This is a genomic window from Bacteroidota bacterium, assembly GCA_018266835.1.
Taxonomy (GTDB): Bacteria; Bacteroidota; Ignavibacteria; order Tepidaquicellales; family Tepidaquicellaceae; genus JAFDZO01.
This window is the reverse complement of sequence record JAFDZP010000005.1, coordinates 461372-519042: the sequence shown is the minus strand read 5'-3', so window position 1 is coordinate 519042 and position 57671 is coordinate 461372. Positions and strand designations below refer to the sequence as shown.

Genomic DNA, 57671 nt, shown 5'->3' with positions numbered 1-57671 from the left:
GAAAATAAATGACAGGGCTAAAATAGAAGGAACATAGTTTTTTGTTTCGCCGGGCAGATAACCTCTCACTGACCAGTAATCTTTTGAGCCCGAGCGTTTTATTGCTCCGCTTATTCTTCCGGGACCCGCATTGTAAGCTGCAAATGCCAGATACCAGTCATCAAAAGTTCTGTTTAAGCTCTTTAAATATTTTGCGGCGGATTCCGTTGCCTTTTCAAAATCTCTTCTGTCGTCTCTGAACTGATCCTGATACAATCCAAACTCATATCCCGTTGCAGGCATAAACTGCCACAAGCCGACTGCTCCCGCACGTGAAACAATTTTCGGGTCAAGCCCGGATTCCTGAACTGATAAATAAATCAGCTCTTCGGGAGCGTTGTTGTTGCGCAAAATTTTTCTCATAATAGGGAAGTATTTTCCCGAGCGGTATAGAGTTTTATCCATAAATGCTCTGCCGCGGTCAGTCTTTGAAAAGAAATCAATATACTCCTGCACGGCGTCGTTCTTTATTAAAGGAACGTCCTTTCCGTCAGGAAGAGGATCTGATTCGTTCTCGCTGTACTGGCTAATCTTTTCGTATTTTACTCCGACTCTATCGGCAAGTTTAAAAACAGCATTGCCTTCTTTAAGTCCGGATTGTGTAACGATATAGTCTCTTGCAACTGCCTGAGCAAGTTCTTCATAGTCTGATTTCCAGCTGAAGTTTACCGGCTCGTTTAATACAGATGCATCAACTTTATTGAGAATTTTTACGGCGTTATCGAAGGCGTTTTTTGCGTCTAAGTCTTCGAATGCCTGATTGTGCGCAAGGGCAGATTTGTAACTTTTAAAAGCTTCTTCTAATTTTGTATAAACATCAATTGAATCTTTAGCTCTTTCCTTACCTGTTACTTCAGGAACTTCGGAGCTTCCGCAGCCTGATAGAAATTGAGAAAAGGAAAAAGCTAAAATGCATACAAAAATGAAGTAAACACAAGGGAAGAGGTTCTTGCTTTTATTCATTTAGTCGGTTTTATTTTAATTAGTATAAAAATATATTAGTTAATACGCTTAAAATCAAGCTATTTCTTAAGTTATTTGTGATGACTTGGGACTGTGTTTGTTAACCTGAAAAATCTTTATATTGTTTCAAATTTTTTTCTGCGGAATTACATTTATTCAATTATTTTACGAATCACAATATTAAAAATCTGTATTGACCGCTTTAAATAACTGATTTAATATACAGCGGAATTTACGCCCCCTCGTAAGTTTTCATCTAAAGTGTAGTTTTTTCAATAAAAGCATTTTTTGTTTTTTAATGTTTATTTCCGGATTATTAAGTAATAGACACTTCTTATCCAAACCTAATTTAAAATAAAAGAGCAATTCTAAATTTAGCTATGCAGGTAAAAATTTAAAATGCAGTTTTTAGTTTTTTCCTATTAGCAGGGAAATTATTTTTTTTTATATTGACTGAATGAGTGAAATGTAAGATTGGAGAAGTAATCGGAATTATCAATGAAAATAAATTGAAATGTTGTGTATCGAAATGAATGGTTAAATTCCTCTCCTTACCAAGTAGCGGTTAGTTCACAAAGTCCGCAAGGCTATTGTACACAGAAAAACTTCCGCCTTTATTGTTTATCCGGCTTTGGCGGAGACAAAACAAATAGATTAATCCTTAATCTAATTTATAGTTGTTTTCAAATTCTTCACCTGCTTCAAGTCTTTAAACCTGCGGCAGATGATTGATTCTCCGTCCCAAACCCCTGTTTGGGACGGAAAGAGTGAGTGAAATTCAATTTCAATTTGAGTTTTTGTTTTCATAGTTTTGCATCGAGTGCATTCCCAAACAGGGGTTTGGGAATGAGATTAAAATAAATTGAAATGTTGTGAATCGAAATGAATGGTTAAATTCCTCTCCTTACCAAGTAGCGGTTAGTTCACAAAGTCCGCAAGGCGGAATGGTTTAACGAGCGTATAAAAATCTCAAGCTTACAATAAATCCCCTAAAACTCCCTCCCGCAACAAGTGCAGGACAAGCTCTTATTAATGGTGAGGACAATCCTTCTCGCTTCTCCGGCGGAATTTATCCCGCCATTCGCGGCAGAGTAGAGTCTGCTGACAAATAGATAACTATAATAATATCCCCCTCCTTTTCAAGGAGGGGGCAGGGGGTGGTTACTAAAAAAACTAATCTTACATTAACCCCTTTTACTTCCTCACGCATCAAGTGCAGGTAATGGTAAGGACAATTCTTCTCTTGCCTCTGTTACTTCTCCGGCGGAATTTATCCCGCCATTCGCGGCAGAGTGGAGTCTGCTGACAAATAGATAACTATAATAATATCCCCCTCCTTTTCAAGGAGAGCCTGTCCCGCAGTTTTCTTGCGGGAGGGAAGGGGGTGGTTACTTAAAAAACTAATCTTACATTAGCCCCTATAACTTCAAATTCTTTATCCTTACATTTAAAAAACTTAATTATAAAAATTATGGCTGAGAACTTAACAAAGCAGCAGCAGGAAATGGTCGAGCTGTTTCAAAAACATGTCGGAGCTGAAATGAACGGCGACCTTGAAACAACCATGGCAACAATGAACGATAATCCTCATTTAAATCATGTCCCTGTTATGGCCGGAGGTGTGGGAAGAGAAGGGGTTAGGCATTTTTATGAGAATCACCTTGTCGGAAAATTTTTTCCGCCCGATGTTGAAATGAAAACCGTATCCAGCACTGTTGGTTATACTCAGATTGTGGAGGAGATTTATATAAGCTTTACTCATACAGTCCCCATTGACTGGCTGCTTCCGGGCGTAGCTCCAACAGGAAAGCATGTTGAAATGGTCGTAGCAGTAATAGTAGGATTTAAAGACGGGAAAATTTCTCACGAGCACATTTACTGGGATCAGGCGGGAGTATTAGTTCAGGTCGGCTTGCTTGATCCCAAAGGTCTTCCCGTCTGCGGAGCGGAGAGCGCCAGGAAAGTCCTTGACCCGAGCCTGCCGGCAAGAGTAATGTAGTTTTTTCTTTAATATAAATTTGAAGTGAATGTGAAATTGATTAAACCCTTTCACAGCTTCACTGTCCCATTTTTAAATAACCCTAAAAGCATGAAGCATTGCATTTACGTTCTTCTACTTTTTATTTTCCCGGTTACTTCTTTTTCACAAGTCCCGATTTACTTTCACGTAAACTCCCACAACGAAGAAGGCGGGAATGACCCGAACTACAGCGACTCCACAATTTACACATCTTATCGCGAGCTATGCCGTAAAATGGCAGATACAATTGCTGCGCACTCAGGCAAATGGAATTTCCAGACCGACTGGAAATTTGTTATAGGAGCGCTGAAGTATGACCATGGAACTCCATCAACCAACTCAAAAAATCTTTTAAAGTGGCTTTATGAAGATAAAGGATTTGAAGTTGATGCCCATCATCATACCGGAAGCACAATATCCAATTACAATTATGCAGATGTTGCGCATCTGATAGACTCGCTCGGTTTTCCATGTTCCAAAAACGTCGGCGGGTTTGAGTGGCTGGATACAACGTGGCAGGTTTATGAAAGGGGATTACGCGGAACGACTTTTTTATCGCAGGTCTGGTATCCGAATGTTATCTGGGGCGGCGGAACGCCTTCACATACTAATGACTTAAACACATACGGCGCATGGAAGCCGAAGAACAGCACGAGCATTACGAATTTTTATATCAATGATACAACAAAGCGCGTTACACTAATCGGTAACGGCTGCTCAACGGTAATTGCAGATACATCTAATCTGACTCCTGTTTATAACACTATTGTGTACGCTATAAATTATGCTCAGGCACATCCGGGAAAATTTTACTCGGCGAATATTATGTTTAATATCAGAAATCTGAATACAACGGTCATTACAAAGATTGGCCAGATACTTACAATGCTTCAGCCGTATTTTGCATCAGGAAAATTAGTCTGGAAAACATTAACTGAAAAATATAATACTTATAATACGCTATATCATAATTCTCAGAATACGGTTTTATGCGATGAAATTCCTGTGACAGAAATAATCGGTAACGTAACGATTATCCCCAATGAAATAAAGCTGTATCAGAATTATCCTAATCCGTTTAATCCTGTTACTAAAATAAATTACGATATTAAAAATCCGGGAAATGTTTCTTTAAAAATATTTGATGTGATGGGAAGGGAAGTTGTAAGCTTAGTAAATGAATATCAAACTACAGGGAGTTACTCAGCGGAGTTTAATTCAGGTGAATTAAATCTTTCCAGCGGAACATATTATTATGCGTTAGAGACAGGAGATTTTAAAGAAGTGAAGAAGATGGTGCTTGTTAAGTAAGTATTGAGTAGTGAGAAAAGTGTTAGACCTGACAGGTTTTCAATCCTGTCAGGTCGGAAAAAATTATTTATGAGATGCCGCTGTTGCTCTCCGTCCCAAACAATTCGCCAAGGCGAACTGTTTGGGACGGAGAGAAAAATTTATTTCCCCCCTCCTTTTCAAGGAGAGCCTGTCCCGCAGTTTTCTTGCGGGAGGGTAGGGGGTGGTTATCTGTAAAAAACTGGACCAACAGCAATTTACTATGAAAATACATTCCCAACGAGGACGTTGGGAATGAGTTGAGTTTGTATTGTTAGTCTTTTATATACCATTAATCATTGCAATCATATCTATCATAAAAATCAGTGATTCAATTTTGTACAAAAAAAAACGCCGGACTCTCTCATATCCGGCGCGTTTCATTTTAGTAACGGAGATTACTAAATGAGGGTTTTATATATTAAGGGAAATCTTATTTATTGTTGATGATATATCTGAATGTCTTTCCTGCGTATTCTGTATTTACCCATGCGTTTATTTCACCTATCTTGCTTGCAACGAATGCATTCAATGCTTTGTTTTCACCTTCAACGTTTGTAAGTACAATTTTACCGTTATCTTTTACTGTTATGTAAGCTATTGCTGTTCCGTGTAAATTCTTTTCTTCAAATTTTATATAGACCGGAAGGTCCATCATTTGTTTTATTTCTTGTTTGAATTGATATGCTAAATCGTTTTTATTTGATCCGTTATATAATCCGTCTGCTTTTGAAATATTGAGTGATAATGTTAATAATACTGCGACAGTCAATAAGTATTTTACGAGTTTCATTTTGTATCTCCTTAGTTGTTTGTGAATTGTTAATCTACTTGTATAGACGGAATCTGTAAAAAAAGGTTGCAATAAATTTAAAAAAAAGTTATACTTTACAGTTACTTTACATGGGTAAATTGTAAAAAATGACTGTCATAATATGACTGACATCGAATAATTAATTAGTTAGCTTCATATTTTCAGAAATATTTTTTTGAATGATTTTTTATTTTAATGGAAAAATTTTATAACTTCGTAGTTCCGAATGTAACAACTAAGCAGAGAATTGATAAATACATTGCGGGATTTGTAGAAAACGCCTCGCGCACAAAAGTTCAGAAAGCAATTAACTTAGGGCAGGTCACCGTAAACGGCGAGCTGGTGAAATCCAACTATATAGTAAAGCCCGAAGATGAAATTGATATCGAGCTGCAGGTTGATGAGCACGGTGATATCCTCCCCGAAAACATTCCTCTCAACATCGCATACGAAGATGAATATTTACTTGTGATAAATAAGCCGGCGGGAATGGTAACTCACCCCGCTTACAAAAACTGGAACGGCACTCTTGTAAATGCAGTGATGTATTACGCTCAGCAGAAAAACGATAAGCTTTCAAGCCTTAACGGATTCGAGCGGGCAGGAATTGTTCATAGATTAGATAAAGATACATCGGGACTGCTTGTCGTAGCAAAAGATGAAGTAACTCACAGAAAGCTCGGAGAGCAGTTTTTCCATCATACTATAGAGCGCGAGTATAATGCAATCGTCTGGGGAAAGTTCAAAGAGCCAAAAGGCACAATAGATGAACGCATCGGCCACGACAGGCGCGACAGAAAAAAATACATGGTAGTAAAAGATGAAACGCTTGGCAAGCATGCAATTACAAATTATGAAGTATTAGAAGAATATGATTTTCTTTCTTTAATAAAATTGAATTTGAAAACGGGACGCACGCATCAGATAAGAGTGCATATGTCATATATGAAACATCCCGTATTCGGAGATGAATTGTACGGCGGTAGGGAAGCTGTGGGTATTCAGTCAACATCGAATTTAAAATCACGCATAAAAAATTTACTGGACATCATGCCCCGACAGGCATTACATGCAAGAGTCCTCGGATTTTTTCATCCTATAAAAAAAGAACAAATGCGCTTTGAAGCAGAGTTGCCGGAGGATATGAAAAGTGTTCTTGAACGGGTTAAAAGTTCATAAGGTTTGTAAAGTTTATAAGGTCTAAGTATCGAATGTTCCCCTCCTTACCAAGGAGGGGGTAGGGGTGGTTTAACGAGTAACTGGATTTACTAGCATACGTGACCCCCCTTGTTAAGGGGGAGGACATTCACATAGATTCACATGCTCTTCCCCCTCCTTTATAAGGGTAATTATATACTTGGTGACACTACAATTCTCCCCTCAAGGGGAGTCCGACCGAAGGTCGGGAGGGGTGTTTGAACGAACACCCACCGTCTCGCTTCGCGAGCCACCTCCCTCAAGGGAGGAATTTAGGTTTGGTATCCTCAAGTATATAATCGCCTTTATAAGTAGGGGGGCAGGGGAGGTAAAAGAAATATAAAAAGGACCTGACAGGATTAAAAACCTGTCAGGTCTATGACTAGAAAACTTTCATGCAAAACAAACTCACAGGCAAGCTTATAAGCAACAGAATATTCTTAGCAATAAACATTATTGCTTTGCTGTTTAATATTAATCTGCAGTACGGATTTATACCTGAACTGAACAAATCGCAATGGGTGCTTGTGTTCTTTCCTATCAGCGCATTTGCTCCGCTGATACTGATAATGTATTTTTTTATGTTCAAAAAATTAACAGACGTTCCAAATCCTGATAAAAGCTTTATCATTCTTAATCAGGTCATCCTTCTATACCTCTCTGCTGTGCAGTATATGTACTTATTGAACAGGTAAAAAATCTTTTGTCATTTTCACTAATCTCATTTTTCCCTTGAAACAAAAAAATATTTTAGTGAAAATGTATTTTTAATAAAGCGGGCATAAACTAAATTTTCAAAAGAAATTTAATTTTTCTGCTTTATGAAAAAATTTTTCCTCCTAACCGCACTTCCTTTAATAATTTTATTCTCAAACACAGTTTTATACTCTCAATGGATTCAGACTAACGGTCCTGAAGGCGGTTTTATAAACGCGCTCCTTATAAAGGACTCCAAAGTTTTTGCGGGCTCATGGGGCGGAGGTATCAATGTCTCCACAAATAACGGCGCAAGCTGGTCTGCCGTAAATACGGGACTTACAGATTTATACATCTGGTCGCTTGCATCAAACGGCACAAGCATCTTTGCAGGGACTTACTTAAGCGGAATTTTTCAATCTACCAATGACGGAGCATCTTGGAGCCAGGTCATCACCGGGTTCACTCAGCCAAGTGTTCTTACATTATTTTTTAAAGGAACAGATTTTTATGCAGGTACAAATGGCGGACTTTTTAAATCTACTAATAACGGATTTACATGGAGTCCTTTACCATTAATAAATAAAATTTGGGATATAAAATCCGACGGCGCTAATCTTTACGCTGCAAGCGGAGATTCAGGAATTTACCGCTCAACTAATGACGGCTTAAGCTGGCAGATGATAAACTCCGGACTTGCTGGCATCGATATCAGGGCAATAACAATAAACGGCGCAAATATTTTTGTAACATCATACGGCGAGGGTATTTTCCGTTCTACTAATTCAGGCAATAGCTGGAGCTCAGTAAACAACGGACTTACTTACCCATATTCATTGACAGTTACATCAACTGCAGGAATTGTCTTCGCGGGTTTTCAGGGAATAGGAATTTTTTATTCATCGAACAACGGCGCAAGCTGGGTGCAGTCACAAATCAATAATCAGGATATCCGTTCCTTTGCGGTAAAAAATAATCAGATATTCTGCGGAACTCATGCGGGCGGAATTTTTTATTCAGCATCTGCCGGCGCAAGCTGGGCTCCAGTCAATACAGGTTTAAGAGTAACCGATGTCCGCGATATTATTTCTTACTCAGGAAATATTTACACTGCTACATTTGGCGCAGGCGTTTATATGAGCAGTGATAACGGCTCTACATGGAATACAAAAAATAACGGGCTTAATTATCTTTATACATCTGCTCTTGGCGCAGATGATAGATTTCTATATCTGGCAGGGTTCAATACAGGAATTTTTTATTCTTCCAATGCAGGAGAAAACTGGCTGCCGGCATCTGCGGGACTTACGAATCTTGATATCCGCGTAATTCATACAATGAGTGACAGACTTGCAGCGGGAAGCTACGGCGGTTCTGTTTTTTTCTCATCTAATAATGGCGCAAGCTGGACTGCACCGCCTAATACAGGATTGTTTAATCCTTACATCAATACTCTTACATCCAAGAACGGAACTCTCTTTGCAGGCACTCAGGGCGGAGGAATTTTCAGATCAACAAATTACGGGCAGAACTGGGTTGATATTAATTCGGGACTTACAAATTATTATATCTACTCTTTAAAGTATGTTGCAAGTAAAATTTTCGCTGCAAGTTTTGACGGAATTTTTATGACAACAAACAACGGTGATTCATGGGCTGATGTAAGCGGAAGTATTTCTAACAGAGATATAAGAACAATTGCAGTCCGCGGCGATAGTCTTTTTATTGCGGCAAACGGAGGAGGGGTTTTTTATTCTTCTAACAGCGGAGCTAACTGGATTCAGTACGACCAGGGATTAACTGCTCCCTACGTTTCAGTTCTTTGCGCTACCAATACAAATTTATTTGCGGCAACTTATGCAAGCAGTGTATGGAGAAGACCGCTTTCAACAATTGTATCTGCGGGAGAAAATTCTGAAGCGATGCCAACTTCTTATACGCTTAAGCAGAATTATCCTAATCCCTTTAATCCTGTTACCACAATTGAGTTTTCAGTTCCACAGAGCGGAAATGTAAGTATAAAAGTTTTTGATTTAACAGGAAAGCTGTCTGCTGTTTTAATAAATGAGTATAAGCAAAAAGGAAGCTATAAAATACAATTCAATGCATCTGAACTGACTAGCGGAGTTTATTATTACACAATACACTCGCAGGAATTTATTGATACAAAAAAAATGGTTTTAGTGAAGTAAAGTCTTAGATTAAATCCCGTATCTCTTATTAAGGCAGGTGTAATATCGCCTGCCATCACTCCCATAAATATCACGGCTTTGACATCCGTGTCAAAATCAGAAATCCATAAATAAGCTAACTATCATATTTTTATAAGGTTTATAAAACGCATCCCGGCATATTAATTGAAAACTATATAGTTGTGCAGGTAAAAATGCCTCGCTTTAATTTATAGAATTAATTCCGAATGATGATAGAAACACAAGAAATTCCAACTTTAACAGAACCAACAAACAAGTTTTACATCAATGAGTTCAAATCTTTTTTAGAAACTAAAGAATTCCCCTGCGTAGCTGCGCGGGCTGCTCTTAATAAAGAGCAGATAAAATTTCACGTCTCGGGACACATGGCATGCCCGCAGGATAATCACAACATTTTAAAATTCTTATACGACTTTATTGATGAATACCGCGCCGCTGAAACACAGTTTCACAGCGCAGTTGTTATTTTTAAAAAACCTGAAGATATTACTGAAGAGATGTTCGATAAAATGCTGTGGATGAAACTGCAGATGCTTTCAAATATGGATTCAAAAATTTTCAATTATGATAAACGAGTTAGCGCAGACCCGTCTTCGCCTGAGTTCAGTTACAGCATTAAAGAAGAAGCGTTTTTTGTGATTGGCTTAAATCCCGCCAGCAGCAGATTGGCGCGCAGATTCAAATATCCTGCACTGGTGTTCAATCCTCATTCACAGTTTGAAAAAATGCGCGCAGATAAGCGTTATGCTAAAATGAAAAACATTGTAAGAAAGCGCGATGTGGAATTTTCCGGCTCGATAAATCCTATGCTTGAAGATTTCGGCGAGCAGTCTGAAGTTTATCAGTACAGCGGCAAGCAATATAATTCTGACTGGAAATGTCCGTTTAATATAAATAAAGTACCTTCAAAAAATTAATGAATACAATTCCACCGAGAAGCGGAACGGCGTTCACTCTGAAAAAAGGTCAGCGGCTGAAAATTACTGATATAAAAGGCGAGCAGGTTTCGGACTTCATCTGTTTTAATCTCCATGATAAAAAAGAATATCTTTCCTCAGGGAGAACAATCGATTACGCAGAGAAAATATTTTTAACTGCTGGAGATGTTTTTTATTCCAACAGAAGCAATATTATGTTTGAGATTATTGAGGATAAAGTCGGGCGTCATGATTTTTTATTGACTCCGTGCAGCGCAGATACATTCAGAATTATTTACGGAGATAAAAATCCGCACCGCGGCTGCTTCGGGAATTTATCAGAGTCGCTGAAGGAGTACGGCATCGAGCCGGATGATATTCCGGTTTGCTTTAATGTTTTTATGAATGTAAGCATTGACGGCGAGTCAGGTAAAATTGCTGTGCTTCCGCCAAAAAGTAAGGCAGGGGATTATATTATTATTGAAGCAAAGATGGATCTGATAGTCGGCATGACTGCCTGCTCGGCAGAGATGTCAAATAATTATTCCTTTAAGCCGATAGGGTATGAGGTTTTGTAAATTATGAGTTATGAATTATAAAATGGTTAGAGAATGTTCTCCCCCCTAGTAAGGATGGGAACAATAGTACTAATTTCATCGGTCGCAAACTTCTGATTTGAACTTTGTCATAAATAAAATTTAACCACCCCCTAACCCCCTCCTTGAAAAGGAGGGGGAACAATATATCCAGTATTCGCTTATAATACAAATTCTACATTCCGCCGCTGTTGGTCGTGAGACTGCGTCAACTATAAATTCTGTATAAACTGAAGTCCCCCTCCTTACTAAGGAGAGCCTGTCCCGCCAAAGGCGGGAGGGATTTAGGGGGCGGTAAATGGGAAGAAAAAATAATTCAGGTAATAATTCCTAAAGCATTTCCCTGTTACACATTAAACCCCCTCTAACTCCCTCCCACATCAAGTGCGGGACAAGCTCTTGTTAAGGGGGAGAACATTCTCTATTTCTGCCGCTGTTGGTCTCCTGACCACAGCCACATGTTTCTTTTACCTCCCCCTGCACCTCCTACAAAAGAACTGCGGGACAAGCCTCCTTGAAAAGGAGGGGGAAGAACTATAGCACTTATTATACTGTCTGCAGAATTCACAACTCATAATTCATAATTCATAATTCATAATTCATAATTCTACATTCTACATTCTACATTCTACATTCTCCTCTCCCTATTAATAAAGTTTTAAAAAAGTTATTTTGTTGCAGACTAAACCCTCATTTTTAATGAAGAGAATAATATTATTTTTCCTGCTCCTTGCGCCGTGTATTTCTTTCGGGCAATTGTATCAGGGACCTGCATCAGGTTCTGTTGCAACCGGAGTTACCATAAACACCAACAACTTTCTTATGAACAGAGGCGGAGATGAACTCTCACCCTTCGTTAAAAGAAATCCAAGAAATAAAATAAAATTTCAACCATTACCATCGGCTTACAACACAACTGCGCCGCTCGCTCCCGAAGGAGCAAATTTATTTGCCGATAAAAATGTATCGGGCGATAGAGTGGGACAAACAGATGAGCCCGTATTATTAAAAAAGTTTCAGGCGTTTTTGGATCCAGGCGGATACATTCCACCTGACCCTTATGCTGCTGCGGGACCTATGCACTTAGTCGGCTGCGATAACGGCAGAATAAGAATCTGGGATAAGAACGGCACGGTATTAACTACCATCAACGCAAGTATATGGTGCAATGCTGCATTGCCGGGAGCAAGCGCTTTTGACCCGAAAATTTCATACGATCACTTTGCAAAACGCTGGATAATGGTATGGCTGCATCAGCAGGACTCACCTACACGCTCTTACTACATCGTCTCTGTATCAAAAGATTCTTCTGCAATAGGCGAGTGGAACGAGTGGGCATTCCCATCTAACACAACGGGCTCTACCACAGTAAATAACTGGGGTGATTATCAGGGAGTGGGATTCGATGACCAGGCAGTTTATCTCACTTCAAATCAATTTCAGTTTGGCGGAGGTTTTCAGGGTTCGAAGATTCGCATATTAAAAAAATCACAGCTGTACACAGCAACTCCGGGACAAGTAACATGGACGGACTTCTGGGATATCCGCGAACCGAACAATTTAAACTCACGCACATTCGGGGTAAGACCGACTGTAATGTACAGCACTTCATCGGAATATTATTTAACAGCTGCATCACCTTACAGTCCGGGAACATTTTTTGTTTTATATAAGATTGCAAACGCAACTACAAATCCAACGATGACCGCAGTCAATGTGCCTGTTACTTCGTATCAGTCACCTGCGGGAGCAAATCAGCTTGGCGGCGGAGACCCATTACTTGAAACAGGAGGAACGAATTTATCCAATGAACCGAAATACAGGAACGGATTTTTATGGCTGACTCACGCTGTTAAAAGCGGAACAGGCGGCGCATACTCTGCAGTCAATTACACAAAAATAAATACAACAACTAATACAGCCGTTGAAGACGGCGCTATGGGAGTTGACGGCTACTGGTATTTTTATCCTGCAATCACAGTTGATAAAGATATGAACGTCGGTATAACATACTCGCGCTCAAGCGTTAATGAATACGTCGGCGCATTTTATACATCACGATTGAACACAGACCCGATTAACACTCTTATAGGAAGCAGAACATTGCAGGAAGGGAAGGCAAACTATGTGAAGACATTCGGCTCAGGAAGAAATAGATGGGGCGATTATATGGGTATGTGGCTTGACCCTGTTGACCAGAACAGCGTATGGATGATGACTGAGTACACTGAGTTCCCTGCGCATACGTGGGCAGTAATGATGGGGCAGGTGAGACTTCTTCCGTATCAGACACCAAGCATTTTTACCTATGTAGATTCGCTTAACTTTGGAACAAGGGAAGTGCAGACTGTAAGCGATACTATGAAATTTAATATTTATAATTTCGGAAGCGATACGCTTCGCATTACAAATCTTGTAAACAACAGCGCGCAGTTTCAGCTTGCATCAAATTTTACTTATCCTGTTAAGATTAAATTCAATGATTCTCTTGTTGTAAAGTATATTTACAAGCCGACATCAACGGGTTCAATAATTGATACATTAAAAATTTCATCTAACGACCCCAATAATCCTTCAAGAAAATTTTATCTGAAGGGAAAAGCTTATGTTATAAATCCTGCAGTGGCGGGAGTGATATACGGAGTTACGGGTACGCAGTCAGCAGGGCAATTGCTGAATATAAACAGAAACACCGGCGGAGCGTTTGTAATCGGCGCAACGTCGTTCGGAAGTCTTGACGGAGTTTCAATAAGACCTTCCAATAAACAATTGTATGCAGTTTATCAGAATACTTCACTGGTAAGACTCAACTCCACTGCAGGGGACGGATACATAAGGACAGGAATGAAACTGCAAAATGTAAGAGGTATTTCGTTTGATAGTAACGATGACTTATATGCAGCTGAAGTTGACGGAAAAATTTATAAAGTAAATACAGCAACAGGTGATACAATCCCTGTAGGAAATACAGGCATTACAAATTTATATTCTATTGCTTTCAATCCGCTTACGGGACAGCTATGGGGAATAAATCTTTCTTCGCAGCTTTACAGAATAAACAAAACAAACGGCGCAGCAACTTTGGTGGCGACTGTCAATCAGCCGTTCACTGCCTCGATAGCATTTAATCATCTGGGAAGGTTAATGGGAATATCGGGAGTTGCGAACCAGACCGGCAAGCTTGTTTCTATTGATACAACAACCGGTGCAGGAACTGTTATCGGCACGACGAATTTTTCCGGTATAAACGGAATTGCGATTTCATCGGAGACAGTCGGTATTACCGAGCTGCCGGGAGCACAGATACCGGATAAGTTTGCGCTGATGCAGAATTATCCAAATCCGTTTAATCCTGTTACGAAGATAAGATTCAATGTTCCTGCTTCGCTGAGCAATCAGGCAGTGAACGTTTCAGTTTATGATTTGACAGGTAAGCTTGTATCACAGATTGTAAACCAAAATCTTAATGCAGGATATTATGAAGTTGAGTGGAATGCATCGGCTTACTCATCGGGAGTTTATTATTATAAACTTTCGGGACAGAATTTTTCGGAGGTGAAGAGTATGGTGCTGATTAAGTAGAAGGTAGCAAGTATAAAGTATAAAGTATAAAGTATAAAGTAAGCTCATCGGACCTGACAGGTTTTCAATCCTGTCAGGTCTTTTTTTATTGATAACCACCCCCTTCCCCCTCCTTGAGAAGGAGGGGGTTATGCTGTCTGATTTTGCGAAAGTGGAATCAGGTTTTTTTGTGCTTAAGTTCCCCTCCTTACTAAGGAGGGGTTAGGGGTGGTTTAACGAGTAACTTGATTTACTAGAAACATTAAACCCCCTCTACCTCTCTCCCGCATCAAGTGCGGGACAAGCTCTTGTTAAGGGGGAGGACAAGGTCAGACATTCCTCACGCCGCTGTTGGTCTCCCGACCAACAGTCACACGGTTTAGTTGTTGGTCGCTAGATCAACAACGGCAAATAAAATAGTTAAACAGCAAAAAAAAGACCTGTCAGGATTAAAAACCTGACAGGTCTAAGTGGTGGGCGAATAACGGGGCTCGAACCCGTGACATTCAGAGCCACAATCTGACGCTCTACCTACTGAGCTATATCCGCCATGTTATACAATTTACCTTTTTTAAGCGTCTAATTCAATTCAGTTTTTTGCCTAAAACTATTTTATGTAGTATTTTTTAAGAAATTTTCTGAGGATTGCAAGGTCGTCATCATCCATCTTGCCGCTGCTTGTGTTTTTACTGCCTTTAATTTTCATTTCAAAAGATTTGCAAGTGCTTACTGCCTGTGCCAGTTCTTTAGGAAAAGTATAAGTTATATTTTCCAGCACAATATCTCCTGATGCTGTATCGGATGCAGTAAGAGCAACGACTTCAAAAGGCTTATTATCAATTAAAAGCTTAGCTTTATCATATTGTTTTACCATTAAGAACTGCTTCAGCTTAGTGCTGGCATATCTCATATTCATAGTAAGAGTTGTATCAGTTTCTCCTATAATCAAATATGGGTTAAGGAAAAGATTATTTGCCTCCATAAATCCTGCTGACTCATTTTCATCAAAGCTCAGCATTGTTTTTAAAGTGATTTTATTTGCTTTATCAAATTTATCATATTCCTGTGTGACTTTTAAATCCTGAGAATAAAGTGATACAGAACAAAAAATTATAATACTGCTTAACAAAAAAGTAATTCTTTTCATATGGTTAATAAATTAAGGGAAATTTATACAATGCACATAAACTAAAATATAAATTAATTTTTTACAATTCATTTTTAAAATTCCCTATAAATACTAATAGGGAAGAGTTCATTTTATTGTATTTCCGAAAATTGTAAATTGCGGAGGTTTTAGTTATGAGTTATGAGATATGAGTTATGAGATATGAGTTACATGATTTTATTTTGCAGAAAAACCCGACTAAAACCCGACTTTTTTAATTTCAATTTTAAATCTTAAAAATATATGAAACAACTCTCTCTCATTGGACTTTTAATCGTATTTTTTACAGCTCAAGCTTATTCGCAGTCAAGGTATGACCTTGAAAAGCAATATGCTGTTTACAAAAAGAACAAAGTTAAGACTGAAACAATTATCTACAGCGACGGCAGCAAGACTATATCCAAGTACGATAAGAAGGGAAGACCGACTGAGATTATAAACTATGATAACGGTAAAGAATCTTACAGCACGACTTTCAAATATAATTCAAAGGGATTGCTTGAAAGCGAATCATACTTCGGCTATGAAACAGGTGACGGAGTTACCAATGAATTTACCTATGACGATAACGGTTTTATGATAAAATCCGTTGCATCGGGAAGCCAGGAAGATATTACTTACTATGAAAACGATTCGCAGGGTAATGCAGTAAAGATTACTTATTATAATAAGGGCAGTAACAACCCCGCAGGGGAACTGAATTACAAAATGACTTACAGCGGCGACCTGCTGATCTCTATAGAAACTCGATGCAAACCCGGCGATGAAAGTGCTCTTGGAACACGATATACTTACGACGGAGCTAACTTAATTATCAACGAAGATTATGATAAGGACTGCAAGACGGGCAAAGAAACTTTTTCCTCGAAGAAAACTTTTGAGTACTTCGATAACGGCTTGATAAAGGAAACAGGTTACCAAAGCACTTACTCTGAGGGAGTGAGGAAAGGAAGTTATAGCTACGAGACATATTAAAAAAATGCTCTCCCTTTTTAAGCAGTATATGGAAATAAGGGAGAGCGGGGGCCTCCGTATTATGTAAAGCAGGTATACGGAGTTTCTGACCTCGTTAAATTATGTTTTTTATTCGATTTCTCCCACAGTGAGAGGATGCATTTAACCATTAGGGGTGGTTTAATTTAAAAAAAAATTAAAATATATTTATACTAATTTTAGCTTAAAATCGCAAAAGTTACCATTCTTATAATTAATAATTAATAATTAATAATGAATAATTTTTTCCCTCCAAATTTTCTATCACCTTCTTATAGTTAATAATTAGTAATTAATAATGAATAATTTTTATTCTTTCAAATTTTTCTATCACAGATTTAAAATTATTCATTACACATTATTAATTATTCATTAGATAAATGCTCCGGCAGCGGATTTTTCCCCTGGCAAACCACTGCCGATTACGAGCAAGTTCTTATAATTAATAATTAGTAATTAATAATGAATAATTTTTTTCGTTTCAAAATCTTCTAACTCCAATTTATGATTATGGTTAATGAATAATATTTCCCTTCTCAATTTTTCTACTACCGTTTTACAATTATGAATAACAAATAATAATTTCCTTTTCAAATTTTCTACTACCGATTTAGAATTATTAATTAGATAAAAGCTCCGGCAGCGGATTTTTCCCCTGGCAAACCACTGCCGATTACGAGCAAGTTCTTATAATTAATAATTAATAATGAATAATTTTTTTCCTTTCAAAATTTTCTAACTCCGATTTACAATTATGGATAAAGAATAATATTTTCCTTCTCAATTTTTCTACTGCCGTTTTACAATTCTGGATAATTAATATTTTTCCCTTTTTAAATTTTCTATTACAAATTTAGAATTATTAATTACTCATTATTAATTATTAATTAGATTACGCCAGCTTTCTTACCTCCGGCTCGATGTTGCGTTCAATGTTGCAAATCTGAGGCGGAAGATTTATTCTAAAAAGAAAAGCAGTTTCCATGCCGCGATCCCATGCACTTTCCTGTCTTCCCCAGTAAAATAAATATTCAGTGTAATCTAAGGCGTTATCATATGACTTACGGTTCTCTCCCATGCCTGAGTAGAGATAGACGTAGTCTCCCTCCCTTACCTCGCAGTAGGGGAACCAGTAAGTGTGCTTAAATTCATTCGATGCAGAGTGAAATTCTGTATAAGAGGAATCGAACAGGATGTAGTTATGCAAATTGGTATCACGAAGGACTTCAATAAGAATATATTCGGAGTTTAATTTCCCTCTTTGATATGCTGAAATGATTTTCAGTTCATACATAATGATAAGCAGATAGTTAATGAAAATTTTTAGGCAAAGTAATGCCTTCTCATTTCCGACTGTGCCTATCGAAAGATGAACAAATAATTTATTTTATATTTTAGGATTTACTCCCCCTAAATCCTTTTTATGAAAGTACTATCGCGGTAAGCAACAGCTAGCTTGAAATTGATGTCTCCGGTAAAAAAGCCCGCGGAGAGCATTTAAAAATATCCGCTAACTTATTTATATGATTCAGGTTGTACTTGCTCGTATAGTTAGAGCTTTCGACCTTTCCGATAAAACCCGGTGATACATTCAGCAGATGGGCTAATTCACTTTGTGAAATGCTTTTCTGCATTCTTTTCTCTCTTGCTGTATTGATAACGAACTGCTCTATATCTGTCGTTTTGTTTGACTTCATGAGTATTCAAAAAAAACCAATTTTAGATTAACATACACTTGCCTATAGAGAAGTTTTAATTATCGAATTTTCAGAACCTCGAAATTAAACTCAATTTGAACAACGCAAGTTCTTACCTAACTTGGTTACAACCACTCACTATAAATCAATTTAAAACTTAAAAACGATAAATTCAAAACAATTAGTTGGGTAAATACCTGAAAGCTTTTTCCGTATTAATACTGAAAATTTTCTTTAAATTTTATTGTAACATTTTCTTAAAATAAATAACATGTTTGCAAATTTAAAAAACTACTTTAACTTATTTTACTTACCAAAAGGATAATAAAATACTTTCTTTTTATTTTTTTAAATCTTAATTTTATCATATTAAACATTCCTCAAAAGAGAAATTAAAAGATAATATTGTAACTCTTTGCTTTCCCTGTAAAGAAATATATTTTAGTTTTTATAAAACCTATTCCCATTTTTTAATCTGAATTTTTTTTACCAATTTTTTTTCAGTCACTCTTTCAGTAAATTAATTCACAGCTATGAAAACAAAATTTTTCTCACTTATTTTAATTCAGGTGTTATTTCTGTTTGTAAACTCCCTTTACTCACAGCCGGGTTGGAATAGAATTTCTCAGAATGTAACTGCGCAGGATTTAAATGAAGTCAAGTTCCTTAACTCACAGACAGGGTGGGCTTGCGGAGGTACAGGTGCAGTAATAAGAACCGTTAACGGAGGCGCTACGTGGTCTGTTGTTCCTACAGGTTCATCCGCATATTTTAATGCCGTTCAGTTTGTGAATGCGCTGACAGGATGGATTGCTGCCGATGTAAATAATTTTAAGAAGACTACCGACGGAGGCGATACCTGGGTAAATCAGGTTGTATCCGGTACAGGAATTCTAAACAGATGTTATGCGCTTACTGACCAAATCTGTTTTGCTGCAGGAGCACAGGGAAAGCTTTACCGCACGATTGACGGCGGAACAACATGGACAGTGATTCATTCTGCAAATTCAGATTACAACAGATTCAGCTTCATAAATAATCAGACCGGATGGATATCAGGAACTAACTACGTAATGAAAACTACAAACTGCGGAGATACATGGACTCAGTTTTCTTTAACAGGTCCAAACAGAGATTTAAGTTTCATCACTGCTAATACTGGCTGGGTTGTAAGTTATCCTAATGTAAGAAGAACAACTGACGGAGGAGATACATGGCAGACATTTGCAGTTGCCGATTCCGGAAATGTTTTTGACGGAGTAAGATTTTTAAATTCTCAGACAGGTTATATAATAGGCTCTTCAAATTATTACTACAAAGGAAGAATTTATAAGACAGTTAACGGCGGCGCAACATGGACTAAACAAAAAGCTTACCCTTCATTCGGATTCTACGGTTTGGAGTTTACTAATACGCTGACAGGCTATGCAGTCGGCAACGGCGGTATGGTTTATAAAACCACAACAGGCGGTGAGCTTTATGCATCAAACTGGATTTATGCCAGAACTGCTTCTACCATGCAGGATTTGAATGAAGTTAGATTTTTAAATCCGTTAACAGGATGGGCTTGCGGCGGTAATGGAGCATTGATAAAATCAATTGACGGAGGCGCAAACTGGACGGCAGTTCCAACAGGTTCAACTGCTTACTTCAATGCAGTTCATTTTGTAAATGCAAATACAGGCTGGATAGCTGCCGATGTAAACAACTTTAAAAAGACAACTGACGGCGGCGCTACATGGATAAACCAGTCAGTTGACGGAACCGGAATAATAAACAGATGCTATGCTCTCAGTGCTCAGATTTGTTTTGCAGCAGGAATTGACGGCAAGCTTCACAGAACAGGCGACGGCGGAAATACATGGCAGGTAGTAAAAACTGCAAGCTCGGATTTTAACCGCTTCTGTTTCATAAACAGTCAGACAGGATGGGTAACAGGACAGGATAATTTATACAAAACAACCGATGCAGGATTAACATGGGTACAGTCATCTGTACCTGGAAGCAACAGGGACATTTCATTTATCAATGAAAACACAGGATGGATTCCTAACTTCCCTGATGTAATAAAAACAACAGACGGCGGAGCAACGTGGAACAGCTACTATGTAACTGCGCAGCCCGGTTCTGTATTTTTTGGAATCAGATTTGTGAGCGAGCAGGTTGGATATTGCATCGGAGTAGATTACAACAACGGAAAAATTTTCAGAACTCTTGACGGCGGCGCAACATGGGCAGAGCAGGTTATTCCTTCTGTTAACGGAATATACGGCTTACATTTTTACGATGAGATGACAGGATGGGCAGTCGGCTCACGCGGAAATACTTTCAGAACAATTGACGGCGGGTTTACTTTTGTCGGTCAGACTTCCGCACAGGTTCCAGAAAGATTTGCACTGAAGCAGAACTATCCTAATCCGTTCAATCCATCTACAAAGATAAATTTTGATATAAAAAATTCTTCGTTCGCATCTTTAAAAATTTATGATATAAGAGGAAGAGAAGTAAGAACTTTGATTAACGAAAATCTTTCTGCAGGAACTTATGAAGTTAATTTTAATGCAACCGAGCTTAACAGTGGAGTATATTTTTATACACTGAAAACAAATGATTTCAGTGAGACAAGAAAAATGATATTAGTAAAATAGAATATTAGTATTTATTCGTATAAAAAAAAATCGCAGGGCAGCAATTGCTTTGCGATTTTTTTTTGCTTTTAAGTGTAAATCTGAAAATTTTATTTCAGATAATATTTAAAGACAAGTTTATGAAAAAAATATCAGGGTGAAAAAAAGTTGATAAAATAGTCACTGTTGTTATGTACTAAAAACATGAAAGCTGGTAACTTTACAATTTTTAGTTATTAATTTAAGATTTAAAAGCAAAATCGCCCTTGATTTTTGTTATATTTAGTATTAAGTTTTATTAGAAATACACTTCTAAACTTCAAACCGGAGGTAAGCTATGAGAAGCTTAGTACTTCCTTTAAAAGCAGTTTTAGTAATTTCCATTCTATTTTTATTTTCAATTTCATCTCAAAATATATTTGCTCAGTTAGCAAATTTCGATACCGTAAGAACACTGATCTCTTCAGCGGATTATGATTATAAAAATCCTGTTTTTGAAAGTAAGAGAAATACGGGTCCCTCATCAACATCTTCATGGCTTGTTTATGAAAGATATAAATCAAACGGAGCAAGCGATATAATTGTAAGAAAGGCTTCGTTTACAGGATACGCAGAAGAAGTTGTAATTACAAATTCAACAACTGAACAAAATATAAATCCTGCAATATATAATGATTTTCTTATCTGGCAAACAAATAAAAATGGGAACTGGGATTTAAATTATTCTATCTACAACGGAACAAGCTGGTTGTCTCCTCAAATTTACACTCCCAATACTGTCAGTAACGAAGAACAGCCCGCAGTCTTAAATTTATCTGATTTTGTTCTGGTAGCGTTCAACAGAAACTCCGATATATTTTTAAACAAGTATATAAAAGCAACTCAGCAATGGGATTCTGAGATAAATGTTACGGATACAATTTCAGAATCATGTTACTATCCTGTTCTGGAATCAGGCGGAAGTCCTTTCTCTGTAGTATTTCATAAAATGATTAATGCCGTTAACTCTAAGGTACGAATCCGAAATTTTAATACTACAGCAGCAACAGGTTATACATGGCAGTCAGGGTATGAGATTAATTTGTTAACAAGACCTCATAAAATCAGGACATCATTCAGTGTCGATTCATATCCATATTATCTTATAAATTACAATAATTCTATTGTACCGGTTATGTCCGGCGGAACAGTTGGTTCAAATATTACTACTTATATTCAGGGTTTTAACAGCTTTGGTAAAGGTGTTTTTATGCCGTTTATAACTGATGCTTTAACGCTCACATACTTCAGCGCTTTTGGATGCATTACAAAAAGAAATGACTCTACATTCATAAGTCTTTGCAGGAGATATGCCGTTACGCAAAATAATCAGGTAAGGCAAATATATATTTCAGATACTACCGGAGTTCAGAAATTTGATATCAGCACTCCGCTGTTTACCGGTCCTACTTATAAAATGCGTGCATTGTGGGAACAGAAGATAAACGGTAAAACGGCATTGGTGGAATCATGGGCAGTTGATGTGATAAATGATATTTCATCGGCGCAGGAAAATATAAATTATGTACTTGAGCAGAATTATCCCAATCCGTTCAACCCGACTACAAAAATAAATTACGAGATAAAATCATCCGGATTTATAAGCTTGAAAGTTTTTGATTTACTTGGGAAGGAAGTTGCAGCTCTTGTAAACGAAAAGCAAAACGCAGGAAGCTATGTAGTGAATTTTAATTCATCGGAGTTTAATCTTCCCAGCGGAATATATTTTTATACTCTGAATGCAGGGGAATTTAAAGAGACAAAGAAAATGGTAATGGTAAAATAAATCAAAGATTATGAAAAAATTGATTATTGTTCTGATGGTTTTGTTTGCAGCGCAAAATATTTTTGCGCAGAGCGGATGGTTCGTTCAGTATCGTAATGATAGCTTGAGCGAATTTACAAAAATTGTATTCCCAGATTCTGTTAACGGGTATGCATTTCGCCCGGGGGGATTATTCAAAACAACTAATTCTGGTATAAACTGGGTAAGACACGACTTCATAAACAACAATTTTTCAACAGCAGAATTCTTAAATAAATATAAGGGACTTTCTGTAGGTAGTAATATAGCTTCATTAATCAGAACATCGGATGGAGGTTTATCCTGGGACTCAATTTACACTTTTCCAAACACAATTAGATTTATTAAATTTAAAGATTCTAACACAGTTTTTGTTTGCTGCAATGAAAGTATTTATAAATCATCTAATGGAGGAAATAGTTGGAATTTAGTTTTAAACGCTTTTTATGTTGGCTCTAAAAATCATTCAATAATATTTACTGATTCGTTAGTTGGATATATGGCCTCACCGAGTGAGATATTCATTCCGTTTTCAACATATCAAACAATTGTTTATAAAACTATAGACGGCGGTAATTCATGGAGTAATATATCCTATCTTAGTAATATTTATTTTAGTCAAATGAAATTCATCAATGAGAATACTGGGTTTGCCTCTACTTTATACAGTGGCATTTTAAAAACCACAAACTCAGGTGTAAATTGGTTTCCTATTTATTATAATTCACAGCAGTTTAATTTTATTGAGATAGTTCAATATAATAAAATTTATATTCCCGGTTTTGCTTCACCAGATGGCGGAATAAATTGGTATGCACAGAATTTAAATACAATTAATCCAATTTACTTTAAATCTGCACAATTTATTAATAACAATACGGGATTTATAGTTGGGGGAGGACCTAATATGTCTAATCATTTTGCTTTCATATTCAAAACTACAGATGGAGGAGGAATTACAGGTATTACTTACATTAACTCTAATGTATCGGATCATTTTTCTCTTTCCCAAAACTATCCCAACCCTTTCAACCCAAGTACAGTTATCCTTTATCAGTTGTCAGTAGCCGGATTTACAACTCTCAAAGTTTTTGATTTACTCGGGAAGGAAGTTGCTATGCTTGTAAACCAAAAACAAAATGCAGGCAGTTATGCAGTAGATTTTAATTCATCAGAGTTTAATCTCCCCAGCGGAATTTATTTTTATACTCTGAATGCAGGGGAGTTTAAAGAAACAAAGAAGATGATTTTAATTAAATAAAGAAATGAATCCTAAAACTAAAACAATACAGCCATGAGAAAGCAAAAATTAGTTTTAATCTTGGTGATAATTTTATTTTTATCACAAAATATCTACTCGCAATGTAATATATCAAATACTTTCCCTCTGAAAATTGGGAATATTTTCTATTTTAAAAATATTGATATCAGTTATCTCCCATATCATAATATAACTACATATTACAGTTGTCCGATTTTAAAAGATAGTGTAATGAACTCGCACAGATATTTTTATATGTCAAATTATAGTGGTTATAGCGGTTGGTGGAGAGTTGATTCTCTTACCGGAAATTTATTTACATTCGATTCGGCAAATTCCTGTCCGAATTATTATCGGGAAATATTATTCGATAGTCTTTGTGTCTCTTCCGGAGATAGTGTGAATAAATGCGGTACTTCAACCATCCATTGTACAAGTAATGAAAACCATACACTGTTTAACCAAAGCAACGAGTCGCGGCATCTTTTTGCTTCCGGAGGGGTTCCCGGCCTTTTTTCCTCTACTCTGGATAGAATTTATGATGCAGGATTTGGTCTTGTTGTGACTGTCAATACTTTCAGCGGTTTACACGGTATAGGCGGGAACGTCACCACTACTCTTATCGGGTGTAAAATAAATGGAGTAGTATATGGAGATACAAATACTGTGTCCGTTCAATTTATATCTTCAAATATTCCTTCTGAATTTTCATTACACCAAAACTATCCCAACCCGTTCAACCCAAGTACAGTTATCCGTTATCAGTTGTCAGTTGCCGGGTTTACTACATTAAGAATTTTTGATTTGCTGGGAAAAGAAGTAGCAACACTCGTTAACGAAAAACAAAATGCAGGCAGCTATGCAGTGGATTTTAATTCTTCGGAGTTCAATCTCCCAAGCGGAATTTATTTTTATACTCTGAATGCAGGGGAGTTTAAACAAACGAGAAAGATGGTTTTGGTAAAATAAAAATTAATAACGAGTAATTAATAATTTCGATATGAAAAGGTTTATCGCTGTAATAATAATTTTGTTTTTATCGCAAAATATTTTTGCGCAATCCGGGTGGCAGTGGCAAAACCCAGCTCCTCAAGGTAATGATTTATACGATGTACAATTTGTAAATGCTAATACTGGTTATGCCGTAGGGGAAAAAGCTACCGTTGTTAAAACTACAAATGGAGGATTAAGCTGGAAAGTGTATCAAATCCCTACATCTATTAGTTTTAATAGATTAAGTTATTTATGCGCAGTAGATTCTTTAGTGGTTTATGTAGCAACCGGTGAAAGTAAAGCTTTTAAAACAACAGATGGTGGTGAAAATTGGATAAATTTGCCTGACATGCCGGATATAAATTTTTTGTCAAATGGTAGAGTTTTCTCTTTTTTAGACACAAATACCGGGATTATGATTAATAATGGTCAAACTTATAAAACAACTAATGGTGGTTTTTCGTGGGTAGTAATTTCTACTTTAGAAGGGAATCCCGATCTTGATGATATTTATTTTACTTCTAATCAAGAAGGTTATATTAGCACATATGAAAACGGTCCGGTTTATAAAATCTTTAAAACAACCAATCAGGGTTTAAATTGGTCTATATGTTATCAAACCAACAATTTTTCACGTATAAAAAATATTCAGTTCATTAATTCATCTAAAGGATATGCATTTTATGAGTATTCAGATATGGGAGGACCTCACTATATCAATATATTGAAAACTACAAATCAAGGGTCGAACTGGAATTTAGTTTCGCATTCTATAACTAGTAATAGTTATAATCGGGTCTTTTTCTCCGATGACGGTTCAGGGATATTAATGGGTGTGGATATTGTTCCAACTTTTGCTAAAAATAATTTCTATAAAACAACAAATGATGGTGTAAACTGGAGTGACGCGGGGATCTATGGAAGAGCAACTGCCATTAACTTCCCCCAACCGGCTATTGGATATGCAGTAGGATTTGGAGGATACATTTATAAATCAACTGACTTTGGTAATAATTGGACTTGTATAAATTCTCTTATAGGTGATGTATTTAGTTTTAATACCTTATCCTTTCCAAATAATAATACAGGATACATAACCGGCTCAGAGGGTATAATTTTAAAAACTTCTAATTCCGGTGAGAACTGGAGTTCATCTCAGATTGGTCATAAAAATTTAACATCTTCTTATTTTCTAAACTCAAATACGGGATATATAGGAGCTGATAGCAATAAGATGTATAAAACTACAAATGGTGGAAACTCCTGGGATACTTTAGCCACTTACACTTCTGCAAACCCCATAACGTCTATTTATTTTGTAAATGAACACGTTGGTTTTTTTGCAAACAGTTATTCAAATGCTGTGAGCAAAACTACTAATGCAGGTATAAGTTGGACTCTTATTCCATTTACAATTATTTACGGAAGTATGAATTCACTTCAATTCACAGATTCACTTACGGGATTTTTGTATCAATATTATTATAATCCCACCGGATTTCCTCCGCAGCGTTATACTTACATTTATAAAACTACTAACCAAGGTGAAACCTGGTCATTAATTTCATCATTTTTTAATAATGTTCAGGCAACCGGTCTTAAATTTATTAATGCAAATACAGGTTACATGAATGCTAACAAGATTTTAAAGACAACTAATGGAGGAGTAAACTGGGCAGAAGTGCTAAATACAAATGATCAAGGAGGTATAGACGTATTGGATATGAATACGGTTTATACAGGAAGCTATAAATCTACGAATGCAGGATTGAATTGGACTTTATATAATACAAAAGCGCAATCTATTTCAGGAATTCACTATATTAATCAAACCACAGGAATAATTATTTGCGGAAATAGCGGAGGAATTTTGAGAACTACAGATGGTGGAGAAATTATATCGTCAGTTTATGGCATAACTTCAAATGAAATTACTGATAATTTTTCTCTTCACCAAAACTATCCCAACCCCTTCAACCCAAGCACAGTTATCCGTTATCAACTATCAGTTGCCGGGTTTATAACATTAAAAGTTTTTGATTTACTAGGAAAGGAAGTTGCAGCGCTTGTAAATGAAAAACAAAATGCGGGAACCTATGCAGTAGATTTTAATTCAACGGAGTTCAATCTTCCCAGCGGAATATATTTTTATACTCTTAACGCAGGGGAGTTTAAAGAGACAAAGAAGATGGTTCTGGTAAAATAAAAAAATTGTTATGAGAAAATTTATAATTATAATTTTAGTTTTGATTGCTTCGCAAAATATTTTTGCACAGGTCGGGTGGCAGTGGGTAAATCCTTTACCGCAAGGAAATGATTTATCATCCTGCTCTTTTCTAAATGCAAACACGGGTTTTGTTTTAGGCGGCTTGGGAACAATTATGAGAACTTCCAATGGAGGGCAAAATTGGAAAATACAAAACATAGAGAATAAGTCAATATGGTTTCAGTCAGTTTATCCGATTGATAACTTTGTAGCTTATTTGGTAGGAAATATTCATAGTCAATCTATATATAAGGATTACATCTATAAAACCACTAACGGAGGAGATAATTGGTTTCTTGTATCTGATTCTATTCTCTCAATTAATAACTGTGCTTTTGTAAATGCTAATACCGGATTTTGTGTCAATTCTGATGGAAATCTTTATAAGACAACTAACGGTGGATATAATTGGAAAAAAGATTTAAATAATCAGGGAGTTTATATCTATTTTAGTTCAGAGCAAACGGGGTTTAAAACTTCAGGAAATCCGTTACAATTATTCAGAACAACAAATCAAGGCGTAACCTGGACACCTTGTTTTCAATTACCATACTCACTTAATTGTTTTAAATTTTTAAATGAAATGACAGGATACTTATCTTACGCAACTTCAACTATGTTTTTTTACAAGACAACAAACGGAGGATTAAACTGGGATGCTCTGCCAACCTATACACCAAACGCTTCGACATATACTGATTATTATGTCAATTTTACAAATGATTGTACCGGATTTATAATAGAGAATACGTGGAATTTGGCTGTGCAGCAAAGGCAGGCTTTTAGAACTACAAACGATGGAGCAAACTGGATAAATTTAGGAATATACGGAAGTGCACTGAACTTCAGTTTTCCGCAGCCTGATATCGGATACGGTGTAGGTCCCGGAGGTTATATAGTGAAAACAACCAACTATGGTTACAACTGGTCTTGCATAACTTCACAATTCGGATGTATAGGAAAATCAAATTATGTGGACTTCATAAATTCTCAAATAGGCTACGTAGTGGGAGAAAGCGGAGCTGTGTTCAAAACAACCGATACAGGGCTAAACTGGTCTTTGCAAAACATTGGCAATTATAAATTAACTTTTGCAAATTTTATAAATACGTTAACCGGTTATGTTGGCGGTTCAGGCATATCTACGGTTAATTTATTTAAAACTACTACGGGTGGTATGCAGTGGGACACTATTCCATACAATTTTTATAGTGCAATTACCTCAATTTATTTCATTGATGCAAATACAGGTTTTGTTACAGACGGCGGAAGTTATGTTTTTAAAACTACAAATGGCGGATTAAATTGGAGCACCACAGGGATTGGCCACAGCGCGCCAACAAAAAATTTTGATGTTCATTTTGTCAATTCCACCACCGGATTTGTTCTGAATAATTTTTATTCTGGATATCCAATTCCGGGACCGGGTTCAACTGAAATTTATAAAACAACCAACACTGGAGAAACATGGAACAGTTTGGGATTTATTTCAGCACCTTCACTTTCTCTCAAATTTGTTTCAGAAAACACAGGTTACATTAACAGAGGAAATATCCAAAAAACAACAAACGGGGGCTTGAACTGGTTTGCTGTTTTAAATACAGGAGATGCAAGAGAAATTAGAACTTTAGCTCCGAATACTGTTTATGTCGGAAGCTATAAAACAACAAACGGAGGAACTAACTGGACATTCTATAATACCAAAGCTCAAAGTATAAATTCTATACAATATCTAAACGAGTTAACGGGCTTTATTGCAGGAGGAAACGGTGCGGGGATTTTGAAAACTACTGATGGCGGGGAAATTATTTCGTCAGTTTATGGAATAGCCTCAAATGAAATTCCCGATAAATTTTTGCTGCATCAAAACTACCCCAATCCCTTCAACCCAAGCACAGTTATCCGTTATCAACTATCAGTTGCCGGGTTTATAACATTAAAAGTTTTTGATTTACTAGGAAAGGAAGTTGCAGCGCTTGTAAACGAAAAACAAAATGCAGGCAGCTATGCCGTAGATTTTAATTCAGCAGAGTTTAATCTCCCCAGCGGAATATATTTTTATACTCTTAACGCAGGGGAATTTAAAGAGACAAGAAAGATGGTGCTGGTAAAATAAAAATTTGGATTATGAAAAAATTAATTTTTATATTGGCGTTATGTTTGCTTACAGGAAATGTTTTTGCGCAAAGCGGGTGGCAGTGGGTGAACCCTTTACCGCAAGGAAATGATCTTTTCAATGTGAAGTTTGTGAATAATAACACAGCATTTTCTATTGGTGAAAAAAACACTGTAATGAAAACAACCAATGGTGGTATAAACTGGAACGTTAAAAATATTGGAAATGCAACTGGTAGATTAATTTATATAAGTATTGTAGATTCTCTGGTTATTTTTGTTTTAAATATTCAGCAAAATTTATTTAAGACAACTAACTCCGGAGAGAACTGGGTTCAATTACCAAATGTTCCGGATATGAACTATAATTCCGATTTGAATATTCTGTCGTTCATAAATTCAGATACCGGTTTTTTTTCAGCTCATGGAGATATATATAAAACTATAAATGGTGGATATAATTGGAATCTTATCTATTCCTTAGGAGCAGGAACAGTTTCTGCTGATTTATTTTTTATTAATTCACAAACAGGTTTTTTTAGTTATTTTAGTGATTCCACAAGGATTCTTAGGACAACAAATCAAGGTTTAAATTGGAATGTTTGTTATAAAAGAGATAGTTTATTTCAGATAAAAAACATTCAATTCCTTAATACTAACGTTGGTTATGCTTTTTACGAAAATTTACTCTTTGGAGGTCCTAGTCATGTGATGATTTTAAAAACAACTAATTCAGGGTTAAATTGGTTTAATATACCAAAATTTATAACACCATATTATTATCATCATATTAATTTTTTTAATGAGGGTACCGGAGTACTTTTTGAAACCAAAACAATAGCAAATGCCCAGAATCTGAAAGCATATAAGACAACGAACGACGGTTTAAATTGGGATGTTGTTGCAAATTATAATTCCGCAATAACAGCAAATGTAATGCAATCAGGCTTAGGATTTATTGTAGGGTTTGGTGGAAGTATATTCAAAACTTCAAATAGTGGTTCAAATTGGAATTATTTAAACTCATCGTTAGGTGAATTAGCGGGGTTAAACACATTAAAATTTGTAGACAGTACGACAGGATACATCACTGGTGCTGCCGGAATTTTTTTGAAATCCACAAATCAGGGACTGAACTGGGTTAGATCAAATATAGGATACAATAACCTTACTTCTTCTTTTTTTATAAATTCTCAGACAGGATACATAGGTTCCGAGAAGAGTAAATTATATAAAACAACAAATTCTGGAAACAGCTGGGATACAATATCATTGCCATTCCCACATCCCGATCCAAGGACAATTTATTCAATATATTTTATTGATAGTAATATTGGTTTTGCTGGCTCTGAAACATATATTTATAAAACTACAAATGCAGGATTAAATTGGAAAAACGTTTTTGAAACAGGAAGTAATATTATTAATTCTATTCACTTTATTAATTCAACAACTGGATATTTTTATAATTATAAATGGTCTTATTCTCCAGGTAATCCTTCATATTATATGATATACAAATCAACAAATAGCGGTGATAATTGGAACTCAATTTATTACGAAACCAATTTAAATACTGTAGCAGGGAGTGTAAAATTTATTTCAAGTGATATCGGTTATAGAAATTTAGGGGGAGCAGTTTATAAAACATTAAATGGAGGATTAAACTGGTTTCCAATATTAAATTACAGTGATGGTACAGAAATAAAAATTTTACCGAATTCTATTATCTATCTAGGAAGTTATAAATCTACAAATAATGGGGTCAATTGGACAGTTTATGAAACTAAAGTTCAAACTATAAAAGATATTCAGTATATAAATAATCTTACAGGATTTTTAATTGGAGGTAACGGCGGAGCAATTTTAAGAACTACAGACGGTGGAGAAATTATTTCGTCAGTTTATGGCATAACTTCAAATGAAATTACTGATAATTTTTCTCTTCATCAAAACTATCCCAACCCCTTCAACCCAAGCACAGTTATCCGTTATCAACTATCAGTTGCCGGGTTTATAACATTAAAAGTTTTTGATTTACTCGGGAAGGAAGTCGCAGCACTCGTAAACGAAAAACAAAATGCAGGCAGCTATTCAGTTGATTTTAATTCAACGGAGTTCAATCTGCCGAGCGGGATTTATTTTTATACTCTGAACGCAGGGGAGTTTAAAGAAACAAGAAAAATGATTTTAATAAAATAAAATAATAGGCTATGAAAAAAGTAAATTTCTTTTTTCTCGCAGTTATTTTTTTAATTTCGTCAGATTTGTATTCCCAGTCAGGATGGCAGTGGCTCAATCCCATTCCACAGGGAAACGGAATAAAAAAAGTTCAATTTTTTAATGATAACATCGGCTATGCAGTTGGCCGAAGTAACACTGTAATTAAAACAACAAACGGCGGAGCTAATTGGGTAGTTGTTAATAATGGCATACGCGCACTCATTGGAACAGGAACAGATTTATGGAGAGGCAGGCTCAACTCTCTTGAAATTATAGATGAAAATACTGTTATAGCAGCAGGGAACGGTATAATAAAAACTACGAACGGTGGTACAACTTGGTTTTCAATCGGAGGTGATGTGACAAGTGTTACCGGAGTTGCCTTCGCAAATAGTAATACAGGTTTTGCATGTACTTCACTGGGAAAATTATACAGAACAACTAATCAGGGTGCTCTTTGGCTGCTTAACGGAACGTTCGGTACAGAAATAGGAGATGTTTATTTTGCATCTGAACAGGCAGGAATGTTTTGCGCGCAGATATCCGGTAATGCCGTAGTTTATTCTACTACTAATTGCGGAGATTATTGGTCACAGGCTTACACGGTTTCCGGTTTTTTTATTCATCATTTTGATTTCGTTAATCAGGTGACGGGTTATGCTCTTGCCGATAAATATTCATTACCCGCAAAACTTTTAAAATCTACAAACGGTGGAGTAAACTGGCAGCTTCTGAGAGATCTTCCTTTTGGTACAGGTTCAGATAACAGCTTTGAAATGGTATCGGAGCAGGCAGGCTGCATTTATACAAATGTTGTCAACGGAACGTTCAGAAGAACAACCAACGAAGGAATAAGCTGGGACTCGATTCCCATAAGGGATGTTCCTACCTACGGTACGTTTGCCCTGGCTTTTAATAACACTTCAACAGGATTTGCAATGGGAACCGGAGGTGAAATTTTTTACACCTCTAATTCCGGAAGCAACTGGACCTGTAAATCTTCTCAATGGGGAATACTTCCTTCTTTATATTATGCAAAATTTTTTGATGAGAATAATGGAATTCTGCTTGGGGCAGGTAATATAATAAAGACATCCAATGCCGGTGTAAACTGGAACTTGTATAAGGCGAACTGTAATTTTTATACAGGATATTTCCTGAATGCGCAAACAGGTTACTCACTTGCATTTGATTCTCTCGTAAAAACAACAAACGGGGGAGTGAACTGGAGCTTATCAGGGAACGGAGTATTTCCTAACGGTCTCGGTTCTATTTACTTCTTTGATGAAAGTACCGGTTTTGTGGGAGATGGACTTGGGAAAATATTCAGGACTTCAAACGGAGGAACAAACTGGTCGGTACAGACATTGAATACAACTACTGAATATAATAGTGTAGGCTCAATTCAGTTTCTTGATTCTCAAACAGGTTATTTATTCAATGCGCATCAGCAAACTTGCGGCTTATGTCCCCCTACCTATACAACTGTATTTAAAACTGTTAATGCAGGGCTCAACTGGAGCTCTGTTGCTTCGTTCTCCAATGTATATTTCAACCGAATGAAATTTATTTCTGCTTCATTAGCATACGCAGTTGCAGTGGATGGTGTTTATAAGTACACCGGCACATGGACTAAGATATTGAATTTGCCCAAAAGCACAATGGCTCTTGATATTGTGCTTCCTTCAACTATTACAGTTGAAGGTTTCCGTTCTACTGATTCGGGATTAAACTGGACTCCTCAGGATCAGCAGGAAGAGGATGTTTACGATATGTATTTCGTAAATCAGAATACAGGGTATATCGTGGGTTACGCAGGAGCAATTTTGAAAACAACAAACGGCGGCGAAACGATTTCAGACATAAGAAATGTTAACAGTAATGTTCCTGAAAATTACTCGCTTTCCCAAAACTACCCCAACCCGTTCAATCCCTCAACGCGGATTAATTACGAATTACGAAATTCGAATTTCATTTTACTAAAGATTTTTGATTTACTTGGGAAGGAAGTTGCAACGCTTGTAAACGAAAAACAAAATGCAGGCAGCTATGCAGTGGATTTTAATTCGACTGTTTTCAATTTGCCCAGCGGTATATATTTTTACACCCTGAATACAGGGGAGTTTAAAGAAACAAGAAAGATGATTTTAATAAAATAATATAAATGTATTCTAAAGCTAAAATAATACTCCTATGAGGAAGCAAAAAATAGTTTTAATCCTGATATTGTTACTTTTATCTGCAAACGTTTTTGCGCAAAGCGGGTGGCATAGCGCATTCTCCGAAACTGGAAATTATACATTTAATGATATTTATTTTAAAGACATGCAAACCGGATTTGCTGTAGAAAACGCAGGTATTGTTTTTAAAACTACAAATGGCGGAATAAACTGGACACAGATATTTCAAAATTCCCTATATCATTTTTATTTGATAAAGTTTTTTAATGATTCAGTCGGGTGTATATTTGCTGATGAAGGTAAAATATTCAGAACAACAAATTCTGGAATTAACTGGACAGAAATAACTACTCCGGTGCATGATAATAAAAATGCTGAATGCTTTATAAATCAGTTTACCGGATATGTAGTTGGTACTTCAGATTATGTGCATAAAACAACTAATGCTGGACTAAGTTGGGATAGCCTTAGATCTAGGCTATTTGTATTGACCCCACCAAATTATAACGACGTATATTTTATTAATGAGAATACAGGATGGATTTGCTCTGCTCTTAATTATTATTACATGAGTTATACTTTATATAGAAATTATATTTACAAAACTACAAACGGTGGAGTAAACTGGAATTATGTATATTATAGCGAAAGTGAACAGCAATTATTTAAAATAAAATTTTTTGATGAAAATACAGGTATATCTTTTATAGGAAATAAGATATATAAAACTACTAATAGCGGCACAAATTGGTCTGTTTATAGTGAAAGTTCAACTTTCACTTTTAAAAGGCTTTATATGCTTAATAATAATACAGGGTGGATGACAGGTATGCAAGGAACTAATCCGGTAATATGTAAAACTACAAATTCAGGTTTGAATTGGTTTTTACAATGCATTACATCACCGTCTCAAGGTCTCCTTTCTCTTTATATATTAGATGAAGATAATGCATGGGCTTGCGGAGGGAATAACACAATCCTAAAGACAACTAATGGAGGTGGGTTTATATCCGGTGTGAATTTAAATTCCACAAACATCCCCGATAAATTTTCATTGAGCCAAAACTACCCCAACCCGTTCAATCCCTCTACAAAAATAAATTATGAAATAAAAAATTCAGGGTTCGTGAGTTTGAAAGTTTTTGATTTGCTTGGAAAAGAAGTTGCAGCGCTTGTTAACGAAAAACAAAATGCAGGCAGCTATGCAGTGGATTTTAATTCATCGGAATACAATCTTCCAAGCGGAATATATTTTTATACCCTGAACGCAGGGGAGTTTAAAGAGACAAAAAAAATGGTGCTTATAAAATAAAACATCCCGCTATGAGAAATCTCAAAGTACTTTTAATATTTATTCTGTTTATTTGCCACGAAAATTTGTTTTCACAGGTTGAATGGCAGTTGCTAAATCCCAGACCTTTTGCGGTTAGTAACAATTCTGTTTATTTTATTAATATAAATACAGGATGGATTGCCGGAGCAAATGGTAAAATTTTGAAGACAACTAATGCAGGATTTAATTGGGCAATTTCAGATGCGGGAGCGATATTCGACATTTATTCTATTTACTTTGCAAATGATTTAACAGGATGGGTTTGCGGTACAGGGGGGAAAGTTTTGAAAAGCACTAATGGTGGAGATAACTGGACCTCTGAAAACAGTGGTTTGACAGTTGATTTGTACTCAATTAAGTTTAGAGATGCCAATACTGGAGCAATTTGCGGGGTTAACAATAATTATAGTATTACAACCAACGGCGGAACTAACTGGATAGTTCAAAATTCATTGACGGCAGGAACTCCCACATATTACATAAAATATTTTGATAATTTCTCAGGTATTATGATTGGTGATAATTTTGTAGCCAAGACATTGAATGGCGGGGTAAATTGGTCAACGATTCCCAATAATATGGGAGTCGCAACTTCTATATATTTTTTAGATAGTTTGCTCGGCTGGTATTTTAACGGAGGAATTCCTAATGCTTTAGTAAAGACAACAAATGGTGGCACAAACTGGAATATAATCTGTGAAATTCCCGGTGTCAAAATTAACTCTCTTTATTTCCGGGATAGTTTACAAGGCTGTGCATTTTCTTCTGAAAATTTATTTTATAAAACAACAAATGGAGGAGTAAACTGGACCTCTGCTGCTCAGTCATACGGTCAAATGGTTAATACTGCTATGTTCTTTAATGACAGCTTGAATGGTTATTGTGTTTCAAACAGAGGGAGTATTTTGAAAACCAACAATTGGGGTGCAAATTGGATTAACTATATAACTAATCCAACTCCTGAAAATAATATTGCTCTTGATTTCATAAACTCTAATACGGGTTGGAGCGGAGGAAATAATATTCTTAAGAAAACGACAAACAGCGGAAACAACTGGATAATAAGCACCTTGCCTCAAGGAGTTAAAATTTTTACAATTGAAGCACTTAGTAATGATACAATTCTTATTGGAGGATATGCACCAAATGGTATTTCATCAGGGGCGGTAGTTTATAAATCAACAAACGGAGGAATTAACTTTTCAGAAAGGATGCAATTACTCGGCGGAGGAATATCTGATTTTTGTTTTATCAATTCTCAAACCGGATGGGCGACTTGTGAATACGCAAACAGGTCATATAAGACAGTAAACGGCGGACTAGATTGGGTAGAATTTGCCCAATATGGTTCAAAAAGTACATTTTTTATAAATCAGAATACAGGCTGGCTTTTAACTGATGTTATCCCTGTAAAATTACAGGCAACAACAAATGGAGGTACCAACTGGACAATTTATACTACTCCTACAACAAACGGAAAGCTAAGATTTATTAATGCTACAACTGGTGTTTTTTTGGGGAGCTATTTGTTTAAAACAACTAATAGCGGAGCTAACTGGAGAACTATAAATAATATTTCAAATGTCAGCTCATTACAATTTGTAAATGATTCAATAGCATGGTGCGTAAGCGGTTCAAATATTCTATACTCTACAAATTGTTGTGAAACCTGGTCTATCGCAGCAAGTTCTAACGGAATACCTTTAACAAAAATAAATTTTATAAATTCAAATTCAGGTTGGGTTACGGGAGAAGCAGGTATAGTTTTACGAACTACTAACGGAGGAAATGTTTTTATTTCTTCGGTATCATCAGAAATTCCGGATAACTATTCTCTTTCCCAAAACTATCCAAACCCGTTCAATCCTTCTACAAAAATAAATTATGAAATTAAATCATCGGGATTTGTTACACTCAAAGTTTTTGATTTGCTTGGAAAGGAAGTTGCAACACTTGTAGACGAAAAACAAAATGCAGGCAGCTACGCAGTTGATTTTAATTCGTCGGAATTCAATCTACGAAGCGGAATTTACTTTTACACTCTGAACGCAGGGGAGTTTAAAGAGACAAGAAAAATGGTGCTAATAAAATAAAAAATGAACCCTATAACTAAAACAATACAGCTATGAGAAAGCAAAAATTAGTTTTAATATTGGTGATGTTGATTTTCACAGGAAATGTAATTGCGCAGAGCGGGTGGCAGTGGGTAAACCCAACTCCGCAAGGAAATTCTTTAAACGATTGTCAGTTCATCAATGAAAACGTAGTAATAGCAGTTGGGAATTATGGAACAATTTTAAAATCGAGCAATGCAGGATCAAACTGGCAACGGATTAATTTAACTACTACTGAAAATTTTATAAAAATGTATTTCTCAAATGCGTTAACCGGGATTGTAGTAAGTACTTCCGGATATAAAATTAGAACAGTTGATGGGGGAATAAATTGGTCTGTTATAAATAGTCCTACAACCGGCAATGTAACTACAATGTCTTTTTTCGATGCAAATAATGGAATCATTGCCGGTTTTAATTCTCTGCTTTATAAAACAACTAATGGTGGTTTAAACTGGATTAGTATAACAACACCATTTAATGTAAGAAGTATAAGAAATGTAAGTATGATTAACGAAAATCAGTTTTACGTCTTTTGTGAAGCTAATTATATTGTTAGCGAAGGAAGCTGGCAAACAATTGAATTACCTAACGTATTATGGCACAATGTATACATTGACAAAAGTAATCTCAATAAGCGGTATCTATGCGGTAATTCTAAAATTGCATATACTAATAATGGGGGAGGGAACTGGAAGGTAAGCAGAGATATACCAGCTGATATATATGAAATTATGCCATTTGATTCTTTGAACATTGTAACATTAGGTACGGCTGGTATTTATAAAACTACAAATGGCGGGAATTTTTGGTATGATGTATTCGACCATGCACATTTATGGATTGTACCATTCTTAGGAATGTCATTCTCAACCTCCGGTAATGGAGTTATTGTTGGAACGAATGGCTTAGTATTCTCTTCATCAAATTCAGGTGAAAATTGGCAATGGAAATATAATTCAGAGAAATTAGGCAAACTAAGCGTAGTTAAAAAAATAGGATTTAATTCTGTTTTAGCCTTTGGAGTAACAGGCAATTTTCTAAGGACAACAAACGGAGGTGATGGATGGTCTTCTGAATGGATAAATAACGGCAAAGATTTTTCAGATGCAATATTTCTGGATAGCTTAACAGGCTTTGCTTCGATAACTAAAAAAGACGGATCACCAGTTCCGCCTTTCTTTTGGGTTTATGGCGGAATTTATAAAACAACCGATGCAGGAGCGAATTGGAGCAATATTTATTCAAGCAGTCAATATCTCGTTAAAGGTGTAAGTTTTACAAATATTAATACAGGTTATATTTCAGGAAGTATGGAAACAGTTACTACACAACGTGAAGCTATTTTAAAAACTACTAATGGTGGATTAAATTGGACATCAATTTATGAGGCTCCGAATAGAAACAGTATACTTTACAAAAATTGTTTTTTAAATGAACTTACAGGCTATGTTAGCGGAGACTCAGGTAAAATTGTTAAAACAACTAACGGCGGAATTAATTGGATTAATGTTCCGGTAAATACTAGTAATAGTTTCACTAATGTAAAATTTTTTAATGAATTAACAGGATATGCTTCCGGAAATTCAGTTAATTTAGCTTTTACTACAAACGGAGGACAAAACTGGAGTCTAATCCCAACGAGTGCAGATTCAGCTATTAATTCAATTTATTTTTTTGACGTGAATAAAGGTTATGTTTTGAGTAATAGAAAACTTAGTTTCACTTCAAATGGAGGCAGTAGTTGGACAGCTCAAAATATTTATTGCGAGTATGGCTTGAATGATTTAGTATTTACCGATTTAAATACCGGATATATAGTAGGGGAAACCGGAACAATTCTAAGAACAACAGATGCAGGAAATGTTTTCGTCTCAAATACATCTTCTGAAATCCCTGACCATTTTTTACTACACCAAAACTACCCCAACCCCTTCAACCCATCAACAAAAATAAATTATGAAATTAAATCATCGGGATTTGTTACACTCAAAGTTTTTGATTTGCTTGGAAAGGAAGTTGCGACTCTTGTAAACGAAAAACAAAATGCAGGCAGCTATGCAATAGATTTTAACTCATCGGAGTTCAGTCTCCCCAGCGGAATTTATTTTTATACTCTTAACACAGGGGAGTTTAAAGAGACAAAAAAAATGGTTTTAATTAAATAAAAAAATAAATTCTAAAACTAAAATAATGCAGCCATGAGAAAGCTTATTTTATGTCTTCTGCTATTTGTAATGCTATCATCAGTAAAAGCCCAGCCCGGCTGGAATTTGCAGTTTTCAAGTGATACAGTTTCGGGTTTCTATTATGTTGGCTTTCCTGATATTTCTAAAGGTTATGCTTTAAGAGCGGGACAGGTTTTCAAAACATCAAATTTAGGTTTAAGTTGGCAGATTTACACATTCCCGCGCGCACTTTTTTATACTGCTTATTTTTTAAATAAGGATACGGCATACTCAGTGGGTTCAACAGGAGGAACTCTAATCAGAACTTATTCGGGCGGAACGGCATGGGATTCTTTATATGAATTTCCCGCTGATATCGTCAGCCTAAAATTCTTTGATGTGAATACAGGCTTTGCAGGCTCATATCAGGGAAAAGTTTATAAAACTACGAACAAAGGTGTAAGCTGGAGTATGGTCCTTCAGGTAATTGAAGATTTGGATACAAGGATAGAATCATTTTACTTTCCTAACTCTTCCACAGGATTAGCGTGTGCATCTACGTATATTTCTGCAGGTCCTTTTTCGAGTTACTCAACCAGAATCTACAAAACAACTGACGGCGGGGCTAACTGGGCTACTAATTATTTATTGAATGGGATATATATAACTGAAATGAAATTTGCCGATGAAAATACCGGGTACGGCTCAACCTTATTCAGCGGTGTCGTAAAAACTACCAATGGAGGAGTAAACTGGTCACAGGTTTACACTTCAGGGCAAATAAATTGTATTGAAGTACTATCGGCTTCAAGAGTTTACATACCGGGTGCAGTAACAACAAATGGCGGAGCAACATGGCAAACACAAAGCTTGCCTGAATCATCTTTCTTTTTAAGGTCAATATGTTTTGTAAATATAAATACCGGATTTATAGTAGGCGGCCGAATTCCAAATGACGGAAGTACAGCCAAAATATTAAAAACAACAGACGGCGGAGTGATAGCTGTACAGCAAATTTCTTCTGTTGTACCCGATAAATATTCGTTAAAGCAAAATTACCCCAACCCGTTCAATCCAACTACGAGAATTAATTACGAATTACGAAATACAAATTACGTAAGCTTGAAAGTTTTTGATTTACTCGGTAAGGAAGTGGGGACTCTGGTAAACGAAAAGCAAAATGCAGGCAGCTATGCGGTGGATTTTAATTCAGCAGAGTTTAACCTCCCCAGCGGAATATATTTTTATACTCTGAATGCGGGAGAGTTTAAAGAGACAAGAAAGATGATTTTAATAAAATAAAATTTATTTTATGAAGAAGGGAAAATTGATTTTAACTATTACAATTTTTTTATATGCAGTAAGTGCTTTTAGTCAAGGAAATGTAACTTCAAATTTCCCTCTTAAAATAGGAAATGTTTTTGTTTTTGAAGGGTACACCCATGAAAACGGACCCGGCTGGAATCTATGGCACTATCGAACCACTATTCAGAAGGATACTGTAGTTGGTGATAAAAAATATTATCACATGACAGAATTCTGTGGATATCAAAATTATTGGTGGAGAGTAGATACAGTATCAGGTATCTTGTTTACTTTTGACCCTTCTAACTCTTGTCCTGCTTATTATAAAGAGAAACTTTTTGACAGTCTGAAAGCTTCTGTAGGATATAGCACAATTGGCTGCGGACCATTATCTTTCACATGCACGACAATTTTAAACCATACTATTTTTAATTTAAATGTTCAATCAAAAGTATTTGAATACGGAAATAATTTTTATTATGAGAATCGACGATATGATTCAGGTTTTGGAATGGTTTACAAAATCATATCAGGAGGTGGGGCTCAAACTTCACATACATTAAAAGGATGTATTTTAAATGGTATTGTTTATGGAGATACAAATTTAACAACGGTTAAATTGTTATCTGAAATTATTCCGGAAAATTTTTCCCTTTCCCAAAACTATCCCAACCCGTTCAACCCAAGTACAGTTATCCATTATCAGTTGTCAGTTGCCAGGTTTACTACATTAAGAATTTTTGATTTGCAGGGGAAGGAAGTTGCAACTCTTGTAAACGAAAAACAAAATCCAGGCAGCTATGCAGTGGATTTTAATTCAGCGGAGTTCAATCTCCCCAGCGGAATTTATTTTTATACACTGAATGCAGGGGAGTTTAAAGAGACAAGAAAAATGATTTTAGTAAAGTAAAATTTTTCAAACGGAAAACTTGTTATGAAAAAAATTCTGGCAGTAATTTTAATTTTTTGGGCAGGGCAAAATGCATTTTCTCAAAGTGCTTGGGTTGTGCAGAATCCGACTGCATATCATCCTCAGGTAAGAAATATTTTTATGCTTAATTCAAATACAGGCTTTGCTTGCGGCAGCGGTGGTAATGTTATAAAGACAACTGATGGCGGAAACTTATGGACAAGTATTGGCTCGGGAATAGATTTCTATGCTATGGATGTTTTTTTCTTAGATATAAATACAGGATGGTCTTGCGGAATGACCGGAAGACTTGTCAAAACTACCAATGGAGGAACATCATGGCAGCAGCTTCAGTTTATTGGTTACACTCAAACTATAAATTCTGTTTATTTTATAGATCAAAATACAGGCTTTGCAGGATTTGAGAACGGAGTAATTGCAAAAAGTACCAATGGAGGTGTGAACTGGACTAAGGACTCAGTGTATAGTTTTTCTGTAACGGGATTTAAATTTTTTAATCAAAGTACAGGGTACGCAATCGGAAATTATGGAAGTATATTTAAAACTACTAACACAGGACAGGACTGGACTGAGCTTCCAATAACACCCGAAACATCGCAAATTTATGCATCAGATTTTATTAATATTGAAACAGGTTATGTTGCAACAAACAGAAATGTCTGGAAAACTACAAACTCCGGTTTGAACTGGCAGCAAAGTTTGCACACAGATTATCAGTATGGAATTAAATCGATGAGTTTCTTAAATAATCAAACGGGCTATACAACTTTATACTCAGGACAGATATACAAAACAGAAAATTCAGGGCTTAACTGGACGTTAATTTCATCACCTGTATCAACTATTATTCAGATTCTGGCAGTTGCACCTGATAAAAATTTTCTGATTTCAGGCGAGATGAAAATATACAGATCTCTTAATGGAGGGGCTAACTGGACGGCATATTCAAATTCAGTCACACAGCGTTCATTAGAGGACGTTAAATTTTTCAATGAGAGTACAGGGTACATAATAGGGGATTCAGGTGTATTTTTGAAAACTACTAACGGAGGAAGTAACTGGCAGTTATTGCCAATTTTTACGGATGAACGCTTAAGACAAATGTACTTTTTAAATCCAATGACCGGGTGGGTAAGCGGAGATAACGGAACAATAATGAGAACAACTAATGGAGGAATTAACTGGCAGACACCTGTCAGCAGATTGCCGAAAAATATTTTCAGCTCAGTATTTTTTGTAAACTCCTCAACGGGATATACTTTATCAGGGAATGGCAAACTTTTCAAAACAACGGATGAAGGTATGCGTTGGACTCAGCTGACAATTCCTTCTGCCTTCAGTTACGGCAAGGTATATTTTTTAAACGAAGCAACAGGTTTTTGTTCAGGGTATGACGGATACGATTTTGTTATCAAGACAACAAATGCCGGAGAGAGCTGGAGCGAAATTATTTCTTCCGGTGCAACAAATAGTTCACTTTTCTTCCTCAATGAAAATACAGGTTACGGTTCAGGATATTACCGGCTTAGCAAAACAACCGACGGAGGTCTGAACTGGATGCAGATAAATTACAATATGAATTACTTTTTCAACAATGTCCACTTTCTTAATGAACAAACAGGTTATGCATGCGGAACTTCCGGTACAATGTGTAAAACAACGAATGGCGGCCAGAGCTGGGGAGATATTTCAGTCCCTGTATTTTCTGCATCAAATAAAATATTTTTCGTAAATGATTCAATCGGCTGGCTGATATGTACAGATGGAAGTATTTTTAAAACAACAACAGGCGGTGTGCTTACAGGATTCACGCAAAATAGCTTACCTGTACCGGATAAATATTTTCTTTCCCAGAACTACCCCAATCCCTTCAATCCGTCTACGAGGATTAATTACGAATTACGAAATACGAATTATGTAACATTAAAAGTTTTTGATTTGCTAGGAAAGGAAGTTGCTACGCTGGTAAACGATAAGCAAAGCGCAGGCACCTATGCAGTTGATTTTAATTCAGCAGAATTCAATCTTCCAAGCGGAATTTATTTTTATACGTTAAATGCAGGGGAGTTTCAAGAAACAAGAAAGATGGTATTGGTAAAATAATTTACTCTTTATAAATTTTTACTTCCATCTCTCTACCCTGAGAGATGAATGCTCTGTACATTCCTTCGCTGTTAAAAACCATTTCAATATCTCCTTCACTGTCGACTGCAATCAATCCGCCTTCTCCTTTGATTGAATTAAGATTGTTGAATATTGCATACTCTGCCGCTTCTCCCAAAGAGAGCTCCTTATACTTCATTAGCGCAACTAAATCATAAGCTACCGACTGCCTTATAAAAAACTCGCCGTCCCCGGTGCACGATACCGCCGCTACGCCGTTCTCTGCATAAGTCCCTGCACCGATTATAGCTGTATCGCCGATGCGCCCGTATTTTTTATTTGTCATTCCTCCAGTTGATGTTGCCGCTGCAAGATTGCCCTGATCATCCAATGCCACTGCGCCGACGGTCCCGAATTTTTTCTTTGCTCCTGTGAAGTCAGTCGTATGATCTAAAAAAGATTTCCCCGATGCCTTTGCTTTTTCAAGCTGGTCAAATCTTCTCTGAGTAAAAAAGTACTCATCGCTTTCGGTTTCGATTCCTTTCTCCTTTGCAAAATCTTCAGCGCCCTTACCGGATAGCATTACAAATTCCGATTTCTCCATCACAGCGCGGGCAAGCTTTATGGGATGCTTTATGTTCCTAACCCCTGCTATTGCTCCAGCAGTAAGGTCAGCGCCGTTCATTATCGAGGCATCCATTTCTATAAGACCTTCATTGGTAAAGACCGAACCCTTGCCCGCATTGAAAAGGGGATTGAGCTCCATTTCCATAACGGCAGCTTCGACTGCATCCATAGCGCTTCCGCCGGCTTCAAGGATTTGCCAGCCGCGCATGAGAGCAAAGCCAAGGGCATGTCGGTACCCGGCTTCAAGCTCGGGAGTCATGTTGGCTTTGAGGATTGTTCCTGCTCCGCCGTGGATGGCAAGTGAGATTTTCGGTTCCAATTTATAGTCTTTAGTTGACCGAATTTAATGAATTTTTGGGAGTTTTTTAAGGGAAATTACAAAAGTTTCGCGAAAATTTTTGAAGTGAAAATAAATAAATGTTAATACTATTATTTATTTCCAGATTATGTAAAGTTGATTTTATTTTATTGTTTTATCAAATAAATAATTGAACGAAAAATGACAATTATTGATGGGAAATGAGAAATTAGTTTGGAGAGGTAGTTTTAATAAAAAAGGGGCGTCAGCCCTGACCCGGGGAATGTCATTGCAGATTTTTTAATCATATTAACATTGCGCACATTAAACCACCCCTAACCCGTCCTTGTAAAGGAGGGGAACAAGATTGCATGAACAAGAATGTATCTCCCTCTTTACGCGAATGACATTGTGCAAATAGATTTACCTTCCTAACGAGGATCCCGCTAAAGCGGGACAAGTAGTTGGGAAGGAGGGTAACTTTTAACCACCCCTCCTGCAAAAAAACTGCGGGACAAGTAACCCCTCCTTGTAAAGGAGGGGAACATGATAGCTATTTTACCAGCACCATCTTTTTCGTTTCTGAAAAACTTTCTGTTTCTAATTTATAAAAATATATTCCGCTTGGGAGGAGTGAAGCATTAAAATCATATTTATATTTTCCTGCAGATAATTTTTCATTCACTAAGTTTGCGACTTCTCTTCCGAGTAAATCAAAAACATTCAGTTTTACAAAAGTATTCTGAGGCAATGAAAATACTATGTTTGAATTAGGATTAAATGGATTCGGATAATTCTGCTCCAGATAAAATTTATCAGGAAGGGAAGCACTTATCTGATGAATACCGATAGTGCCGCCGGTGGTGGTTTTGAGAATGGCTCCGTTCTCACCGCATACCCATACAGTGTTTTCGTTTAATACAGCTATATCATACAGCTTTGAAGATGCATAATTATTATAAAAAAATGTTTGTCCGCCATCTGTTGTTTTCAGGATTTTTCCGTAGCTGCTGCCATCATATGCAAGCAGCCACCCTGTAAGAGCATTTGCAAATTTTAAACAGTTTAAGGTCAGGTTTCCCCCGTTATAAACCTGCTGAAAATTTATACCACCGTTTGTTGTTTTGTATATTTTACCTGAATATAAATACCATCCGGTATTGGAATTAATAAATGATATCGTACTTGCAGAAGTTGATGTTAATAAATTCCAGTTTGAACCGCCGTTTGTGGTTTTATAAATTCCGCCCAAAAATGTTACAAAACCTGTATTTGCATCAGTAAAAGAAATATCCAATAGGAACTGCGAAGGTGAGTTTGCAGACTGCCAGTTTGAACCGCCGTTCGTAGTTTTTAAAATTATAGTAGCAGATGTTGAGATCTCTTTTCCTATGCAATACCAGGTATCAGGTGCAGTCATGCTTAAATTTAAGAAATTATAATTTGAGTATTCCGGACCTGTAACAATATTCCAGTTATTCCCGGAGGAAGTAGAGAGATAAATTCCGCCATATGCACTGAAAACTCCCGTATTCTGATCAATAAATTTTACCGAGGAATATAATTTTGAAGTATCCGGCTGAGTAATCCATTGAGTTCCGCCGTTAGTTGTTTTTAACAGTCTGTTTCCGGCGGCTGCCCATCCATAATTTTGATCAGTGAAGCTTATCTTATTCACAGAGTTTGAAACGGGAACAGCAGATAGCGAAAGCTGTGTCCAGTTGAATCCGCTGTTAGTTGTTTTTGAGATCTCACCGTAGGCACCTGTTATTAACCCTGTTGTGCTGTTAAGAATATTTAACCTGTAAGCGCGGATATCTACTGCAGTCCAGTTTTGTCCGGAATTTGTAGTCCTGTAAAATCCGTTGAAGTACCCGTATCCCGTATTTCCATCAAAGAAACCATATCCGGACGCAATACCGGGAGTCGAACCAAGATTTGTAAAATTTATTCCTCCGTTAACAGTCTTAAATATTCTGGAAGGTGTTAATATCCACCCTGTATTTTCATTGAGGAAAAAAGTTTGTTCGTAATTTGAGGTGCCTGAAGGAAGATTATATGATATCCAGTTACTCCCGGCATTTGTTGTTTTAAATATTTTTTTAGAGGGACCGCAGATGAACCCTGTATTTTCACCTGGGAAAGATAAGGCGTAGAGAGTGTCCGTTCCGTTTATTGTAAGCAAGTTCCATGACTGCCCTCCATCCGTTGTTTTAAAAATATGCCCGTCGTAAGAGTTGAAATTATTAAAACTGTACCCCGTGTTTATATTTGTAAATTTTAAATCATTAAACCACGAATGCGAAACAGAATCTATAAGAAATTCACTCCATTGATTACCTGCATCAGTACTTTTGTACAATCTGTAAATACTGCTTAAGGGTGTTCTGGTATCCACAGCTAAAGCAAAAATATTCTGAGCGTTTACAACAGACATTTTTATAAATGTTCTTGTTGAAAAACCTGTTTGTATGATTATACTCTTAGTGTTCCAGGTTAAACCTGCATCGCCGGATTTTAAAAACTCTCCTGTTGCTCCTAATGCATAAATTGTATTGGCATCAATATAGGCAGCATCGCAAAATCCTCCACCAGTAGGCTTAGGATTCTGCCAGAACCAGCCGCTTTGTGCAAAACATGTTTGCAACGTAAGAACGAATAAAACTAAAAATATTTTTTTCATATTATTGATGTATCAAAAGTTTCTCTTTAAAATTTTTCATAAAGATTTCTAAATGAAATTTTCTCTATAAAAAATTCTAGTTTAGATTTTATCCGGTAATTCTTTTTCCTTTGTACAAAATATTGTATCCCGCTTTGTATCCTATCAGATAAAATACATTGCCTTTTGTTTCAGTAAACTGATAATTGATAAGATATCCGTTTTGAACAGGGGATACATAATCTTCCACAAAATTAGTCCCGTTCCAGATAAGTCCGCGGTAAGGAAGATTTGATGAATCTCTGGCTATTGTATAAAGAAAATCAAGACCGCCGCCCGTGATACTTCTATAATCTCTGTTTTGACCTGTAAATACGCTTACCCAGCCGGGCTCTTTAAAGTAAACACAGTTTGTAGCGCTGTAACCTGAAGTGAGTTTCAGCCAGAAATTTGGAAGAAAGAAATTTTGCGATGCATTGTTATCGTTCATAACAAACTGAAAAGCATTGTTTTCAAATTTGTAAATTGATGACGTGTACGATAATCCGTAACAAAATGCATAAAGCTTTCCGTTGGTGAATAGCAGTCTGTTAATCGTTCTACCGTTAGTGTTATACTGCGATGAAATTGTATAAGTGGTTACAGTACCGTTATCATACTTATACATATTGGAATCACGCGCTGCATAAATAACATTCTGCTGAGCCACATAAACATCACTAAAGATAAAACCTTCGGGTAAATTATTTATAGTAGTAAAGGTTCCGTTTGATAACACTTTTATTTTCGAGACTGAATTCGTATTGTTATATCCGCTGAATACAATATAGTCTGCACTCAATGCGATTATTTTATTCGGCACAAAACTATCATCTCCCATGTTTACAAAAGTTGTGACTCCGTTCTGTGATTTATATGTTAGATAATCTTTCACATAATAAACTGTGTTTTCATCAGCGACAGAAATACAGGATATGTAACCGGGACTTATGGAGTCTGCCTGAGTCCATTGAATTTCTTTAGTAACAGTTGAAGTAACAGGGTTATCATCTGAACAGGAAGAAAAAATAACCGATAAGAAAAAAATAACACTTAAGGCAAGTATATTTTTCATTTTGGAAGGGTTTAGATTTAAAAAGATTGTAGCGAGGAATCTATAGGCAGAATTTAAATTATAGATTGATTTTATAATGTTAAGATAAGAAGTTTATTTAAGTTTTGCAATATAAATAAAACTATATTTAAACAAAAAAAGTCCGCCGGAAATTAATCCTGCGGACTTTTGATTTATCCTTTTACACTTTTCTATTAATAACATTAAATGAAAAGTATGTTAGTACATTTACTAATAAATTATTTTTTCGTTTTAAAAAAATTTTATAATCCAAATAAATATCCTACGTCAAATAAAATTCCGTTGTAACTGTCACCCGGGCGGTTGTTCACTCTGTAACTTGCTTCAAGAGTAACTTTGCTGCCGCTTTGCAGATTGAATGCAACTCCGCCTGCCATCATTACGCCAAGTCCGTTTTCCGATGAGCCGCGCAAAACAACTGAACCGTTCGGATTTCTTATATCATCAAATGAAGTCAGGCTGATTCCCAGACCGACTCTTCCGTAAGGTGATACAGAGTTAACGCTGTTGTATTCACAGATTTTCCCTGTTGCAAGAAGCTGTACTGCATTGAACGAACCTCCGGTATATCCCGGTGTAAGGTCAGCGGCATTTTTATCCAGCGCAAAGGAGGCATAGTTCATTTCAGCTCCGACAGAAAATATATCTGCAACCGGTTTTTCAAAATTGATTCCGAGATTGAATGATGAAGTCCAGTATGACTTAAATACGGACGGGAAGATGGAATAGTAAGTCCGGCGTTGATACCAAGATAACTTCTGCTTTGCGCTGATGCCAGTACAGGCAGCATCAATAAAACCGCAACAATTAATTTTTTCATTTGTAGATTGTTTAGTTTACTAAAAAGTTGGGGTTTTACTAATTCAAGATACGTATTTCTACTGAAACAAAGTTATTTATTACAACGAGAAGGTTTTAAAACACTTTTATCTATATGACACTTTATAGTCTGAAATAATACCCGAAGCCTACAAGCGCTCCGCTGTAATTTATATCGGAAACGCGGTTCACATGGTAACTTACTTCAAAAGTCATTTTGCTCAGGTTCGGCAGATGGATATCAATTCCTGCTCCGGCAAAAAATGCAATGCCCGTTTCTGACTCTCTGTTTAAAATAAGCACAGAATTTTTTATAACACGCGCAGCCGATGAAAAACCTACGCCTGCGCCTATGCGCCCGAACGGACTTGTGCTTCTTATACCGATATTATCACCTAATCTTATATAAGGAGTAACGGAAATAAAAGATAACATATCGCCCGTGACGGCGCCATTATTTCCGTCAATGGTGTACATTGAATAATTTGCATCTCCGCCGATTGAAAAAATATCGGAGAGCGACTTTTCGTAATTCAAAGCTCCGTAAAATCCCAGAGAAAAATTTTCATTGAATATACTTGGAGAGGCGGGAAAGGTTGTTCCTGCCTGAATGCCGATAAACGACGGATTGGCAGTAGGATTTTTAAACTGCGCAAATAGCTGCAGAGGAAGAATTGATAATATCAGAACAACAAATATCTTTTTCATAATAAAAAATTTTTATTCAAAAAATATTTGGGGTTACAAATAACAAATGAGACGGATTACGAGATGGATTAAAAGATGGATTAAGTACATCAAGAAAGGTGTTCAAATATGTAAAAATTTGAACAAAAAAATAAGGGAAAAATGAAAAACACTTTTCCCTTTATTTATTTATTTATATCTAAAACTTTACTTAGAATTAAAACTGATGGCTAAAGCCCAGAGCGAAGTTCAATGTATTATAATTTATATCGGGTGATGAGCTTTTATTTATTCTGAGGGCAGACTCAATAAAAACAAAATTAGTTTTATTCAGATTGTAAGTTACCCCGGGACCGAATGTGTAAACCAGACCTCCGGAATTTATTCTTACGTATCTCGGATATGGAAATCCCGTTTCAGGTTTTCCTGAACGAAGATGTGCGCCGAAACCTCCTTTGACAAAAGGATGAAATTTCCCGATGCTTATCTGCTCCGGCTGAATCTTTCCGAAAAAATTAAAGCCGAACAGAGATAAGTGTTGCAGCGCAGCGCTGTTAGATGGCAGCGTATTATCTGCCAGTGAAAAAGTACTGAGGTTTGCTTCAATACCTACAGAAATAAAATTACTTACGGGATGCTCAAACTGTAATGATGCAGCGTAAGAAGGCTTGTACATATCTATATAGTTACTGGGATAATTGAATGCTGATATCCCTGCCGAAACGGAAACAACCGGACGGGTATTTAATGTATTAGGGTAGGACTGCGAATAATTTATTGAAGGCAAAGAAAATAATAATGCAAATACCAATAAAGCTGATTTTATCGGAGTCATAGGGTGTGATTTAGTTAGAGAATTGATTTATTAATTATACTTACCAAAAAATTTTTTGTTCCTGTAATAATTTTTCTAAGTGAAGTTACCTAGTAATTCTTCACGCCTCTGTAAATTTTTGATGTAAAATTTTCACGTTTACTGATGAACACTGTATTATTTTTCATATTGCTAAGCGCGGTTGTATAAACATTTGTCGCGGGATTATCCGGAGGATAGTTCGGGTCATCAGCTAAGTGAGAACCTGTCCATATTTTTCCTTTAGAATATGAAAGCGCCGAATCTGCAACTAAAAAATAAATGCTGTTTATGCTCTCGCCTGCTGCAAATAAATAAATATCTCTTGTAGTATCTGTGCACAGGGTATTCCATCCGGGACCATTCCAGTATGAAACAACAGTCGGCTGAGGACTGTAAGGTGCTTTAATAATTGCATCGAAAACTTTCATTCTTGAAAATTCATTTGTGCCTGTCTCGGTGCTTACAATACTCAGAACATTATTTTCAAATTTATAAATTTTGCGGGTGTTTCCTGCGATGTAAAGCGCGCTGCCAATTTTAGTTATGAGATTAAATCCCGTTGAAAATGAATCCGGCGAAGCATAAGATGAAATACTTCCGTTATCATAAATATAAAGCTTGCTGCCTGTCACTGCTGCTATTTTTCCAGGAGCGGTTATCAGCATATCGGTTATCTTGCTTGTGCTGTGAGTATCAAGCACAACAGTGGACATCACTCCGTTCGTAAAAATTTTCATCTTTATGTTTCCGAAAAAGCTTGTAAAGTTTGTTGAGCAGAACGCAAAATAATTTGCATCGTATGCTGCAAGATTATCTGTATTAAAAGTAGTATCCTGAAAATTGAAATATGAAAGAGAGCCGTTGGTAATTTTATATCCAATCTGATAGCTGCCGGCAATTACAGTGTTCTCGTCACAAGCGGCAAGTTTATCGAAGTTTTCAGCTACAAGGCTGCTTACCTGAGTCCATTGATATCCTCCTGCGCCTGTCGGGTCAGTCGGTGTAACGACTGAATCGCTTTTGCAGGAATAAAAAATTACTGAAGCAGCTATGAGAAACAAAGATGTAAAAATTAATTTCATATATTTATGATTTATAATAAAATTTAAACGAGCAAATTTACTTCAGAAATTTTTTCTTCCGCGGTAAATAGTTGATTTTGAACTCCCGTACTTGGAAATAAAAACTGTATTGCCGCGCATATTGCTTACGGCTGTTGTATATATTCCGTTTTCAATATCATCAGGCGGGTAATTTGTGTCATCCATTAATTGCGAGCCTGTCCATATTTTCCCGCTTACATTTGATAGAGTAGAATCCACCGTGAAAAAATAAATAAAGTTTATACTTTCACCGGCAGCGCGTACAAATATTTTTCTGCTGTTATCCGTAAACATCTGAGACCATGCGGCGCCGTTCCAGTAAGATACTACGCTTGGAGAGGGCGAGTAGGGAGCTTTTATAATTGCATCAGGCACTTTCATCCGAGTGTATTCACCGGTACCCGGAAGATTATCTACTGTGCTTAAAGTATTATTTTCAAACTTATAAATTTTTCTTGCCGCGCCTGAGATATAAATCACATTGTTAGTGACAACAATATTGTTAAATCCTGTTGAGAAGGAATCAGGTGAAGCGATAGCTGTTACTGCGCCGTTCTCATAAAAATAAAATTTACTGTAACTGACTGCGGCAATTTTTCCGGGTGAAATAATTTTAATATCAACAATATATGAAGTATTATGTGTATCCAGCACTGCGCTTGTAATAGTTCCGCTTTCATAAATTTTCATTCTTATTGTTCCGCTGCCCGTTTCATTATATCGTGTTCCGCAAAATGCAAAGTAAGTTGAGCTGTATGTATCGGCGTAGTCTGCAGAAAAAATCGGATCATTAAAATTAATAGTACTTCTTGCGCCATTAGTAATTTTATAAGAAGCGCTCTGTCCCAAAGCAACTACAGTGTTTTCATCTGCTGCGTATATGTTATGAAAGTCTTCAAAGTTTACTGTTGCAACAGTGCTCCACGCAAATCCTGAAGCAGGACCGGGCGAAATAATTTCGTCGCTTTTGCATGAATAAAAAATTGAAGATGTAAGAATAAGAATAAAGAGAGCTAAAAAAATTTTCATTTAGATTGTTTAATTTTTATTTACCGAAACTATAACTCAACCCGATTGATGCATCTAACATTGTGTATGTGTAATTAGAACCTTTTGTGTTTCCGCCGCTGCCGATTATTTCACCTGCCTGATTAAACAGCGTGAATGTGCTTGGAGGATAATGGAAGTTGAAGCTCTTTATTCCGAACTCTAAATTAAACGCAAGATTTTTTGCAGTCATGCAGTTAAGCCCTGCAGATATTCCTGCCATAAGTCCCGGCTGATAAGCAGATGCTCTTTTAAAATCCACACCGGCAGAAATTCTTGCATAAGGAATATAAACTTTACCGGAGGATTGTACGAGTCCCGTAGCATAAATTGAACTGATTTTATCTTCGTATAAACTTGTCGATTGATAGCCAAGCCCGGCTTTAAAATTATCATCGAAGCTGTAAACTCCGAATACATTGATGCTTAGTTTTTTGCTCTGGCTTTGGTTAAGCTCTATCGATTCAAAAGTCGTCCCGCCTTGCAGCGTGAACTGCAGCTTCTCTATAAAAGTTTTTTCTTTATAAGTGCTGATATCACTTTGCGCAAATGTTGTATTTGAAATAATGAAAAAAACTAAGAGGGCTGAGAAAATTATTACGGCAGAATATTTTTTTGAGCTCTTCATTTTTAAAAATTTTAATTTTAAAATTATATTATTCACGAGCGAATTATTTTTTTAATCTGAAATTTAACCCGACTGAAAAACCAAAATAACTTATAGAATAGTATGAAGGAGTAGTTATTGATCTGTATTCATTGTTGAACGTAAAATAGTCCCACAAATACGGGTCAGCGCCGTAGCCAAGATGCTTATAGAATCCTTCAAAATTTATTCCGGCTGATTTGCTCATTGCGTACTGAAAGCCTGCAGCAACGCCGTACATAAATCCGGGCTTAGTTGATTTTGCAAATGGAAGCAGCGCGCCGCCTTCAAGTCTGGCAAATGTATTTATTCTGTTATCGGAATTTGTAAAAGTAATGGAAGCAGGGAGCGATAATGAATAATTGCTGCCGTCGTAATTGTACTGCAGCCCTGCGCCGGGTTTTATTGTTTCCTCAAGCGCGTAAGTTGCAAAAGCAGAAACCCCTGCATAGTTAAATACTGAATTGTCATCGCCATTGGAAAGCACATTGAAGTTAAGCTCATACCTGCTGTAGTCTTTATCGAAATTTCTGTTCTGAGCAAAACAAAGTGCGGGAAGAAATAAAAAAAGAAACGCCAGATTTGCTTTCATTATTTATTGGGTTAATTTTAAAATTATTTATATCTCTTAAAAAATTAAAAAACTCTTCTTCCTCTTAAAATTCTGAATCCGTGATCCAGTATAGCCGCATAAAAAGTATTGTTTTTCATATTGCCAAAGTAAAAAACATTTCCGAGACCGTTTGTAAACGGAAAATTATTGTCAGTAAAATATTGCGCGCCGTTCCACATATTGCCATGGTGCTCAATTCCTTGCTTGCTTGTATTGGAAATAAGATAAATGTAATCCAGATCATCGAAGGCTGCCATATTGAAAAACTGAAAGTTTCCTCTTCTGAAATTTACCCAGCCGCCTTCTGTAAGGTAATCCATCAGCATAAGGCTATCGGCATAGCGGGCTCGTATAATATTTTTATCTGAAGTAAAAGTCTCCGAGAATTCCTGATTGTTTTCATAGAGTGAAGGGGAGTTATCTGCTCCAAGCCTGAAGATGCTTTCACCGTAACCAAGATTATAAGCAAGAATAAAAATCGTGTTTCCTATTTTTGAAATTCCCGTTACGTTATTTACTCCTGTTAAATCAAATTTACTTACTGAACCGTTATCTACAAAGTAATAGTGCTCTTTTGATGCAATGTAAAATTTACCCGGAGCAACAACCAGAATTTCCGGAGGAGAAATATCGGGAATTGTATCTAATGTAATTACTGAAAGTGAATCATGTGAAAGAATTTTTGCTTTCAGTATCCATTGCCCGTTTGTAACTCCGTATGCACCAAGTATTATATAATTGTTGTTATAAACTTTTATTGTGGCTGCGCCTGAATTCTCATAGGAAATAGGTATAAGTGTTTTGCTTCCCTCGGTGCATCTGAAAAGGAAGTTATCGTGAATGTAATAGAAAGTATTATTTTCTCCTGCTGCAACGGGACCCGGAAAGTATCCGCCGTTAACTGAATCTACCTGTTTCCATTCGATTTTCTCTTCAGTTACTGAAGGCGTTAAAGGGGAATTATTACAGGAAGAAATTAGTATTATAAAAAATAACGAAACTGTTGTAAGAAAAATTTTCATGGATAATTTAATTGAGAAATCGTTTCTGTTACGGGTTCAGACAAAATGAAAATCCCGTATTAAAAGTAATTGAATTGTATGAAGCATCTTTGCCTGAGTTGGTTCTGTAAAATGATTCAAACATAATTTTATTTCCTGAGTTAAGCATAAAATTTACTCCTGCTCCTCCCTGATACGAAATTCCTCCCGTACCGTATCCTTTTGAATCTACCAATGAAAACTGAAAGTTATCATCGGCAATAAATGAAAGCCCGACTGCGCCCTTTACAAAAAACTGAATGTCATCTTTTTTTGCCGAGTTATCCTGCACCTTTAAAAATCCCATAAAGGAAGTTATGTTCAGTCTGCCGGGCTCAGTGGGATAATAAGTATAAACAGATTTTGTGCCGGCAAATTTTCCGTGATTTATTTCAAATCCGAAAACAGTTTCTTTGGCAGCAGTGTACTCAATCTGAATGTCTAAATTGTATGAGCCCTTATAATATTCTGCAAAAGAAATATTACGGTACGCATCTTCTCCGCCAATAGGGAAATTAGCACCTCCGCCGAGAATTATATTTGTCTTATGGATTCCCTGAGAAAATAACAGAGAGGGAAGCAATGTAATCATTAGAATAAAAATTGTTTTGCGCATAAATTAAAATCGGTTAATCAGTTATTTTGGCAGTTATTTCGGATTCAGACAAAATGAAAACCCTATTTTGAACTGAAGCTGTGTTACCGGGTCTTTCTCAAAGTTATTTATTCTGTATTCAATACCTGAAGTGATTTTACCTTTTCTTCCCAACATATTGTTTAATCCCGGGCCGAATAGAATTGTATATCCACCGCCGCCTAATTCTTTTCCATAAGTGTTAACGAAAAATCCTCCGCCTGCTTTCAAAAAAAACTGCCATTCATTTTCCATCGCCAGATTATTCTGAAGTTTTATATATCCGTCAAGAGAAACGAATTTCATGGAAACATCTTTAGTATAACTTATAGTTTGCAGCTGCTCAGTGTATGAGCCCGGCTGATTACTCATATCAAGAGCCCCGCCAAGAACAATGGAATTGGAGACAGTGTGTTCAAAATTCATATCGAAGTTCCAGCCCGATTTATAATTACCGTTCAAATTACCCCATGAGATAGGAACGTTAAGCCCGAACATAAATCCCATATTTGTTTTATCCACTCCCTGCGAAAAAACAAAAGAAGGAATAATTATATTTATAAAGATTATTAATGCTGCTCTTTTGAAAAATATTATTCTAAATTTTATTTTCTTCTTAGCTTTATCTTCCATTCTTCGTTATTGGGAAGGGGTAAATCTATAAATAAATTCCCGTTCTCAAAATAATATTTACCAAGTGCTCCCGCACTAGTGGAGCTTTCAGAATAGTTTTCAGCCACGAAAAGAATTTTAAGTGTGTCTCCTAATGCAAATTGTCCTGTAGCGTACGACTCCCTGTTTTCTGCTCCTGTAATCATTTTAATAGCTGAGTTTGTAACAGACCCTTTTGCATACCATTTATCAGGGGCAATTACTCCCGATGGTTTTATCAATGAGGAATAGAAACTGAAAAAAACGGGTGCGCTATTTATTAATTTTACCTGCATTATACCAAGATATCCTGAAGTTGCGTAAGGAATCCAGTCAGCACCTGAATTTGTTGTTTTAAAAATCATTCCGTTTCTTTTAGCAGCATATCCGTTATTTTCATCTTTGAATACAAAGTAATCAAAATAATTATTGTTTATCTGCGTCCAGCTCTGACCGCCGTTATTCGTTTTGTATAATCCAAAAGCAGAACCATCTGCAGTGTATTTACTCATCCATCCAATATTTGTATTTCCGCTGAGGAAAAACTCTGAACCGTTTAGTATTGCTCCCTCGGGAAGAGAATATTCCGTCCATGTAATGCCGCCGTCATTTGTTTTTACCAGAGTCTGAACAAAATTTGACTGACTTGAAGAAGCATATCCATGCATCTCATCAAAAAAACGTATTTGCCAGAAGTAATTTGCGTTGTTGTAAACAGGTGTCCAGTTTACACCGCTATCTGTAGTTTTGTAAATTTTTTTGCTAGAATTATCATTCGCTATAATATATCCTGTAGTTGAATTGACAAAACTAATCGAGCTTTCAAAATAAATACTTCCGTAATATGAAAAAATCGGGAGGTGAGAATTTGTTGTTACCCACGTTGCTCCCATATCAGTCGATTTATGAACAGAAAAAATAAAATTTCCAAGGCTATCTGATATGCAATATAATGTGTTTGCATCAGCAACTGAAATTCCTTGAGCGTTTCCGTTTCCATTCGCCGGCAAGTTATGTACCAGCCAGGTAATTCCGCCATCTGAAGTGGAAGAAACTGTTTTGCGGACGAAATCATAAGCATATCCGTTATTATTAAAAAACTTCATATCGTAAACAAATCCTACCGGAAGATTATTAGTGGTTTGGTTTACTGTTTCAGCCCCGAAAGTGAAATCCATATAACCTGCA

Annotated in this window: 42 protein-coding genes and 1 tRNA gene (2 of these 43 running past the window's edge); 23 read left to right on the top strand and 20 right to left on the bottom strand. The window is 36.4% G+C overall.

The genetic code is table 11. The annotated features are described in order from the left end of the window. Window positions 1-1002: the 5' portion of a LysM peptidoglycan-binding domain-containing protein gene (locus tag JST55_14995; GenBank protein ID MBS1494820.1), read on the bottom strand. 1359 nt of this gene lie to the left of the window's left edge; the window shows 1002 of its 2361 coding nt (coding positions 1-1002); it begins with the start codon at window positions 1000-1002; the stop codon falls past the left edge of the window. Window positions 1003-2473: 1471 nt separating this feature from the next. On the opposite strand from JST55_14995, the gene JST55_14990 reads away from it, so the two are divergent. Continuing rightward, window positions 2474-3001, top strand: a complete 528-nt coding sequence (locus JST55_14990; GenBank protein ID MBS1494819.1) for a nuclear transport factor 2 family protein — start codon at window positions 2474-2476, stop codon at window positions 2999-3001. Window positions 3002-3091: 90 nt separating this feature from the next. Continuing rightward, on the top strand, window positions 3092-4333 hold the full coding sequence (locus tag JST55_14985; protein ID MBS1494818.1) for a T9SS type A sorting domain-containing protein: 1242 nt from the start codon (window positions 3092-3094) through the stop codon (window positions 4331-4333). A gap of 451 nt (window positions 4334-4784) precedes the next feature. On the opposite strand, the gene JST55_14980 is transcribed toward JST55_14985, so the two are convergent. Continuing rightward, window positions 4785-5144: a hypothetical protein gene (locus JST55_14980; protein MBS1494817.1), complete on the bottom strand. Its 360-nt coding sequence runs from the start codon at window positions 5142-5144 to the stop codon at window positions 4785-4787. A 216-nt stretch (window positions 5145-5360) separates the two neighbouring features. Between JST55_14980 and JST55_14975 the strand changes: the two genes are divergently transcribed. The 6 genes from JST55_14975 to JST55_14950 all read left to right on the top strand — a co-directional run bounded on the left by JST55_14975 (window position 5361) and on the right by JST55_14950 (window position 14366). Further along, a complete protein-coding gene (locus JST55_14975) occupies window positions 5361-6344 on the top strand; it encodes an RluA family pseudouridine synthase (protein ID MBS1494816.1) in 984 nt (327 codons plus the stop codon). 413 nt (window positions 6345-6757) lie between these two features. Next, window positions 6758-7057, top strand: a complete 300-nt coding sequence (locus JST55_14970; GenBank protein ID MBS1494815.1) for a hypothetical protein — start codon at window positions 6758-6760, stop codon at window positions 7055-7057. A 126-nt stretch (window positions 7058-7183) separates the two neighbouring features. Next, entirely contained in the window at window positions 7184-9250 is a 2067-nt protein-coding gene (locus JST55_14965) for a T9SS type A sorting domain-containing protein (GenBank protein MBS1494814.1), read from the top strand. A gap of 227 nt (window positions 9251-9477) precedes the next feature. Next, on the top strand, window positions 9478-10188 hold the full coding sequence (locus JST55_14960; GenBank protein ID MBS1494813.1) for a YqcI/YcgG family protein: 711 nt from the start codon (window positions 9478-9480) through the stop codon (window positions 10186-10188). Further along, window positions 10188-10766, top strand: a complete 579-nt coding sequence (locus JST55_14955) for an urea carboxylase-associated family protein (GenBank protein ID MBS1494812.1) — start codon at window positions 10188-10190, stop codon at window positions 10764-10766. Before JST55_14960 ends, JST55_14955 begins: the two co-directional genes overlap by 1 nt. A 717-nt stretch (window positions 10767-11483) precedes the next feature. After that, window positions 11484-14366, top strand: coding sequence for a T9SS type A sorting domain-containing protein (locus JST55_14950; protein MBS1494811.1), 2883 nt, complete (start codon window positions 11484-11486; stop codon window positions 14364-14366). A 454-nt stretch (window positions 14367-14820) separates the two neighbouring features. Here JST55_14950 and JST55_14945 read toward each other — a convergent pair. Both JST55_14945 and JST55_14940 read right to left on the bottom strand, forming a co-directional pair. After that, window positions 14821-14895: transfer RNA gene (locus JST55_14945), tRNA-His, on the bottom strand. A 57-nt stretch (window positions 14896-14952) separates the two neighbouring features. Continuing rightward, on the bottom strand, window positions 14953-15492 hold the full coding sequence (locus JST55_14940) for a hypothetical protein (GenBank protein MBS1494810.1): 540 nt from the start codon (window positions 15490-15492) through the stop codon (window positions 14953-14955). A 264-nt stretch (window positions 15493-15756) separates the two neighbouring features. Between JST55_14940 and JST55_14935 the strand changes: the two genes are divergently transcribed. Continuing rightward, window positions 15757-16488, top strand: a complete 732-nt coding sequence (locus JST55_14935; GenBank protein MBS1494809.1) for a hypothetical protein — start codon at window positions 15757-15759, stop codon at window positions 16486-16488. A 910-nt stretch (window positions 16489-17398) separates the two neighbouring features. Here the strand turns inward: JST55_14935 and JST55_14930 are convergent. Further along, window positions 17399-17800 (bottom strand): hypothetical protein, encoded by a 402-nt coding sequence (locus JST55_14930; GenBank protein MBS1494808.1) that lies wholly within the window; start codon window positions 17798-17800, stop codon window positions 17399-17401. Window positions 17801-17957: 157 nt separating this feature from the next. Next, on the bottom strand, window positions 17958-18203 hold the full coding sequence (locus JST55_14925; protein MBS1494807.1) for a helix-turn-helix transcriptional regulator: 246 nt from the start codon (window positions 18201-18203) through the stop codon (window positions 17958-17960). A 533-nt stretch (window positions 18204-18736) separates the two neighbouring features. Here JST55_14925 and JST55_14920 point away from each other — a divergent pair. The 14 genes from JST55_14920 (at window position 18737) to JST55_14855 (ending at window position 43665) form a co-directional block, all read left to right on the top strand. Further along, a complete protein-coding gene (locus JST55_14920; protein MBS1494806.1) occupies window positions 18737-20851 on the top strand; it encodes a T9SS type A sorting domain-containing protein in 2115 nt (704 codons plus the stop codon). 316 nt (window positions 20852-21167) lie between these two features. After that, window positions 21168-22655 (top strand): T9SS type A sorting domain-containing protein, encoded by a 1488-nt coding sequence (locus JST55_14915; protein MBS1494805.1) that lies wholly within the window; start codon window positions 21168-21170, stop codon window positions 22653-22655. A 10-nt stretch (window positions 22656-22665) separates the two neighbouring features. Next, the gene (locus tag JST55_14910) at window positions 22666-23934 is read left to right on the top strand and encodes a T9SS type A sorting domain-containing protein (protein MBS1494804.1); all 1269 of its coding nucleotides are present in this window, start codon (window positions 22666-22668) and stop codon (window positions 23932-23934) included. 33 nt (window positions 23935-23967) lie between these two features. Beyond that, window positions 23968-24903 (top strand): T9SS type A sorting domain-containing protein, encoded by a 936-nt coding sequence (locus JST55_14905; GenBank protein MBS1494803.1) that lies wholly within the window; start codon window positions 23968-23970, stop codon window positions 24901-24903. A 31-nt stretch (window positions 24904-24934) separates the two neighbouring features. Continuing rightward, the gene (locus tag JST55_14900) at window positions 24935-27133 is read left to right on the top strand and encodes a T9SS type A sorting domain-containing protein (GenBank protein MBS1494802.1); all 2199 of its coding nucleotides are present in this window, start codon (window positions 24935-24937) and stop codon (window positions 27131-27133) included. 643 nt (window positions 27134-27776) lie between these two features. Further along, the gene (locus JST55_14895) at window positions 27777-29309 is read left to right on the top strand and encodes a T9SS type A sorting domain-containing protein (protein MBS1494801.1); all 1533 of its coding nucleotides are present in this window, start codon (window positions 27777-27779) and stop codon (window positions 29307-29309) included. An 11-nt stretch (window positions 29310-29320) separates the two neighbouring features. Continuing rightward, window positions 29321-31510, top strand: coding sequence for a T9SS type A sorting domain-containing protein (locus JST55_14890; GenBank protein ID MBS1494800.1), 2190 nt, complete (start codon window positions 29321-29323; stop codon window positions 31508-31510). A gap of 11 nt (window positions 31511-31521) precedes the next feature. Then, a complete protein-coding gene (locus JST55_14885; protein ID MBS1494799.1) occupies window positions 31522-33690 on the top strand; it encodes a T9SS type A sorting domain-containing protein in 2169 nt (722 codons plus the stop codon). A gap of 916 nt (window positions 33691-34606) precedes the next feature. Beyond that, on the top strand, window positions 34607-35023 hold the full coding sequence (locus tag JST55_14880; GenBank protein MBS1494798.1) for a T9SS type A sorting domain-containing protein: 417 nt from the start codon (window positions 34607-34609) through the stop codon (window positions 35021-35023). A gap of 11 nt (window positions 35024-35034) precedes the next feature. Next, window positions 35035-37137, top strand: a complete 2103-nt coding sequence (locus JST55_14875; protein MBS1494797.1) for a T9SS type A sorting domain-containing protein — start codon at window positions 35035-35037, stop codon at window positions 37135-37137. A gap of 32 nt (window positions 37138-37169) precedes the next feature. After that, window positions 37170-39326 (top strand): T9SS type A sorting domain-containing protein, encoded by a 2157-nt coding sequence (locus tag JST55_14870; GenBank protein MBS1494796.1) that lies wholly within the window; start codon window positions 37170-37172, stop codon window positions 39324-39326. 33 nt (window positions 39327-39359) lie between these two features. Continuing rightward, the gene (locus tag JST55_14865; GenBank protein MBS1494795.1) at window positions 39360-40628 is read left to right on the top strand and encodes a T9SS type A sorting domain-containing protein; all 1269 of its coding nucleotides are present in this window, start codon (window positions 39360-39362) and stop codon (window positions 40626-40628) included. A 10-nt stretch (window positions 40629-40638) separates the two neighbouring features. After that, window positions 40639-41541 carry a T9SS type A sorting domain-containing protein gene (locus JST55_14860; protein ID MBS1494794.1) on the top strand — a complete coding sequence of 301 codons (903 nt, stop codon included), beginning with the start codon at window positions 40639-40641 and terminating at the stop codon, window positions 41539-41541. Window positions 41542-41565: 24 nt separating this feature from the next. Next, a complete protein-coding gene (locus JST55_14855) occupies window positions 41566-43665 on the top strand; it encodes a T9SS type A sorting domain-containing protein (GenBank protein MBS1494793.1) in 2100 nt (699 codons plus the stop codon). Between the two features lies 1 nt (window position 43666). Here the strand turns inward: JST55_14855 and JST55_14850 are convergent, their stop codons facing one another. The 14 genes from JST55_14850 to JST55_14785 form a co-directional block, all read right to left on the bottom strand. Further along, complete coding sequence (locus tag JST55_14850) at window positions 43667-44551, bottom strand: isoaspartyl peptidase/L-asparaginase (GenBank protein ID MBS1494792.1); 885 nt, start codon at window positions 44549-44551, stop codon at window positions 43667-43669. Window positions 44552-45143: 592 nt separating this feature from the next. Further along, complete coding sequence (locus JST55_14845) at window positions 45144-47273, bottom strand: T9SS type A sorting domain-containing protein (protein ID MBS1494791.1); 2130 nt, start codon at window positions 47271-47273, stop codon at window positions 45144-45146. Between the two features lie 88 nt (window positions 47274-47361). Continuing rightward, a complete protein-coding gene (locus tag JST55_14840) occupies window positions 47362-48366 on the bottom strand; it encodes a hypothetical protein (protein MBS1494790.1) in 1005 nt (334 codons plus the stop codon). 263 nt (window positions 48367-48629) lie between these two features. Beyond that, complete coding sequence (locus tag JST55_14835; GenBank protein ID MBS1494789.1) at window positions 48630-49199, bottom strand: outer membrane beta-barrel protein; 570 nt, start codon at window positions 49197-49199, stop codon at window positions 48630-48632. 130 nt (window positions 49200-49329) lie between these two features. Next, window positions 49330-49914: a hypothetical protein gene (locus tag JST55_14830; protein MBS1494788.1), complete on the bottom strand. Its 585-nt coding sequence runs from the start codon at window positions 49912-49914 to the stop codon at window positions 49330-49332. Between the two features lie 196 nt (window positions 49915-50110). Further along, on the bottom strand, window positions 50111-50728 hold the full coding sequence (locus JST55_14825) for a hypothetical protein (GenBank protein ID MBS1494787.1): 618 nt from the start codon (window positions 50726-50728) through the stop codon (window positions 50111-50113). Between the two features lie 89 nt (window positions 50729-50817). After that, a complete protein-coding gene (locus JST55_14820) occupies window positions 50818-51831 on the bottom strand; it encodes a hypothetical protein (GenBank protein MBS1494786.1) in 1014 nt (337 codons plus the stop codon). A 42-nt stretch (window positions 51832-51873) separates the two neighbouring features. After that, window positions 51874-52881 carry a hypothetical protein gene (locus JST55_14815; protein MBS1494785.1) on the bottom strand — a complete coding sequence of 336 codons (1008 nt, stop codon included), beginning with the start codon at window positions 52879-52881 and terminating at the stop codon, window positions 51874-51876. Window positions 52882-52897: 16 nt separating this feature from the next. Further along, complete coding sequence (locus tag JST55_14810; protein ID MBS1494784.1) at window positions 52898-53527, bottom strand: hypothetical protein; 630 nt, start codon at window positions 53525-53527, stop codon at window positions 52898-52900. Window positions 53528-53570: 43 nt separating this feature from the next. Beyond that, a complete protein-coding gene (locus JST55_14805; GenBank protein ID MBS1494783.1) occupies window positions 53571-54137 on the bottom strand; it encodes a hypothetical protein in 567 nt (188 codons plus the stop codon). A 44-nt stretch (window positions 54138-54181) separates the two neighbouring features. After that, window positions 54182-55180: a hypothetical protein gene (locus tag JST55_14800; protein ID MBS1494782.1), complete on the bottom strand. Its 999-nt coding sequence runs from the start codon at window positions 55178-55180 to the stop codon at window positions 54182-54184. Window positions 55181-55208: 28 nt separating this feature from the next. Next, entirely contained in the window at window positions 55209-55814 is a 606-nt protein-coding gene (locus JST55_14795) for a hypothetical protein (GenBank protein ID MBS1494781.1), read from the bottom strand. 33 nt (window positions 55815-55847) lie between these two features. Beyond that, complete coding sequence (locus tag JST55_14790; GenBank protein ID MBS1494780.1) at window positions 55848-56465, bottom strand: hypothetical protein; 618 nt, start codon at window positions 56463-56465, stop codon at window positions 55848-55850. Then, on the bottom strand, window positions 56438-57671 hold the 3' portion of the coding sequence (locus tag JST55_14785; protein MBS1494779.1) for a hypothetical protein. Its footprint extends 215 nt past the window's final position; only the last 1234 of its 1449 coding nucleotides appear in the window; its start codon lies off the right edge, out of view; the stop codon is at window positions 56438-56440. Before JST55_14785 ends, JST55_14790 begins: the two co-directional genes overlap by 28 nt.

What these genes read in the sequence shown, in the direction of transcription:
- JST55_14990 (MBS1494819.1), top strand. Translation starts at nt 2,474, where the DNA reads ATGGCTGAGAACTTAACAAAGCAGCAGCAGGAAATGGTCGAGCTGTTT.
- JST55_14985 (MBS1494818.1), top strand. Translation starts at nt 3,092, where the DNA reads ATGAAGCATTGCATTTACGTTCTTCTACTTTTTATTTTCCCGGTTACT.
- JST55_14980 (MBS1494817.1), bottom strand. Translation starts at nt 5,144, where the DNA reads ATGAAACTCGTAAAATACTTATTGACTGTCGCAGTATTATTAACATTA.
- JST55_14975 (MBS1494816.1), top strand. Translation starts at nt 5,361, where the DNA reads ATGGAAAAATTTTATAACTTCGTAGTTCCGAATGTAACAACTAAGCAG.
- JST55_14970 (MBS1494815.1), top strand. Translation starts at nt 6,758, where the DNA reads ATGCAAAACAAACTCACAGGCAAGCTTATAAGCAACAGAATATTCTTA.
- JST55_14965 (MBS1494814.1), top strand. Translation starts at nt 7,184, where the DNA reads ATGAAAAAATTTTTCCTCCTAACCGCACTTCCTTTAATAATTTTATTC.
- JST55_14960 (MBS1494813.1), top strand. Translation starts at nt 9,478, where the DNA reads ATGATGATAGAAACACAAGAAATTCCAACTTTAACAGAACCAACAAAC.
- JST55_14955 (MBS1494812.1), top strand. Translation starts at nt 10,188, where the DNA reads ATGAATACAATTCCACCGAGAAGCGGAACGGCGTTCACTCTGAAAAAA.
- JST55_14950 (MBS1494811.1), top strand. Translation starts at nt 11,484, where the DNA reads ATGAAGAGAATAATATTATTTTTCCTGCTCCTTGCGCCGTGTATTTCT.
- JST55_14940 (MBS1494810.1), bottom strand. Translation starts at nt 15,492, where the DNA reads ATGAAAAGAATTACTTTTTTGTTAAGCAGTATTATAATTTTTTGTTCT.
- JST55_14935 (MBS1494809.1), top strand. Translation starts at nt 15,757, where the DNA reads ATGAAACAACTCTCTCTCATTGGACTTTTAATCGTATTTTTTACAGCT.
- JST55_14930 (MBS1494808.1), bottom strand. Translation starts at nt 17,800, where the DNA reads ATGTATGAACTGAAAATCATTTCAGCATATCAAAGAGGGAAATTAAAC.
- JST55_14925 (MBS1494807.1), bottom strand. Translation starts at nt 18,203, where the DNA reads ATGAAGTCAAACAAAACGACAGATATAGAGCAGTTCGTTATCAATACA.
- JST55_14920 (MBS1494806.1), top strand. Translation starts at nt 18,737, where the DNA reads ATGAAAACAAAATTTTTCTCACTTATTTTAATTCAGGTGTTATTTCTG.
- JST55_14915 (MBS1494805.1), top strand. Translation starts at nt 21,168, where the DNA reads ATGAGAAGCTTAGTACTTCCTTTAAAAGCAGTTTTAGTAATTTCCATT.
- JST55_14910 (MBS1494804.1), top strand. Translation starts at nt 22,666, where the DNA reads ATGAAAAAATTGATTATTGTTCTGATGGTTTTGTTTGCAGCGCAAAAT.
- JST55_14905 (MBS1494803.1), top strand. Translation starts at nt 23,968, where the DNA reads ATGAGAAAGCAAAAATTAGTTTTAATCTTGGTGATAATTTTATTTTTA.
- JST55_14900 (MBS1494802.1), top strand. Translation starts at nt 24,935, where the DNA reads ATGAAAAGGTTTATCGCTGTAATAATAATTTTGTTTTTATCGCAAAAT.
- JST55_14895 (MBS1494801.1), top strand. Translation starts at nt 27,777, where the DNA reads ATGACAGGATACTTATCTTACGCAACTTCAACTATGTTTTTTTACAAG.
- JST55_14890 (MBS1494800.1), top strand. Translation starts at nt 29,321, where the DNA reads ATGAAAAAATTAATTTTTATATTGGCGTTATGTTTGCTTACAGGAAAT.
- JST55_14885 (MBS1494799.1), top strand. Translation starts at nt 31,522, where the DNA reads ATGAAAAAAGTAAATTTCTTTTTTCTCGCAGTTATTTTTTTAATTTCG.
- JST55_14875 (MBS1494797.1), top strand. Translation starts at nt 35,035, where the DNA reads ATGAGAAATCTCAAAGTACTTTTAATATTTATTCTGTTTATTTGCCAC.
- JST55_14870 (MBS1494796.1), top strand. Translation starts at nt 37,170, where the DNA reads ATGAGAAAGCAAAAATTAGTTTTAATATTGGTGATGTTGATTTTCACA.
- JST55_14865 (MBS1494795.1), top strand. Translation starts at nt 39,360, where the DNA reads ATGAGAAAGCTTATTTTATGTCTTCTGCTATTTGTAATGCTATCATCA.
- JST55_14860 (MBS1494794.1), top strand. Translation starts at nt 40,639, where the DNA reads ATGAAGAAGGGAAAATTGATTTTAACTATTACAATTTTTTTATATGCA.
- JST55_14855 (MBS1494793.1), top strand. Translation starts at nt 41,566, where the DNA reads ATGAAAAAAATTCTGGCAGTAATTTTAATTTTTTGGGCAGGGCAAAAT.
- JST55_14850 (MBS1494792.1), bottom strand. Translation starts at nt 44,551, where the DNA reads ATGACTCCCGAGCTTGAAGCCGGGTACCGACATGCCCTTGGCTTTGCT.
- JST55_14845 (MBS1494791.1), bottom strand. Translation starts at nt 47,273, where the DNA reads ATGAAAAAAATATTTTTAGTTTTATTCGTTCTTACGTTGCAAACATGT.
- JST55_14840 (MBS1494790.1), bottom strand. Translation starts at nt 48,366, where the DNA reads ATGAAAAATATACTTGCCTTAAGTGTTATTTTTTTCTTATCGGTTATT.
- JST55_14830 (MBS1494788.1), bottom strand. Translation starts at nt 49,914, where the DNA reads ATGAAAAAGATATTTGTTGTTCTGATATTATCAATTCTTCCTCTGCAG.
- JST55_14825 (MBS1494787.1), bottom strand. Translation starts at nt 50,728, where the DNA reads ATGACTCCGATAAAATCAGCTTTATTGGTATTTGCATTATTATTTTCT.
- JST55_14820 (MBS1494786.1), bottom strand. Translation starts at nt 51,831, where the DNA reads ATGAAATTAATTTTTACATCTTTGTTTCTCATAGCTGCTTCAGTAATT.
- JST55_14815 (MBS1494785.1), bottom strand. Translation starts at nt 52,881, where the DNA reads ATGAAAATTTTTTTAGCTCTCTTTATTCTTATTCTTACATCTTCAATT.
- JST55_14810 (MBS1494784.1), bottom strand. Translation starts at nt 53,527, where the DNA reads ATGAAGAGCTCAAAAAAATATTCTGCCGTAATAATTTTCTCAGCCCTC.
- JST55_14805 (MBS1494783.1), bottom strand. Translation starts at nt 54,137, where the DNA reads ATGAAAGCAAATCTGGCGTTTCTTTTTTTATTTCTTCCCGCACTTTGT.
- JST55_14800 (MBS1494782.1), bottom strand. Translation starts at nt 55,180, where the DNA reads ATGAAAATTTTTCTTACAACAGTTTCGTTATTTTTTATAATACTAATT.
- JST55_14795 (MBS1494781.1), bottom strand. Translation starts at nt 55,814, where the DNA reads ATGCGCAAAACAATTTTTATTCTAATGATTACATTGCTTCCCTCTCTG.
- JST55_14790 (MBS1494780.1), bottom strand. Translation starts at nt 56,465, where the DNA reads ATGGAAGATAAAGCTAAGAAGAAAATAAAATTTAGAATAATATTTTTC.